Annotated in this window: 50 protein-coding genes (2 of these 50 running past the window's edge); 33 read left to right on the forward strand and 17 right to left on the reverse strand. The window is 72.4% G+C overall.

Features of this window, described 5'->3' with window-relative positions:
- The 3 genes in view from dnaX to recR are tightly spaced (at most 42 nt apart) and all read left to right on the forward strand, a layout consistent with a single transcriptional unit that may run on beyond the window.
- Positions 1-1297: the 3' portion of a DNA polymerase III subunit gamma/tau gene (gene dnaX, locus AC2EAQ_RS00770; RefSeq protein ID WP_484639760.1), read on the forward strand. Its footprint begins 521 nt before the window's first position; 1297 of the gene's 1818 nt are visible here — the last part of the coding sequence; its start codon lies beyond the left edge, outside the window; the stop codon is at positions 1295-1297.
- Positions 1298-1308: 11 nt separating this feature from the next.
- Positions 1309-1635 carry a YbaB/EbfC family nucleoid-associated protein gene (locus AC2EAQ_RS00775; RefSeq protein ID WP_484639761.1) on the forward strand — a complete coding sequence of 109 codons (327 nt, stop codon included), beginning with the start codon at positions 1309-1311 and terminating at the stop codon, positions 1633-1635.
- 42 nt (positions 1636-1677) lie between these two features.
- On the forward strand, positions 1678-2265 hold the full coding sequence (gene recR / locus AC2EAQ_RS00780; protein WP_484639762.1) for a recombination mediator RecR: 588 nt from the start codon (positions 1678-1680) through the stop codon (positions 2263-2265).
- A gap of 33 nt (positions 2266-2298) precedes the next feature.
- Here recR and AC2EAQ_RS00785 read toward each other — a convergent pair whose 3' ends face one another.
- Together AC2EAQ_RS00785 and gloB are read right to left on the reverse strand one after the other, a co-directional pair.
- Positions 2299-3867 carry a transglycosylase SLT domain-containing protein gene (locus AC2EAQ_RS00785; protein ID WP_484639763.1) on the reverse strand — a complete coding sequence of 523 codons (1569 nt, stop codon included), beginning with the start codon at positions 3865-3867 and terminating at the stop codon, positions 2299-2301.
- Positions 3864-4634, reverse strand: a complete 771-nt coding sequence (gloB, locus tag AC2EAQ_RS00790; protein ID WP_484639764.1) for a hydroxyacylglutathione hydrolase — start codon at positions 4632-4634, stop codon at positions 3864-3866. Before gloB ends, AC2EAQ_RS00785 begins: the two co-directional genes overlap by 4 nt.
- Before the next feature lie 70 nt (positions 4635-4704).
- On the opposite strand from gloB, the gene AC2EAQ_RS00795 reads away from it, so the two are divergent.
- The 5 genes from AC2EAQ_RS00795 to AC2EAQ_RS00815 are packed head-to-tail and all read left to right on the forward strand — an operon-like array spanning position 4705 to position 10876.
- Complete coding sequence (locus AC2EAQ_RS00795; protein WP_484639765.1) at positions 4705-5460, forward strand: class I SAM-dependent methyltransferase; 756 nt, start codon at positions 4705-4707, stop codon at positions 5458-5460.
- Positions 5457-5900 (forward strand): ribonuclease HI, encoded by a 444-nt coding sequence (gene rnhA / locus AC2EAQ_RS00800; RefSeq protein ID WP_484639766.1) that lies wholly within the window; start codon positions 5457-5459, stop codon positions 5898-5900. Before AC2EAQ_RS00795 ends, rnhA begins: the two co-directional genes overlap by 4 nt.
- 43 nt (positions 5901-5943) lie before the next feature.
- Complete coding sequence (locus AC2EAQ_RS00805; protein ID WP_484639767.1) at positions 5944-7239, forward strand: efflux RND transporter periplasmic adaptor subunit; 1296 nt, start codon at positions 5944-5946, stop codon at positions 7237-7239.
- A 33-nt stretch (positions 7240-7272) separates the two neighbouring features.
- The gene (locus tag AC2EAQ_RS00810) at positions 7273-10347 is read left to right on the forward strand and encodes an efflux RND transporter permease subunit (RefSeq protein WP_484639768.1); all 3075 of its coding nucleotides are present in this window, start codon (positions 7273-7275) and stop codon (positions 10345-10347) included.
- 34 nt (positions 10348-10381) lie between these two features.
- On the forward strand, positions 10382-10876 hold the full coding sequence (locus AC2EAQ_RS00815; RefSeq protein WP_484639769.1) for a Crp/Fnr family transcriptional regulator: 495 nt from the start codon (positions 10382-10384) through the stop codon (positions 10874-10876).
- A gap of 30 nt (positions 10877-10906) precedes the next feature.
- Here AC2EAQ_RS00815 and aqpZ read toward each other — a convergent pair whose 3' ends face one another.
- Genes aqpZ through AC2EAQ_RS00850 form a run of 7 tightly spaced genes read right to left on the reverse strand, consistent with a single transcriptional unit; the run spans position 10907 to position 16222 of the window.
- Positions 10907-11596, reverse strand: a complete 690-nt coding sequence (gene aqpZ, locus AC2EAQ_RS00820; protein ID WP_484639770.1) for an aquaporin Z — start codon at positions 11594-11596, stop codon at positions 10907-10909.
- Positions 11597-11653: 57 nt separating this feature from the next.
- Positions 11654-12964: a molybdopterin molybdotransferase MoeA gene (gene moeA, locus AC2EAQ_RS00825; RefSeq protein ID WP_484639772.1), complete on the reverse strand. Its 1311-nt coding sequence runs from the start codon at positions 12962-12964 to the stop codon at positions 11654-11656.
- The gene (locus tag AC2EAQ_RS00830) at positions 12961-13515 is read right to left on the reverse strand and encodes a GNAT family N-acetyltransferase (RefSeq protein WP_484639774.1); all 555 of its coding nucleotides are present in this window, start codon (positions 13513-13515) and stop codon (positions 12961-12963) included. The genes moeA and AC2EAQ_RS00830 overlap by 4 nt, the downstream gene beginning before the upstream one ends.
- Positions 13512-14105, reverse strand: a complete 594-nt coding sequence (gene mobA / locus AC2EAQ_RS00835) for a molybdenum cofactor guanylyltransferase MobA (protein ID WP_484639776.1) — start codon at positions 14103-14105, stop codon at positions 13512-13514. The genes AC2EAQ_RS00830 and mobA overlap by 4 nt, the downstream gene beginning before the upstream one ends.
- Positions 14102-14419, reverse strand: coding sequence for a hypothetical protein (locus tag AC2EAQ_RS00840; RefSeq protein WP_484639778.1), 318 nt, complete (start codon positions 14417-14419; stop codon positions 14102-14104). Before AC2EAQ_RS00840 ends, mobA begins: the two co-directional genes overlap by 4 nt.
- Entirely contained in the window at positions 14419-15564 is a 1146-nt protein-coding gene (gene moaA / locus AC2EAQ_RS00845) for a GTP 3',8-cyclase MoaA (RefSeq protein ID WP_484639779.1), read from the reverse strand. The genes AC2EAQ_RS00840 and moaA overlap by 1 nt, the downstream gene beginning before the upstream one ends.
- Before the next feature lie 28 nt (positions 15565-15592).
- Positions 15593-16222, reverse strand: coding sequence for a C40 family peptidase (locus AC2EAQ_RS00850; RefSeq protein WP_484639780.1), 630 nt, complete (start codon positions 16220-16222; stop codon positions 15593-15595).
- A 209-nt stretch (positions 16223-16431) separates the two neighbouring features.
- Here AC2EAQ_RS00850 and acuI point away from each other — a divergent pair, with 209 nt between their 5' ends.
- From acuI to AC2EAQ_RS00870, 4 genes are all read left to right on the forward strand, one after another.
- Positions 16432-17421: an acrylyl-CoA reductase (NADPH) gene (acuI, locus tag AC2EAQ_RS00855; protein WP_484639781.1), complete on the forward strand. Its 990-nt coding sequence runs from the start codon at positions 16432-16434 to the stop codon at positions 17419-17421.
- A 34-nt stretch (positions 17422-17455) separates the two neighbouring features.
- Positions 17456-19351, forward strand: coding sequence for a propionate--CoA ligase (locus AC2EAQ_RS00860; protein WP_484639782.1), 1896 nt, complete (start codon positions 17456-17458; stop codon positions 19349-19351).
- Positions 19352-19472: 121 nt separating this feature from the next.
- Positions 19473-21452: a M3 family metallopeptidase gene (locus AC2EAQ_RS00865; RefSeq protein WP_484639783.1), complete on the forward strand. Its 1980-nt coding sequence runs from the start codon at positions 19473-19475 to the stop codon at positions 21450-21452.
- Positions 21449-23332 carry a S8 family serine peptidase gene (locus AC2EAQ_RS00870; RefSeq protein ID WP_484639786.1) on the forward strand — a complete coding sequence of 628 codons (1884 nt, stop codon included), beginning with the start codon at positions 21449-21451 and terminating at the stop codon, positions 23330-23332. Before AC2EAQ_RS00865 ends, AC2EAQ_RS00870 begins: the two co-directional genes overlap by 4 nt.
- 59 nt (positions 23333-23391) lie before the next feature.
- Here the strand turns inward: AC2EAQ_RS00870 and AC2EAQ_RS00875 are convergent, their stop codons facing one another.
- The 3 genes from AC2EAQ_RS00875 to AC2EAQ_RS00885 all read right to left on the reverse strand — a co-directional run bounded on the left by AC2EAQ_RS00875 (position 23392) and on the right by AC2EAQ_RS00885 (position 26237).
- A complete protein-coding gene (locus AC2EAQ_RS00875) occupies positions 23392-25074 on the reverse strand; it encodes a PhoH family protein (protein WP_484639787.1) in 1683 nt (560 codons plus the stop codon).
- Between the two features lie 181 nt (positions 25075-25255).
- The gene (locus AC2EAQ_RS00880; protein ID WP_484639788.1) at positions 25256-25732 is read right to left on the reverse strand and encodes a peroxiredoxin; all 477 of its coding nucleotides are present in this window, start codon (positions 25730-25732) and stop codon (positions 25256-25258) included.
- Between the two features lie 112 nt (positions 25733-25844).
- Positions 25845-26237, reverse strand: coding sequence for an Mth938-like domain-containing protein (locus AC2EAQ_RS00885; protein ID WP_484639790.1), 393 nt, complete (start codon positions 26235-26237; stop codon positions 25845-25847).
- A 47-nt stretch (positions 26238-26284) separates the two neighbouring features.
- On the opposite strand from AC2EAQ_RS00885, the gene AC2EAQ_RS00890 reads away from it, so the two are divergent.
- The 15 genes from AC2EAQ_RS00890 (at position 26285) to clpB (ending at position 43356) form a co-directional block, all read left to right on the forward strand.
- Positions 26285-27517 (forward strand): pyridoxal phosphate-dependent aminotransferase, encoded by a 1233-nt coding sequence (locus tag AC2EAQ_RS00890; RefSeq protein ID WP_484639791.1) that lies wholly within the window; start codon positions 26285-26287, stop codon positions 27515-27517.
- Positions 27514-28845 carry a homoserine dehydrogenase gene (locus tag AC2EAQ_RS00895; RefSeq protein ID WP_484639792.1) on the forward strand — a complete coding sequence of 444 codons (1332 nt, stop codon included), beginning with the start codon at positions 27514-27516 and terminating at the stop codon, positions 28843-28845. The genes AC2EAQ_RS00890 and AC2EAQ_RS00895 overlap by 4 nt, the downstream gene beginning before the upstream one ends.
- 4 nt (positions 28846-28849) lie before the next feature.
- On the forward strand, positions 28850-30241 hold the full coding sequence (gene thrC / locus AC2EAQ_RS00900) for a threonine synthase (protein WP_484639793.1): 1392 nt from the start codon (positions 28850-28852) through the stop codon (positions 30239-30241).
- The gene (locus AC2EAQ_RS00905; RefSeq protein ID WP_484639794.1) at positions 30234-31487 is read left to right on the forward strand and encodes a molybdopterin molybdotransferase MoeA; all 1254 of its coding nucleotides are present in this window, start codon (positions 30234-30236) and stop codon (positions 31485-31487) included. Before thrC ends, AC2EAQ_RS00905 begins: the two co-directional genes overlap by 8 nt.
- Positions 31484-31735: a MoaD/ThiS family protein gene (locus AC2EAQ_RS00910; protein ID WP_484639796.1), complete on the forward strand. Its 252-nt coding sequence runs from the start codon at positions 31484-31486 to the stop codon at positions 31733-31735. Before AC2EAQ_RS00905 ends, AC2EAQ_RS00910 begins: the two co-directional genes overlap by 4 nt.
- 13 nt (positions 31736-31748) lie before the next feature.
- A complete protein-coding gene (locus tag AC2EAQ_RS00915; protein ID WP_484639797.1) occupies positions 31749-33197 on the forward strand; it encodes a serine/threonine protein kinase in 1449 nt (482 codons plus the stop codon).
- The gene (locus AC2EAQ_RS00920) at positions 33194-33697 is read left to right on the forward strand and encodes a molybdenum cofactor biosynthesis protein MoaE (RefSeq protein ID WP_484639798.1); all 504 of its coding nucleotides are present in this window, start codon (positions 33194-33196) and stop codon (positions 33695-33697) included. Before AC2EAQ_RS00915 ends, AC2EAQ_RS00920 begins: the two co-directional genes overlap by 4 nt.
- Positions 33694-34095 carry a fluoride efflux transporter CrcB gene (gene crcB, locus AC2EAQ_RS00925; protein WP_484639799.1) on the forward strand — a complete coding sequence of 134 codons (402 nt, stop codon included), beginning with the start codon at positions 33694-33696 and terminating at the stop codon, positions 34093-34095. The genes AC2EAQ_RS00920 and crcB overlap by 4 nt, the downstream gene beginning before the upstream one ends.
- 70 nt (positions 34096-34165) lie before the next feature.
- Positions 34166-34678 carry a flavin reductase family protein gene (locus tag AC2EAQ_RS00930; protein WP_484639800.1) on the forward strand — a complete coding sequence of 171 codons (513 nt, stop codon included), beginning with the start codon at positions 34166-34168 and terminating at the stop codon, positions 34676-34678.
- Positions 34675-35709, forward strand: a complete 1035-nt coding sequence (locus AC2EAQ_RS00935; protein ID WP_484639801.1) for a 2,5-dihydroxypyridine 5,6-dioxygenase NicX family protein — start codon at positions 34675-34677, stop codon at positions 35707-35709. The genes AC2EAQ_RS00930 and AC2EAQ_RS00935 overlap by 4 nt, the downstream gene beginning before the upstream one ends.
- Positions 35710-35711: 2 nt before the next feature.
- Positions 35712-36536 carry an alpha/beta fold hydrolase gene (locus AC2EAQ_RS00940; protein WP_484639802.1) on the forward strand — a complete coding sequence of 275 codons (825 nt, stop codon included), beginning with the start codon at positions 35712-35714 and terminating at the stop codon, positions 36534-36536.
- A gap of 10 nt (positions 36537-36546) precedes the next feature.
- The gene (locus AC2EAQ_RS00945) at positions 36547-37836 is read left to right on the forward strand and encodes an acyl-CoA dehydrogenase family protein (protein WP_484639803.1); all 1290 of its coding nucleotides are present in this window, start codon (positions 36547-36549) and stop codon (positions 37834-37836) included.
- 134 nt (positions 37837-37970) lie between these two features.
- Positions 37971-39386 (forward strand): class I adenylate-forming enzyme family protein, encoded by a 1416-nt coding sequence (locus AC2EAQ_RS00950; RefSeq protein WP_484639804.1) that lies wholly within the window; start codon positions 37971-37973, stop codon positions 39384-39386.
- On the forward strand, positions 39383-40702 hold the full coding sequence (locus tag AC2EAQ_RS00955) for an agmatine deiminase family protein (RefSeq protein WP_484639805.1): 1320 nt from the start codon (positions 39383-39385) through the stop codon (positions 40700-40702). The genes AC2EAQ_RS00950 and AC2EAQ_RS00955 overlap by 4 nt, the downstream gene beginning before the upstream one ends.
- Before the next feature lie 62 nt (positions 40703-40764).
- Positions 40765-43356 (forward strand): ATP-dependent chaperone ClpB, encoded by a 2592-nt coding sequence (clpB, locus tag AC2EAQ_RS00960; protein WP_484639806.1) that lies wholly within the window; start codon positions 40765-40767, stop codon positions 43354-43356.
- A 24-nt stretch (positions 43357-43380) separates the two neighbouring features.
- Here the strand turns inward: clpB and AC2EAQ_RS00965 are convergent, their stop codons facing one another.
- The gene (locus AC2EAQ_RS00965; RefSeq protein WP_484639807.1) at positions 43381-44748 is read right to left on the reverse strand and encodes a hypothetical protein; all 1368 of its coding nucleotides are present in this window, start codon (positions 44746-44748) and stop codon (positions 43381-43383) included.
- Between the two features lie 134 nt (positions 44749-44882).
- On the opposite strand from AC2EAQ_RS00965, the gene nadB reads away from it, so the two are divergent.
- A complete protein-coding gene (gene nadB / locus AC2EAQ_RS00970; RefSeq protein ID WP_484639808.1) occupies positions 44883-46475 on the forward strand; it encodes an L-aspartate oxidase in 1593 nt (530 codons plus the stop codon).
- Here the strand turns inward: nadB and AC2EAQ_RS00975 are convergent, their stop codons facing one another.
- The 3 genes from AC2EAQ_RS00975 to AC2EAQ_RS00985 form a co-directional block, all read right to left on the reverse strand.
- The gene (locus AC2EAQ_RS00975; protein WP_484639809.1) at positions 46476-46766 is read right to left on the reverse strand and encodes a late competence development ComFB family protein; all 291 of its coding nucleotides are present in this window, start codon (positions 46764-46766) and stop codon (positions 46476-46478) included.
- Positions 46767-46850: 84 nt separating this feature from the next.
- Positions 46851-47969 (reverse strand): quinolinate synthase NadA, encoded by a 1119-nt coding sequence (gene nadA / locus AC2EAQ_RS00980; protein WP_484639811.1) that lies wholly within the window; start codon positions 47967-47969, stop codon positions 46851-46853.
- Between the two features lie 36 nt (positions 47970-48005).
- Positions 48006-49136, reverse strand: coding sequence for a hypothetical protein (locus AC2EAQ_RS00985; protein WP_484639813.1), 1131 nt, complete (start codon positions 49134-49136; stop codon positions 48006-48008).
- A gap of 191 nt (positions 49137-49327) precedes the next feature.
- Here AC2EAQ_RS00985 and AC2EAQ_RS00990 point away from each other — a divergent pair, with 191 nt between their 5' ends.
- A complete protein-coding gene (locus AC2EAQ_RS00990) occupies positions 49328-50569 on the forward strand; it encodes an MFS transporter (RefSeq protein WP_484639815.1) in 1242 nt (413 codons plus the stop codon).
- Positions 50566-52290: a thiamine pyrophosphate-binding protein gene (locus AC2EAQ_RS00995; protein WP_484639816.1), complete on the forward strand. Its 1725-nt coding sequence runs from the start codon at positions 50566-50568 to the stop codon at positions 52288-52290. Before AC2EAQ_RS00990 ends, AC2EAQ_RS00995 begins: the two co-directional genes overlap by 4 nt.
- A 25-nt stretch (positions 52291-52315) precedes the next feature.
- Here AC2EAQ_RS00995 and AC2EAQ_RS01000 read toward each other — a convergent pair whose 3' ends face one another.
- Entirely contained in the window at positions 52316-52825 is a 510-nt protein-coding gene (locus AC2EAQ_RS01000; protein ID WP_484639817.1) for a DUF4124 domain-containing protein, read from the reverse strand.
- Positions 52826-52939: 114 nt separating this feature from the next.
- Here AC2EAQ_RS01000 and guaB point away from each other — a divergent pair, with 114 nt between their 5' ends.
- The 3 genes in view from guaB to guaA are tightly spaced (at most 53 nt apart) and all read left to right on the forward strand, a layout consistent with a single transcriptional unit that may run on beyond the window.
- On the forward strand, positions 52940-54409 hold the full coding sequence (guaB, locus tag AC2EAQ_RS01005) for an IMP dehydrogenase (RefSeq protein WP_484639818.1): 1470 nt from the start codon (positions 52940-52942) through the stop codon (positions 54407-54409).
- Between the two features lie 53 nt (positions 54410-54462).
- Entirely contained in the window at positions 54463-55671 is a 1209-nt protein-coding gene (locus tag AC2EAQ_RS01010) for an MFS transporter (RefSeq protein ID WP_484639819.1), read from the forward strand.
- Between the two features lie 4 nt (positions 55672-55675).
- Positions 55676-55915: the 5' end (the start) of a glutamine-hydrolyzing GMP synthase gene (guaA, locus tag AC2EAQ_RS01015; RefSeq protein ID WP_484639820.1), read on the forward strand. The gene runs 1347 nt beyond the window's last position; the window shows 240 of its 1587 coding nt (coding positions 1-240); it begins with the start codon at positions 55676-55678; the stop codon falls past the right edge of the window.

The raw sequence follows: 55915 nt of genomic DNA on the forward strand, positions 1-55915 counted from the left end.
CTGCCTGCAGTTCAACCTGCGCCCGATGGCGCCCGAGGTGGTGGCCGAGCACCTGCAGCATGTGCTCGACACCGAGCAGGTGGGCTACGACGCGGGCTCGATCCGGCTGCTGTCACGCGCGGCGCGCGGCTCGATGCGCGACGCGCTGTCCCTGACCGACCAGGCCATCGCCTACGCCGGCGGCACGCTCGGCGCCGAGGCGGTGCGCGCCATGCTCGGCAGCGTCGACCGCGGCCACGCCGAGCGGTTCGTGCGCGCGCTCGCCTCGCGCGACGGCCGTGCCGTGCTGTCTGGGGTGGCCGCACTGCGCGAGCACGGCCTGTCGGCCGCGGGCACGCTGGAGGAACTGGCCGGCCTGCTGCAGCAGATGGCCATCGAGCAGGCCGTGCCCGGCGCGCTGCCCGACACCGATCCCGACACGCCGGTCACGCGCGAGCTGGCGGCGCTGCTGCCCGCCGACGAGACCCAGCTGCTCTACAGCTTCGTGCTGCACGGCCGCCAGGAGCTGATGCTCGCCCCGGACGCCTATGCCGGCCTGTCGATGGTGTTGCTGCGCCTGCTGGCGTTCGCCCCTGCGGGCACGCCGGGGCCCGGGTCGGCCCGCCCGTCCGATCCGGCGGACCGGGTCGCCAGTCCCTCGGCGCCGACACCGGCCGCGGCCGACGCTGCCGTGCGGCCGGCGGCCGCGCTGGCCAAGTCGCCTCCGCGGGCGGTGGCGAGCACGCCGGCCGCGCCACGGCCGGTGCCGCCGCCGGTCGCCCGCCCGGCGCCGGACGACGTGCCGCCGTGGATGGACGAGCCGCCGCCCGACGAGGCCTTCGACGCCGCCCCGACGCGGCGCGAGCCGGTGCCGGCATCCGCGCCCGCGGCGACGGCATCGGTGGCGCTCGAACCCACGCCCTTGGGCGAGCGCTGGGCCGGCATCGTGGCCCTGCTCGTGCAGCGCCAGGCGGTCACGGCGCTCGCGCGCGAGCTGGCGATGCAGGCGCAGCTCGTCGACCAGCAGGACGGTGCCGAGCCGCAGTGGCGCCTGCGCGTGGAGCGCGAGTCGCTGCGGGCGGCCGGCCTGGTGGACAAGCTCCGCGCGGCGCTCGTCGACACGCTGGGCATCGGGCCGCTGCGGCTGGAGGTCGAGGCCGGCGCCGTCACCGACAGCCCGGCGCGCCGCGACGCCGCCGAGCGCGACCGGCGCCAGCGCGAGGCCGAGGAGCTGATCCGCAACGACCCGCTGGTGCAGGACATGCTCGCCCAGTTCCCGTCGGCACGCATCGTGCCCGGTTCGATCAAACCCCACTAGGAGTTCCCGTCATGATGAAGCAGCAGCTCGCCGGCCTGATGAAGCAGGCCCAGCAGATGCAGGACAACCTCAAGCGCGCCCAGGACGAGCTGGCGCAGATGGAAGTCGAGGGCGTGTCCGGCGCCGGCCTGGTCAAGGTGGTGATGACCTGCAAGCACGACGTGCGCCGCATCACCATCGACCCGAGCCTGCTGGCCGACGACAAGGACATGCTCGAGGACCTGGTGGCTGCGGCCTTCAATGACGGCGTGCGCCGTGCCGAGGAGGTGAGCGCCGAGAAGATGGGCAAGCTCACGGCCGGCATGCCGATGCCGCCGGGCATGAAGTTCCCGTTCTGAACGTGCCGGCGCACTGCCTGCCCGGCGTCGCGGGGCGTGCCCGTGGCTGAACCCGCGCTGTCAGGCCTGATCGAGGCGCTGCGTCGCCTGCCCGGCGTCGGGGTCAAGTCGGCCCAGCGCATGGCCTTTCACCTGCTGCAGCACGACCGCGAGGGCGCGCTGAAGCTGGCCACCGCGCTCACGGGCGCGGTGGCGCAGGTGCACCACTGCCAGCGCTGCCACACCTTCAGCGAGAGCCCGGTGTGCGACGTGTGCAGCGACCCGCAGCGCGACCCGAGCCGCCTCGCGGTGGTGGAAACGCCCGCCGATCAGGCGGCCCTGGAGCGCACCGGCAGCTATCGCGGCCTGTACTTCGTGCTGATGGGGCGCCTGTCGCCGCTGGACGGTGTGGGCGTGCGCGACATCGGCGTGGCCGAGCTGCTGGAGCGGGCCGCCGACCCGGCCGTGGAAGAGGTGATCCTGGCGCTGGGCTTTTCCGCCGAGGGTGAGGCCACCGCCCACGCGCTGGGCCAGGCCCTGCGCGCCCGGGGCAAGTCGGTCACCCGGCTGGCGCGCGGCGTGCCCGTGGGCAGCGAACTCGAGTACGTCGACCTGTCGACGATCGCCCACGCGCTGAGCGACCGGCGCTGAGCGTCACGGCCCGCGCGCCGGATCGGCTGGCGGCTATCGCTTGCGGGCGGCGTTGCGCGCCGGCCTCGAAGGCGCGCGCGCCGGCTTGTCGGCGCGTGCGCGCGCCTTCTGTGCCACATACACCACCACCGTGCTGCCGGCGGCGAACTGCGCCGTGGTGGACACCTGGTTCCACTGTGCCACGCTCTTGGCCGGCACGCCGAAGCGCCGCGCCACGCCGCTGACCGTGTCGCCGCGCTTGCCCACGCGCACCGAAACGCGCCGCAGAGCCGGGCCGTCGGCGGCCAGGGCCAGCGTCGCGCTCTCGGCCAGGCGCTCGGGCACGTCGTCGGTGTCGCGGTGCGGATGGCGCGGCACGAGCAGGGTGGAGCCGGCCTTGACCAGCATGCGCGGCGGGATGTCGTTCAGGTCGCGAAGGTCGGCCTCGCTCATGCCCACCTGGCGCGCGGCGTCGGCCGTCTTCATCGTGCGCGGGGCCACCCAGGCGGTCCAGCTCGCCAGCGGCCCCGGGTGCTGCGCCACCGCCTTCACGAAGTGGTTCGCGTTGTCGTAGGGCAGCAGCACCTGCGGCGTGCCGGCCGCCACGATCACCGGCTTGTTCATCTGCGGATTCAGCGAGCGGAACTCGGTCAGAGGCAGCTGGGCCAGCTTCGCGGCCAGCTCGACGTCGATGTCGCGCGCGATGGGCACGGCCAGGAAGTAGGGGTGATTCTCCAGCGGCGGCAGCGTCAGGCCGAAGCGGGCGGGGTCGGCCACGATGTTGACCACGGCCTGCAGCTTGGGCACGTAGTCGCGCGTTTCCATCGGCATGCGCAGGCTGGGGTAGTCGGTGCCGCGGCGGGCACGCTCGTTGGCCCGCACCGCGCGCTGCACATTGCCTTCGCCCCAGTTGTAGGCGGCCAGCGCGAGGTGCCAGTCGCCGAACATGCCGTGCAGCTTGGCCAGGTAGTCGAGCGCGGCGCGGGTGGAGTCCAGCACGCTGCGCCGGTCGTCGCGAAACACGTTCTGCGCCAGTTCGAAGTGGCGACCCGTGGCCGGCATGAACTGCCACATGCCCGAGGCCCGGGCGCGCGACATGGCCTCCGGATTGAAGGCGCTCTCGATGAAGGGCAGCAGCGCCAGTTCGGTGGGCAGGCCCCGGCGTTCCACCTCCTCCACGATGTGGAACAGGTAGCGGCCACCGCGCTCGGTCATGCGCTGCACGTAGTCGGGGCGGTCGGCGTAGTAGCGCTCCCACTTGCGCACGAGGTCGCCGTCGAGGTCGGGCATCGAGTAGCCGTTTCGCACGCGCTCCCACAGGCTGACCCGCGCGCCGCGGTCGTCGAGGTCGATGCGCGCCTCGGGGCGCAGCGGGTCCACCGGCGCCTCGGTGGCGGGGCCGGCGGCGTCGGCCGGGGCGGCCGCCACCGTGCCCTGCGGGGCCGAGGCCGGCACGGCCGCGGGCGACGGTGCCGCGGCGCTGGCGACGGGCGCGGCGGCGACCGGGCGGGGCGGCTCCGCAGGGGGGGCCGGGCCGTCGTCGCGCGGCGCCGTGGCGCATCCCCACAAACCCGCCAGGGCGGCCAGGGCGAGGGCGCTGCGCCAGCGTCGCAGGGCCGTCATCGGAAGGTGTTCTTCCATTCGCGCAGCGCGGCGAACACCGCGGCCGGCGTGCCGTCCGCGGCGCCGTGGTCCAGCGCCGAGGCCACGACCTCGGGTTGCGTGCAGCGCAGGAAAGGGTTCACCTGCTGCTCGCGCTCGATCGACGAAGGCAGCGTCGGCAGGTCCTGCGACCGGCGCTTCTCGCACCAGTCGGTGTAGCGGCGCACCTCGTCGTTGCCGGGCTCGACCGCGGCCGCGAAGCGCAGGTTGGACAAGGTGTACTCGTGCGTGCAGCACACCCGCGTGGCGCCCGGCAGCGACGCCAGCCGGCCCAGCGACGCATGCATCTGCGCCGGCGTGCCCTCGAACAGGCGGCCGCAGCCGGCCGAGAACAGCGTGTCGCCGCAGAACAGCAGCGGCGGCGCGCCGGCCGGGCGATGCAGGTAGGCGATGTGGCCTGCGGTGTGGCCCGGCACGTCGAAGACCTCGAACTCGGTGCCGACGGCCACGATGCGGGCACCGTCGGCGAGCGGCACGAAGGGGGCCGGGATCCGCTCGCGCGCGGGGCCGTACACCGGGCCGCGCAGCCGCGGACGCAGCGCGTCGATGCCGCCCACATGATCGGCATGGTGGTGCGTCACTAGAATCGCCGACAGCTCGAGGCCCTGCGCGTCGAGCGCGGCCTGCACCGGCGCCGCTTCACCCGGATCGACCACCAGCGCCTGCGCGCCATCGTGCAAGAGCCAGATGTAGTTGTCCGTGAAGGCGGGGAGGGCGAGCAGTTCCATCGGCGGCGGGATTATAGGAAGCGCGACCCAGCGGCTCTTCATGAAAGACCACCCTCCCAGCACAGCGGCCTTGGCAGAGTGGCTCGGCACCCCGCCGGGACAGTACCTGCTGGCGTGGGAGCAGGCGCAACTCGACCGCGTGGTGGCCGACGTGTTCGGCTTCCACGCGCTGCAGATCGGGCTGCCGGAACTCGACGCGCTGCGCGCCAACCGCATGCCCCACCGCTGGGTGACGATCGAGCAGCCGGGCAAGCCGCCGAAGACGGTGGCCCTGCTGGCCCATGGCGATGCACTGCCGTTTCCCGAGCGCACGCTCGACCTCGTGGTGCTGCCGCATACGCTCGAACTGGCGCTCGACCCGCACCAGACGCTGGCCGAAGTGGAGCGCGTGCTGATGCCCGAGGGTCGCGTGGTGATCCTCGGCTTCAATGCCGCCAGCCTGTGGGGGCTGCGCCAGCGCATGGGCCGACTTCGCCAGGCCCTGGGCGGCAAGGCGCCGCTGTATCTGCCGCGGCCGGGCGACTTCATCGGCTACTGGCGCCTGCGCGACTGGCTGCGCCTGCTCAGCTTCGAGGTCGAGGGCGGGCGCTTCGGCGCCTACCGGCCGGCGCTGGCATCGCAGCGCTGGCTCGACCGATTCACCTGGATGGACCGCGTCGGCGACCGCTGGTGGCCGGTATTCGGGTCCGTCTACATGGTGGTGGCCGTCAAGCGCATCCGCGGCATGCGGCTGGTGGGCCTGGCGCGGCGCGACCGCGTCAAGGCGCCGGCCGCGCCGGCGGTACTGACACAGCGCCGCCGCCCCGGACACGAACGGGAAACATGACCGACAGCATCATCACGATCTACACCGACGGCAGCTGCAAGGGCAACCCCGGCCCCGGCGGCTGGGGCGCCTGGCTGCGCTGGGGCGCACACGAGAAGGAACTGTGGGGCGGCGAGCCGCTGACCACCAACAACCGCATGGAACTCACCGCCGTGATCGAGGCCCTGTCGGTGCTCAAGCGCGCGAGCCGGGTGGAACTGCACACCGACAGCCAGTACGTCCGGCAGGGCATCACCACGTGGATCCACCAATGGAAGCCGCGCGGCTGGCTCACGGCCGATCGCAAGCCGGTGAAGAACGTCGACCTGTGGCAGCGCCTGGACACGCTGGCGCAGCAGCACCAGGTGCAATGGCGCTGGGTGAAGGGCCACGCCGGCGACCCCGGCAACGAGCGGGCCGACGCCCTCGCGAACCGGGGGGCGGACGCCCAGAGGCAGTAGCCGACCCGATCCGTCGACCGGCGACAACGAATACATTCGAACGATGGCCCTCAAGAAAATGCACACCTGGGTGGCAGTGGCCGGCATCGCCGTCATTGCCGCAGGAGCCTGGTGGTTCCAGAACAAGAAATCCGCGCCGACGACCCCTGCGACCCCGGTGGCGGGCGGCCCGGCCCGGCCGGCCGGGCCGGGTGGCGCCGGCGCAGGGGGCGGCGGCGGTGGCGGGCCTGCCGCGGTCGAGCTGGGCCGGGCCGAGGCAGTGCGGATCGAGGACGACGCCCAGGCCGTCGGCACGGTGCGGGCGGCCCAGTCCGTGATGCTGCGTCCGGAGGTCAGCGGCCGCGTGCAGCGCATCGGCTTCAAGGACGGGCAACGCGTCAAGCGGGGCCAGCTGCTGGTGCAGCTCGACGACCAGCTCCAGCGTGCCCAGCTGCAGCAGGCTGAGGCCCAGGCCTCGATCGCGCGCACCAACCTGCAGCGCAGCCGCGAGCTGCTGGCCCAGAACTTCGTCAGCCAGAGCGCGGTGGACCAGAACGCCGCCGCGCTCGACGTGGCCATGGCGCAGGTGGCGCTGGCCAAGGCCCAGCTGGCTCGGCTGTCGATCGTGGCGCCCTTCGACGGTGTGGCCGGCATCAGCAGCGTCGATGTCGGCGACTACCTGAAGGACGGTGCCGACATCGTCAGCCTGGAGGACCGCTCGCGGCTGTGGGTGGACTTCCGCCTGCCCGAGCGCTACGTCGGCCTCACCCGCCCCGGCCTGAGCGTCAAGGTCACCTTCGACGCGCTGCCCGGCGCCAGCTTCGACGGCAAGGTCGACGCGCTGGACTCGCTGATCGACGCCAACGGACGCTCGCTGCTGGTGCGCGCGCGCATCGACAAGCCGGCCGCGATGCTGACGTCGGGCATGTTCGCTCGGGCGCGCGTCGTGTTCGCGGTGCGCGAGCGCGCCGTGGTGGTGCCCGAGGAGGCGCTGGTGCCGCAGGGCGGCAAGCAATTCGTCTTCAAGGCCGTCGACGGCCCGGCGGTGACCGCGGCGGCCAGTGGCGCCGACCTCGCCCGTGCGCCGGGCAAGGTGTCGCAGCGCATCGAGGCCAAGCTCGGCGTGCGGCAGGCCGGCAAGGTCGAGATCCTGGAAGGCATCGCGCCGGGCGACCTCGTCGTCACCGCAGGCCACCAGCGGCTGTTGCGCGGCGACGCGTTGCCGCTGAGGGTGGTGGACCTGGCCCGCGCGGGCGAAGGCGGGCCGCGCAAGGGCCCGGGCGGTGCCGGGCCCGGCGCCGCGCCGGGCGCCGCTGCGCCTTCGGCCAGCGCGGCCCCCACGCCGCGCGCACCGGCCTGACCCCCGCACGCCCCCAGGCAGGACAGGCCCACCATGCGCATCTCCGAGACCTCCATCCGCCGGCCCGTGCTGGCCAGCGTGATGTCGCTGCTCATCATCCTGGTGGGCCTCGTGTCGTTCGACCGGCTCACGGTGCGCGAGTACCCGCGCATCGACGAGCCGGTGGTCACGGTGGACACGCGCCTGATCGGCGCCTCGTCCGAAGTGGTCGAGTCCCAGGTCACCAAGCCGCTCGAGGACTCCATCGCCGGCATCGACGGCGTGGACATCATCACGTCGATCTCGCGCGCCGAGCGCAGCCAGATCACGGTGCGCTTCAAGCTCGAGAAGAACCCGGACAACGCCGCGGCCGACACGCGCGACCGCGTGTCGCGCGTGCGCGGCCGACTGCCCGACGCGATCGACGAGCCGGTGATCGCCAAGGTGGAAGCCGATGCCACGCCCACCATCTGGCTGGCCTACACCAGCGAGACGCTGAGCCCGCTGGAGGTCACCGACCTGATCAACCGCATCGTCAAGCCACGCCTGCAGACCGTGCCCGGCGTGGCCGACGTGCAGATCGGCGGCGACCGCAAGTACGCGATGCGCATCTGGCTCGACCCGGACAAGCTCGCCGCGCACCGCGTGACGGTGCAGGACGTGGAGGACGCGCTGCGCCGGCAGAACCTGGAAGTGCCGTCCGGCCGCATCGAGAGCGCGCAGCGCGAGTTCAACGTCACCGCCCGCACCGATCTGAACACGGTGGCGCAGTTCTCCGACATCGCGCTGCGCAACATCAACGGCTACACGGTGCGCCTGCGCGACGTGGCCCGCGTGGAGGAGGCGGCGGCCAGCGATCGCTCGCGCGTGCGCCTGAACGGCGTGCCATCGATCTCCACCGGCGTGATCCGCAACGCCACGGCCAACCCGCTGGAAGTCGCGGCCGGCGTGCGCGCGGTGATGCCGCTGATCCAGCGCGACCTGCCGCCGTCGGTGACGGTGGTGCAGGCCAACGACAACTCGGTGTTCATCGACCGTTCCATCAAGTCCGTGTACACCACGGTGGCCGAGGCGGTGGTGCTGGTGGCCTTGGTGGTGTTCGTGTTCCTTCGCACGCTGCGCGCGTCGATCATCCCGCTGGTCACGATCCCCGTCAGCCTGATCGGGTCGTTCGCGCTGATTGCCTTGGCGGGCTTCACCATCAACACGCTGACGCTGCTGGCGCTGGTGCTGGCCATCGGCCTCGTCGTGGACGACGCCATCGTGGTGCTGGAGAACATCTTCCGCCACATCGAGGAGGGACTGTCGCCGTTCCAGGCCGCGCTCAAGGGCGCCAAGGAGATCAGCTTCGCGGTGGTGGCGATGACGATGACGCTGGCGGCCGTGTTCGCGCCGCTGGCCTTCACGCCGGGCCGCACCGGGCGCCTGTTCGGCGAGTTCGCCCTCACGCTGGCCGGCGCCGTGATCGTGTCGGGCTTCGTCGCGCTGACCCTCACGCCGATGATGTGCAGCAAGCTGCTGCGCCACAACCCCAAACCGAGCCGCTTCGACAACTTCATGGAGCGCATGCTGGTCGCCACCGGGCATGGCTACGAGCGGGCGCTGCGCGGGGTGCTGGCGCACCGCTGGATCGTCGCCGTGGTGATGGCCGTGTCGGCCGGCGCGAGCTGGTGGCTGTTCACCAACGCCAAGAGCGAGCTGGCCCCGCTGGAGGACCGCGGGGTCATCATCATGCCGGTGCGCGCGCCCGACGGCGCCACGCTCGACTTCACCGCGCGCTACCTCGACGCGATCGACAAGGTCGTGGCGACCTACCCGGAATTCGACCGGCGCTTCATGTTCATGGGCGGCGGCCAGGTGTCGCAGGCCACGGCGGTGATGCGCGCCACCGACTGGGACCAGCGCAGCCGCACCACGCAGGAGCTGGCGCGCGACCTGACGCCCAAGATGGCGGCGCTGCCCGGCGTGAGCGCCTTTCCGATCACGCCGCCAAGCCTGGGCCAGGGCTTCCGCGAGCGGCCGGTCAACTTCGTCATCCTCACCAGCGACAGCTACCAGAACCTCGCCCGCGTGGCGCAGCAGTTCACCGCCGAGATGGCGAAGAACCCAGGCTTCGTGCAGCCCGACATCGACCTGCAGCTCAACAAGCCCGAGATCTTCATGGAGGTCGACCGCGACCGCGCGGCCGACATGGGCGTCAGCGTCGACGCCGTCGCGCGCACCGTCGAGACCATGCTGGGCGGCCGCGTCGTCGGCCGCTACAAGCGCGAGGCGGACCAGTACGACGTGATCACGCAGACGTCGATGGGCGGCCGCACCACGCCCGAGGACATCGAGAAGCTGTTCGTGCGCGGCCGCAACGACACCATGGTGCCGCTGTCGTCGCTGGTCAAGGTGCGCGAATCGGTCAGCCCGCGCGAGCTGAACCACTTCAACCAGCGCCGCTCGGTGACCATCACCGCCAACCTGGCGCCGGACTACTCGCTCGGCCAGGCGCTGCAGTTCATGGACGCCACGGCCGCCAAGGTGCTGCCCACGGGCTACGTGACCGAGCTCAACGGGGTGAGCCGCGAGTTCCGCGCCTCCAGCGGCGCCCTCGGCCTGGTGTTCGTGCTGGCGCTGCTGTTCATCTTCCTCGTGCTGTCGGCGCAGTTCGAGAGCTTCATCGACCCGTTCGTGATCCTGCTGGCGGTGCCGCTGTCGATGGTGGGGGCGCTGGTCGCGCTGCGCCTGTCCGGAGGCACGCTCAACGTGTATTCGCAGATCGGCCTCGTGACCCTGGTGGGCCTGATCAGCAAGCACGGCATCCTGATCGTCGAGTTCAGCAACCAGCTGCGGCAGCAGGGGCGGTCGATCCAGGAAGCCGTCGTCGAAGCCGCGTCGCTGCGCCTGCGCCCGATCCTGATGACCACCGGCGCCATGGTGCTGGGCGCGCTGCCGCTGGCCCTGGCCACCGGCGCGGGCGCCGAGAGCCGCACCCAGATCGGTTGGGTGATCGTGGGCGGCATGTCGGTGGGCACGCTGCTGACCATCTTCGTCGTGCCCACGGTCTACACCTGGTTCGCGCGCCGGCGCGTGCCCGGCGGCATCACCGAGAAGGCCATCGACGAGGCCGTGCCGGCCAAGTGACGGCACCCCGCCCGCGCAGGCCCCAGGACCCCTGATGTCGCCCGTCTCCATCGAACGGCTGCAGCAGATGCCGATCTTCGGCGGCGTCGAGCCGCAGGCGCTGCAGGTGCTGGTGGGCGCCGGGCGGCGGGTGGAGGTGCCGGCCGGCGGCTACTTCTTCCGCGAGCAGGAGCCGGCCCAGGGCCTGTACGTGCTGGAGGCCGGCCGCGTCGTCGTGGTCAAGCAGTGGCGCAGCCAGTCGATGCAGCTTCGCGTGCTGGAGCCGGGCGACTGCTTCGGCGAGATGGCCCTGCTGGACCTGTTCCCGCGCAGCGCCTCCGTGCGCGCGCAGGACGCGAGCCGCGCGCTGGAGATCACCGCGGCCGACCTGCTGCGCCTGTACGAGCACGACGTCGGGCAGTTCGCACTGGTGCAGATGAACATCGCGCGCGAGATGTGCCGCCGCCTGCGCGAGACCGACGAGATGCTCTTCGAGGCCGTCATGGGCGGCCAGGCGCCCACGACGGACACCAACTTCCAGGCCCTGTGACGGGCCGTGGGCCGTGCCCGGCGCGGGGGCCTAGTCCTCGCTGCCGACGGCCCGCCAGGCGAGCGCGCCGAGGATCGCGCCGACGATCGGCGCCACCCAGAACAGCCACAGCTGGCCCATCGCCCCGGCGCCGGCGAACAGCGCCACGCCGGTGCTGCGGGCCGGGTTCACCGAGGTGTTGGTCACCGGGATGCTGATCAGGTGGATCAGCGTCAGCGCCAGGCCGATGGCCAGCGGGGCCATGCCGGCCGGCGCCCGCTTGTCAGTGGCGCCGAGGATCACGATCAGGAAGAACGCCGTCAGCACCACTTCGGCCACCAGTGCGGCCACCAGCGAGTAGCCCCCGGGCGACCGGGCACCGTAGCCGTTGGAGGCGAAGCCCTTGGCGGCGTCGAAGCCCGCCGCGCCGCTGGCGATCACGTACAGCACCGCGCCGGCGGCGATGGCGCCCAGCACCTGGGCCAGCACATAGAGCCACAGACGCTCGGCCGGGAAGCGGCCGGCCATCCACAGCCCCACCGACACGGCCGGGTTGAAGTGCCCGCCGGAGATCGGGCCCACCGCATAGGCCATGGTGAGCACCGTCAGGCCGAAGGCCAGCGACACGCCCAGCAGGCCGATGCCCACGCCCGGGAAGGCCGCGGAGATCACGGCGCTGCCGCAACCTCCGAGCACCAGCCAGAACGTGCCCAGGAATTCCGCACCGAGAGCCTTGTTCATGTGTCCTCCTCGCTTGGTGGTGAAAGGCGGGGCCCTGGCGGACCCGCCGCCCCGACGCTACACCAGTCCGTCGAACGGGACCACGTCGACCTCGTCGCCGGCGGCGACGTTGCCCTGATCGTGGTGCAGCACCACCATGCCGTTGGCCACGCTCATCGACGAGAGGATGCCCGAGCCCTGGCTGCCGGTGATGGCCACCTGCCAGCGGCCGTCCGCCCCGCGCGAGACGATGCCGCGCTGGTACTCGGTGCGGCCGGGTTTCTTGCGCAGCGGCGTGGTGCAGGCGGCGCGCAGCAGCGGCAGCGGCTCGGGCGTGGCGCCGCTCATGGCGCGCAGCGCGTCGCGCACGAAGGCGTAGAACGTGACCATCACCGCCACCGGGTTGCCCGGCAGTCCGAACAGGATGGCCGGCCGCGCCGCGCCGCCGCCGATGCGGCCGATGGCCATCGGCCGGCCCGGCCGCATCGCGATGCGCCAGAACAGCACGTCGCCCAGCTCGGCCATGATCTGCTTGGTGTGGTCGGCCTCGCCGACGCTGACGCCGCCCGAGGTGATCACCGCGTCGGCGCTGGCCGCCGCTTCGGTGAAGGCCGCGCGCAGCGCCGCCGGGTCGTCGCGCACCACGCCCAGGTCGAGCACCTCGCAGCCCAGCCGCTGCAGCATGCCCCACAGCGTGTAGCGGTTGCTGTCGTAGACGCAGCCTTCGTCGAGCGGCTCGCCGATCGAGCGCAGCTCGTCGCCGGTGGAGAAGAACGCCACGCGCAGGCGCCGGAACACGGCCACCTCGGCCTGACCCAGCGACGCCAGCAGGCCCAGGTCGGCCGGGCGGATCACCCGGCCGGCGCGCAGTGCCGCCGAACCGCGCGCGAGGTCCTCGCCCTTCAGGCGCCGGTTGTCGCCCGCGCGCACCACGCCGGCGGGGATGCGCACCCGGCCGTCGCCGTCGGCGCGCGTGAACTCCTGCGGCACCACGGTGTCGAGCCCGGGCGGCATCACCGCGCCGGTCATGATGCGCACGCAGGCGCCGGGCGGCACGCCACCGTCGAACGCCTGGCCGGCCAGCCCGGTGCCGGCCACCGGCATCAGCGTGTCGCCGTCGCGGGCGAGGTCGGCGCCGCGCAGCGCGTAGCCGTCCATCGCCGAGTTGTCGTGCGCCGGCACGTCGATCGCGGAGATCATGTCGGCGGCGAGCACCCGGCCGAGCGCCGCGCGCAGGGCCACCTTCTCCACGGCGGCCACGCGAGGCACCAGGCGGGCGATGAATTCCTGCGCCTGCGCCACGGGCAGGGCGTTCGGGTCGTAGCCCGACACGCACGAGGCGATCTGTTCCAGCGTCGGCGCCGGGGCGGGGTCGTGGGGGAGGGTCATCGCAGGGTCCGCACCATGTGGTGCTTGTCGAAGTAGCGGTCGCCGACGCGGATCGCGCGGGGCAGGGTGCCGAAGCGCACGAAGCCCATGCGCTCGTACAGCCGCTCGGCCGCCGCATTGCCGGCGGTGACGGTGAGCGTGAGCTGCTCCAGCTCCGCGTCGGCCTCGGCGCGCGCCAGCAGCGCCTCCATCAGCGCGCGGCCGACGCCGGCCCCCTGTTCGCCGGACAGCACCATGGTGCCGATCACATGGCCCACGTGCCGCACCTTGGTGCGGGGGTCGCGCTCGCAGCTGACGGCGCCGACCAGCCGGTCGCCGCGGAAGGCGCCGAGCGTGAAGCTCGCGCCGTCGTCCGAGCAGCCCAGGCGCGACGCGTAGCTCTGCGCCGTGCGCGTGGCCTCCGCCGCCGCGTCGGAGGTGAACGCCTCCTCGTGGTGGGCCAGGGCATGGTCGCGCAGGGCCTTGTAGGCGGCGAGGTCGGGCGCGGCCAGTTCGCGCACCGACAGCGCCGCCGATGCCGACGGCACCGACCGGAAGGCCGGGACGTTCATCGCTGCAGCTGCGCCAGTTCGGCGGAGGTGTTGGCGTTGAAGAACGCGCGCGGGTCGGGGAAGGGCACACGCACCGCCCGGTGCTGCGCGAACCAGGCGTCGATCTTGCGGCCGCCGACGTGCAGGAACGCCACGAGGCTTTCCACCAGTTCGCTGCGCAGCAGGCAGAACACCGGGTGCGGCTGCTCGCGGCCGTCCTCCAGCGTGGTGGCGTAGGCGATCTCGGCGCCGTCGCGTTCGGCCGCCTGCGCGAGGCGCGCGACCAGGTCGTCCGGGAAGTCCGGCGTGTCGCAGGGCACCGTCACCAGCCAGGGGGTCTCGCAGTGCTCCAGGCCGGCGAGGAAGCCCGCCAGCGGCCCCGCGAAGCCATCGATCGGGTCGGGCCACACCGGCGCGCCGAGCGCCTCGTAGGCGCCGATGTTGCGGTTGGCATTGAGCAGCAGCGAGCCGACCTGCGGTTGCAGCCGCAGCAGCGCATGCAGCGCGAGCGGCACGCCGCGGTGGTTCTGCAGGCCCTTGTCGGCGCCGCCCATGCGGCTGCCTCGGCCGCCGGCCAGCACCAGCCCGGTGATCTGCTCGGCGTCGATCATCGACGGGGCTCCTGTGCTTCGGCACGCTCGGCCGGGTACGTGTCGGCGCTGCGCTGCGGACCCTTCATCACGCCGACGATCCAGCAGCCGCAGGTCACGACGACCATCATCGCCAGGCCGAACACGGTGGCGCCCGCGACGATGAAGTCCACCCGCATCGCCTCGCGCGCGGCGTCGTCGGCCAGACCGGGCTGCAGTCCGGTCTTGACCCAGGCACCGGCCAGCCACGGGCCCACCAGCACGGCCAGCAGCCCCAGCGCCAGGCGCGCCCGCGTGCGCATACCGATGGTGCGGTAGGGGACGGGTTCGTTCATCAGCCGCCGATGTAGTGCATCTCGACCTTGCGCTCGCCCTGGCCGCTGGGCAGGCCGGCACTGCGCAGTTCGGAGTAGCGGTCGCGGCGCGCGGCCCAGATGTCGGCCAGGGCACCGCCGATCTGCGCGTCGGTGGCGCCGCCTTCGCGCAGCAGGTGGCGCAGGTCGTGGCCCTGGGTCGCGAACAGGCACAGGTACAGCCGCCCCTCGGTGGACAGGCGGGCCCGGTTGCAGTCGCGGCAGAACGCCTGCGTCACGCTCGAGATCACGCCCACTTCGCCGCCGCCGTCCAGGTAGCGCCAGCGCTCGGCCGTCTCGCCGGGCACGCCGGCCTGCGCCGGCTCGAGCGGCCACACGCTGGCGATGCGCTCGATCACCTCGCGCGACGGCAGCACGTGGTCCATGCGCCATCCGTTGGTTTCGCCGACGTCCATGTACTCGATGAAGCGCAGCACCACGGCGCCGCCGTAGTGGTCGCGGAACCAGCGCGCCATCGGCAGGATCTCGCCGTCGTTGGTGCCGCGCTTGACGACCATGTTCACCTTCACCGGCCCCAGGCCGGCTTCGATCGCGGCGTCGATCCCGTCCAGCACGTCGGCTACCGGGAAGCCGACGTCGTTCATGCGCTGGAAGGTGGCGTCGTCCAGCGCGTCCAGGCTGACGGTGATGCGCTTCAGGCCGGCGTCGGCCAGGGCGCGCGCCTTGCGGCGCAGCAGCGACCCGTTGGTGGTGAGGGTCAGGTCCAGCGGCTGGCCGTCAGCGCCCTGCAGGCCGGCCAGCATCTCCACCAGCGACTCCAGGTGCCGGCGCAGCAGCGGCTCGCCGCCGGTGAGCCGGATCTTGCGCACGCCGTGGGCCGCGAACACCCGGGCCAGGCGGGTGATCTCCTCGAAGCTGAGCAGCGAGCCCTGGGGCAGGAACGCGTAGTCGCGGTCGAACACCTCCTTGGGCATGCAGTAGCTGCAGCGGAAGTTGCAGCGGTCGGTGACCGAGATGCGCAGGTCGCGCAGCGGGCGCCCCAGGGCGTCGGTCAGGCCGCCGGTGGGCGGTCGCGGCGCGGCACTGACCCGCGGCACCGACACGCGGACGCGCTGGTCCGCGATCGGAATGACCGTCGGCTTGCTCGGGGGCAGCGCTTCTCCCATGGCGGGATTGTGCCCTCGCCCCGGCGGGTCAGTGCGTGGCGCCCGGGAGGTCCGCCAGCGCGTGGGGTCGGGCGGTCGATGCGCCGGGTGCCGAGGCGCGCAGGGCCGCGTCGTCCAGGGCCGCCACGCGGCGCGCCCCGTCGAATCGGCGCTGCCAGTAGCTGGAGGTCATGTCTTCCAGCCGCACCGCCGCCCCGGGCTTGGGCGAGTGGATGAAGCGGCCGTCGCCGACGTAGATGCCGACATGCGAGAACGCCCGGCGCAGGGTGTTGAAGAACACCAGGTCGCCCGGCTGCAGCTCGGTGCGCGGCACCTCGGCCAGGCCCTGGGCCGCGGCCTGCTCGTGCGAGCGCCGCGGCAGCGACAGCCCGAGGTTGAGCTGGAACAGGTGGCGCGTGAAGCCGCTGCAGTCGAAGCCGGTTTCCGCGTCGTTGCCGCCGCGCCGGTAGGGCACGCCGACGAAGTTCATCGCGGTCATCGCCATTTCGGTCAGCCGGCTGCGTGTCGGGCCGGTCGGTGCCGGTTCGGCGGCCTGCGCCGGCAGCTCGCCGCGCGACTGCAGCCATTGCGCCAACGGGTCGCCCGACTGTGCGTGCGCACCGGCCGCCGCCAGCGCCAGCGTGGCGGCCAGGGTGATGCGGCGGGCTCGGGACGACATGGCGCCGGAGACTATCACGCAAGCCCTCGGGGTGCAGCCCGAAAAACCATACAGGGCAAGCACTTGTTGCCGACCGTGCACGTGGTTTCGAGTTGCGGGGGCGGCGGTTCGGCGCCCCGGCTGCGTCAGGGGCTCGTCAGCGCCAGGCGTGCCAATAGCGGCCGCGGAGGGCCTCAGAATCAGACCCAGCCCCCGAGGAGACGATTCGCATGTTCCAGGCCCTCATCCTTCGCAAGGACGACGCCGGCTTTCGCGCCGGCATCGAGACCCTCGACGACGCAGCCCTGCCGCCGCTGGGCGACGGCGACGTGCTCGTCGGCGTCGAGTGCTCCACCCTCAACTACAAGGACGGCCTGGCCCTGACCCAGCGCGGCCCGGTGGTTCGCACCTGGCCGATGGTGCCGGGCATCGACGGCGCCGGCCGCGTGATCGACAGCCGGCACCCGCGCTGGAAGGCCGGCGACCGCGTGATCCACAACGGCTGGGGCGTCGGCGAGACGCGCTGGGGCTGCCTGGCCGAGCGCGCCGTGCTGCCCGGCGCCGGCCTGGTGGCCCTGCCCGCGGCCTTCAGCGCCCGGCAGGCCATGGCCATCGGCACCGCCGGCTACACCGCGATGCTGTGCGTGCTGGCGCTGGAACGTCACGGCGTCGCGCCGGGCAGCGGCGACGTGCTGGTCACCGGCGCCACCGGCGGCGTCGGCAGCGTCGCGGTCGCCCTGCTGGCGCGGCTGGGCTATCGCGTGGCGGCGTCCACCGGCAAGGCGAGCGAAGCCGCCTACCTGCAGGCCCTCGGCGCGGCCGAGGTGATCGACCGCGCCACGCTGTCCGCGCCCGGCAAGCCGCTGCAGAAGGAGCGCTGGGCCGCGGTGGTGGACACGCTGGGCTCGCACACCCTGGCCAATGCCTGCGCCCAGACCCGCTACGGCGGCGTCGTGGCCGCCTGCGGCCTGGCCCAGGGCATGGACTTCCCGTCCAGCGTGGCGCCCTTCATCCTGCGCGGCGTCACGCTGGCCGGCATTGACAGTGTGATGGCGCCCACGCCGCTGCGCGAGGTGGCCTGGCAGCGTCTCGCGCGCGACCTCGACCCGGCGCTGCTGGCGTCGATGACCGAGGAGATTCCGCTGTCGGCCGCCGTCGCACGCGCCGCCGACTTGATGGACGGCAAGGTGCGCGGTCGCATCGTCGTCCACATTGCCTGATCCCCCAGAACCGCGCATCCCACGAGGCAGCCCCATGAACTACGAAGCCTTCTACCGCCGATCCATCGACGACCGCGAGGCCTTCTGGGCCGAGCAGGCCAAGGCCATCGACTGGCACCGGCCGTTCACCCAGGTCTGCGACCACTCGAACCCGCCGTTCGCGCGCTGGTTCGTCGGCGGCCAGACCAACCTGTGCCACAACGCGGTGGACCGCCATGCCGCCACCCACCCCGACCGCAACGCGCTGATCTGGGTGTCCACCGAGGTGGACCAGGAGCGCATCTACACCTTCGCGCAGCTGCAGCGCGAGGTGGAGACGATGGCCGCCGTGCTGCTGTCGCTGGGCGTCAAGCAGGGCGACCGGGTGCTGGTCTACATGCCGATGGTCCCGGAAGCGGCGTTCGCGATGCTCGCCTGCGCGCGCATCGGTGCCATCCACTCGGTGGTGTTCGGCGGCTTCGCCAGCGTCAGCCTGGCCAGCCGCATCGAGGACGCCGAGCCGACGGTGATCGTCAGCGCCGACGCCGGCAGCCGCGGCGGCAAGGTGGTGCCCTACAAGGGCCTGCTGGACGAGGCGATCCGCCTGTCCGCCCACAAGCCCGCGAAGGTGCTGCTGGTGGACCGCGGCCTGGCGCCGATGGGCCGCGAGCCCGGCCGCGACGCCGACTATGCGGCCCTGCGCGAGCAGCATCGCAACGCCAAGGTGCCCTGTGCCTGGCTCGACTCGACCCACCCGAGCTACACGCTCTACACCAGCGGCACCACGGGCAAGCCCAAGGGCGTGCAGCGCGACACCGGCGGCTACGCGGTGGCGCTGACCACGAGCATGAAGAACATCTTCCTCGGCAACCCGGGCGAGACGTACTTCTCCACCAGCGACATCGGCTGGGTGGTGGGTCACAGCTACATCGTCTATGGGCCGCTGCTGGCCGGCATGGCCACCATCATGTACGAGGGCCTGCCGATCCGCCCGGACGCCGGCATCTGGTGGAGCCTGGTCGAGCGCTTCAAGGTCACGTCGATGTTCTCCGCGCCCACCGCCGTGCGCGTGCTGAAGAAGCAGGACCCGGCCTTCCTCAAGAAGTACGACCTGTCCAGCCTGCGCGCGCTGTTCCTGGCCGGCGAGCCGCTGGACGAGCCCACCGCGCGCTGGATCGCCGACAGCCTGGGCCGGCCGATCATCGACAACTACTGGCAGACCGAGACCGGCTGGCCGATCCTGTCGCTGTGCAACGGCATCGAGACGGCGCCGTCGAAGTTCGGCTCTCCCGGCAAGGCGGTCTACGGCTACGACGTCAAGCTGCTCGACGAGGCCACCGGCGAGGAGCTCAAGGGCGCCAACCAGAAGGGCGTGGTGGCCATCGAGGGCCCGCTGCCACCGGGCTGCATGCAGACCGTATGGCGCGACGATGCCCGCTTCGTCAAGACCTACTGGTCCAGCATTCCGGGGCGGCAGGTGTATTCCACCTTCGACTGGGGCATCCGCGACGAGGACGGCTACATCTTCATCCTGGGCCGCACCGACGACGTGATCAACGTGGCCGGCCACCGCCTGGGCACGCGCGAGATCGAGGAGAGCATCTCCAGCCACGCCAACGTGGCCGAGGTGGCCGTGGTGGGCGTGGCCGACCAGCTCAAGGGGCAGGTGGCGATGGCCTTCGCGGTGCTGAAGGACCCGTCGCGTGCCGCCACGCCCGAGGCGGCGCTCAAGCTCGAAGGCGAGATCATGAAGGTGGTGGACGAGCAGCTCGGCGCGGTGGCGCGCCCGGCGCGCGTGCGCTTCGTGACCGTGCTGCCCAAGACGCGCTCGGGCAAGCTGCTGCGCCGCGCGATCCAGGCCGTGTGCGAGGGGCGCGACCCCGGCGACCTGACCACGATCGAGGACCCGACCGCGCTGCAGCAGGTCAAGGACCTGGTCGCAGCGCGCTGACGGGGTGGGGCCGGCGCCCGGGCGCCGACCACCCCCCCAACAACGCAGTTCGTCGCAACGGCCTCGCCGGGGCCGCGGCGGCGCGGGCACAATCCGCGCCTTCGCGACACCGAGAGGCTCCATGCGACCCCGCATCGTCCTTCTGTCGCTTGCGCTGGCTGCCACGAGCAGCCTGGCCGCAAGCGCGCCGTCCGCCCTGCCGGGCCCGGCATTCCCCGTCCCCCCGTCGCCGGCTGCCCTGCAGTCGGACTGCGACCGGCACCTCGCCACCGCCCGCAAGGCCGTCGCCCGCATCGAGCGGCGCCCCGTGGACGCCGGCTGGCTGGCGGCCTACGACGACGTCACCGGGCTGGTCGAGGACCTCGCCAGCCCCGTGTTCCTGCTGTCCAACGTGCACCCGGACAAGGCGCTGCGCGAGGCCGCGGAAGCCTGCGAGCTGAAGTGGCAGAACTTCTTCTCGGCCCTGAACCAGAACGAGAAGCTGTACCGCGCGGCGCGCCAGGTGCGGCCGCGCGACGCGATCGACGCGGAACTGCTCAAGCGCACGCTGGAGACCCTGGAGGACTCCGGCGTCGGCCTGCCGCCCGACAAGCGGGCGCGGGCCAAGGCGATCTCCGACCGCGTCACCGAGCTCGGCCAGGCCTTCGACCGCAACATCCGCGACGCCAACCTCCGGCTGGCCTTCACGGAGGCGGAGCTGCAGGGCGTGCCCGAAGGGGTGTGGAAGGCGGCGCCGCGCGACGCCCAGGGCCGGGTGCTGCTCGGGGTGGACTACCCGGTGTACGTGCCGCTGATGCAGACGGCGGTGCTGCCGGCCACGCGCGAGCGCATGTGGCGGGCCAAGACCGACGAGGGCGGCCCGCCCAACATCGCGCTGCTGGCCGAGATCGCCCAGCTGCGCCGCGAGTACGCGCAGCTGTTCGGGTTCCCGAGCTATGCGGACTTCGTCCTGCGGCGGCGCATGGCGCGCGACCCGGACGAGGCGCGGCGCTTCCTCGACGGCGTGCGCGCTGCGGTGACGGCGCGCGAGCAGCGCGAGCTCGACGAGCTGCGCGAGGCCAAGGCGCGCGACCTGGGCCGGCCGGTGGCCGAGGTCCGTCTCGACCGCTGGGACACCGCGTATTACACCGAGCGCGTCAAGCGCGAGCGCTACAGCGTCGACCAGGAGGCCTTCCGGCCGTATTTCCCGCCGCAGCAGAGCATCGAGTTCGTGATGCGGGTGATCGAGAAGTCGATGGGCGTGCGCTACACGCGCGTGCCCGGCGTGAAGCTCTGGCATCCGGACGCGCAGGCGTACGTGGCGTCGGACGTGCGCACCGGCCGGGCCCTGGCCACGCTGTACATCGACCCGTATCCGCGCGAGGGCAAGTACAACCATGCGGCCGTCTGGCCGATCCGCGGCGGCGCCACCCGCACCGGGCGCGCACCGCAGGCCGCTCTGGTGGTCAACCTCGACCGCAAGGGCCTCAACCTCGAGGAGATCGAGACGCTGCTGCACGAGTTCGGCCACGCGGTGCACAACAACCTGTCGACCACGCGGCACGTGGGCGGCAACGGCGTGCTCGACGACTTCGTCGAGGCGCCGTCGCAGATGCTCGAGGAGTGGGTGTACGACCCGCGCGTGCTGGCCACCCTGCGCGAGGTGTGCCCGACCTGCGCCCCGGTGCCCGACGAACTGCTGGCCAAGGCCAAGGTGGCCGAGCGCTACGGCAAGGGCACCCAGTACGCCCGGCAGCAGCTGTTCGCCAGCTACGACCTGGCCCTGTACGGCCGCGACGTGCACGAGCCGCTGGCGCTGTGGGCGCGCATGGAAGGCGCCACCTTGCTGGGGCATGTGCCGGGCACGATGTTCCCCGCCGGCTTCAGCCACATCACGGCCAGCAACTACGCGGCGGGCTACTACGGCTACCTGTGGAGCGAGGTGGTGGCCGCCGACCTGCGTACCGCCTTCGAGCGCGACAAGTTCGACGCCGCCGTCGGCCGTCGTTACCGCGACACCGTGCTGGCACCCGGCGGCGAGCGTCCGCCGTCCGAACTGGTGCGGCAGTTCCTGGGCCGCCCCACCAACGGCACCGCCTTCTTCGAGGACCTCAAGCGATGAACCCCACGACCCTCACTCCGGCCGCGACGCCGATTCGCGCCGCCGTGGCGCTGGCCTTCCTGCTCGTCTCGGCCCTGCCGCAGGCGCCTGCGCAGGCCCAGACGCCGGCTCCGGCGCCGGCCCAGGCCAAGCCCCGCATCGAGAAGGCGGCCGACGCCCCGCGCTTCACCTACCGGCTCGACGCCAAGGTCGAGGACGTGGTGCGCTCGCGCGAGCGCTTCGCGGTGCTGTCGGCCCAGATCCGGCGCGACGTCGACTCGGTGCTCAACGGCTACGACATCGCCGACAAGGCGATGCAGCGCGACCTGCTCAACGTGCTGGCGGCGCTGGACTTCCTCGACGGCCAGTACGACAGCGTGCTGGAGCGCACCGACCGCGTCCGTGCCCTGCAGGAAAAGCCGGCCGACAAGCTGCTGTCCGGCCTGCGCATCCGTGCCATGGCGCGCGCGGCCAAGCTCCACCCGGTAGGCAGCGACGCCTACGTCAAGGCGGTCGGCGAGGCGATCGCCCGGGAGATCGCGCCGATGCCGCGCGACCTGGTCGAGAACGGTCTGAAGGAGGCCAAGGCCGGCGCCGAGACGCTGGGCGAGGGCCGCCTGGTCGGGTTCCTGCGCGAGGTGGTCCAGCCCGTGGTCGACGCCAACGGCGTGCTCTCGTCGGAGTACGCGCCGGCCCTGGCCAGCGTCCGGCTGACGCTGACCTCGGTGCTGCCGCTCAAGCAGACCCTGGTCGACACCTACGGCAGCTGGCTGGCCGCCAACAAGGTGGTCAAGCCCGACATCTGGGCGGCGCGCGACGTGACGCTGCCGCCGGGCCGGGGCAAGCCCGTCGTCGTGGCGGTCTGGGACAGCGGCAGCGACCTCGGCCTGTTCGGCAAGGTCGCGGTGCGCGGCCGGGACGGCAAGCCGGCGGTGATCGCCTTCGACAAGTACAGCCGTCCCGCCAAGGGCGACCTGATCCCCATCGCGCCCGAGCTGCGGGCCCGCCTGCCGCAGATGAAGGCGCGCAGCAAGGGCTTCTCGGACCTGCAGTCCAACATCGACAGCCCGGAGGCGTCGGAGGTCAAGCGCTACATCTCGACGCTCACGCCCGAGCAGTACAAGGCGGCGATCGAGGAGCTGATGCTCACCGGCAACTACGAGCACGGCACGCACGTGGCCGGAATCGCCCTGGCGGGCAACCCGCAGGCGCGCCTGGTGGTCGGCCGTCTCGAGTTCGGCCATACCCTCAAGCCCGACCCGTGCCCGAGCCGCGAGCAGACCGAGCGCGACGCCAGGAGCTACGGGCAGTACGTGGCGTTCTTCCGCCAGCACGGCACGCGGGTGGTCAACATGAGCTGGGGCGGCAACGTCGGCAGCGTCGAGAACGACCTCGAGCAGTGCGGCATCGGCAAGTCGCCGGAGGAGCGCAAGGCACTCGCGCGCGAGTACTTCGAGATCAGCCGGAAGGCGCTGACGCAGGCCATGGCCTCCGCGCCGGAGATCCTGTTCGTCACGGCGGCGGGCAACAGCAACAACGACGCCAGCTTCGTCGAGGACATTCCGGCCGGCATCGTGCTGCCGAACCTGCTGACGGTGGGGGCTGTGGACCGGGCCGGCGACGAGGTCGGCTTCACGAGCTACGGGCCCACCGTCAAGGCGCACGCCAACGGCTACCAGGTCGAGAGCTACCTGCCGGGTGGCGATCGCGTGGCGCTGTCGGGCACGTCGATGGCGTCGCCGCAGGTGGCCAACCTGGCCGCCAAGCTGCTGGTGGTGAACCCGAAGCTCAAGCCGGCGGACCTGATCCGCATCATCGTGGAGACCGGCGAGCGCACGGCCGACGGGCGCCGCAACCTGATCCACCCGAAGAACGCCATCGCCGCGGCAACGCGCAAGTAGCAGGTCGCCCGCCGACGCCTGCCGCGCGAGGCCGGCAGGCGCGTGGCCGGCGCGGCGGGCTAGAGCACTTCGCTGGCGAAGTCGGCCAGGCGAGAGCGCTCGCCGCGCGCCAGCGTCAGGTGGCCGCTGTGCGGCCAGCCCTTGAAGCGGTCGACGGCGTAGGTCAGGCCCGAACTGCCCTCGGTGAGGTAAGGCGTGTCGATCTGCGCCAGGTTGCCCAGGCAGACGATCTTGGTGCCCGGGCCGGCGCGGGTGATCAGCGTCTTCATCTGCTTGGGCGTCAGGTTCTGCGCCTCGTCGATCAGCACGAACTTGTTCAGGAACGTGCGGCCGCGCATGAAGTTCAGGCTCTTGATCTTGATCTTGCTGCGCACCAGGTCGTTGGTGGCCGCGCGGCCCCATTCGCCGGCGCTGGTGTCGCTGCGTGCCAGCACCTCGAGGTTGTCGTCGAGCGCACCCATCCAGGGGCCCATCTTCTCTTCCTCGGTGCCGGGCAGGAAACCGATGTCCTCGCCCACCGGCACCGTGACGCGGGTGACGAGGATCTCGGCGTAGCGCCGGTCGTCGAGCACCTGCGACAGGCCCGCGGCCAGCGTCAGCAGCGTCTTGCCCGTGCCCGCGGTGCCGGTCAGGGTGACGAAGTCGCACTCCGGGTCCATCAGCAGGTTGAGCGCGAAGTTCTGCTCGCGGTTGCGCGCCGTCACGCCCCACACCGCGTTCTTCTGGTGCGTGTAGTCCTTCAGCGTCTTGAGCAGCGCGGTCTTGCCGGTGATCTCGGTGACGCGCGCGTACAGCGGCGCCGCGCCCGGTGTCTCCAGGAACACGAACTGGTTGACCATCAGGGCCGGCACCAGCGGGCCGGCGATGCGGTAGAAGGTGTGGCCCCCCTGCTGCCAGCTTTCCATGGTCTTGCCATGGCGTTCCCAGAAGTCGGCCGGCAGCGGCAGCACGCCGGTGTAGAGCAGGTCGCCGTCCTCGAGGGTCTTGTCGTTGAAGTAGTCCTCGGCGGCCAGGCCCAGCGCACGCGCCTTGACGCGCATGTTGATGTCCTTGGACACCAGCACCACCTCGCGGGCGGGCTGCTGCTCGCGCAGGTTCATCACCACGCCGAGGATCTGGTTGTCGGCCTTGCCCTGGGGCAGGCCCAGGCCGTCGAGCACCTTGGTGTCGATGAAGGAGGTCTGGAAGTACAGCTTGCCGCCGGCCTCGCGGTGGCCGGTCTTGGCCAGCGGGATGCCCTCGCGCGGATCGGCCAGGCCCTGCGCCGCCAGGCTGTCGAGCGCGCGGCTGACCTGGCGCACGTTGCGCGACACCTCGCTCATGCCCTTCTTGTGCCCGTCGAGTTCCTCGAGGGTGATCATGGGCAGGTAGATGTCGTGTTCCTCGAACCGGAACAGGCAGGTCGGGTCGTGCATCAGCACGTTGGTGTCGAGCACGAACAGCTTGGCCGGCCCGCTGCCGCGCGGCTTGCGCGGCTTCGGCTCGGCGGCGGCCCGGCGCGACGGCGCTGCGGCAGTCGCCGCGGCCTCGGGGGCGGCTGCCGGCGCGCGGGCCGCGGCCTTGGCCGGCGCGGCAGCGGCGGCATGGCTGTCGAACAGGTCGAGCACGCCCGGGCCGGCCTCGGGCTCGGCCGACCGGGCCGGGCGCGCCTCGCGGCGGGGGGTCTTGGGGGCAGCCTGGGATTCGAAGTCGGCGGGAGCGAGCAGGGCGGCCTTGCGGGCGGGGGGCTTCGGCAGGGGCATCGTCGGGTGGTGCGTGGACGGTTCAGAAGCAAGAAAGCCGCACGGCGGGCCGTGCGGCTTTCGTCAGGGCTGGGTCGGGCATCGACGCTCAGTCATGCGCGGATTATGGGGTGGCCCGGGCCGGTGCCGGGCCGCAGCTGTCGGCGGGGAGCCACAGGCGGCGCAAGGCGGGGGTTTGTCGTCAGGCTGCCTTCTTGAGCAGCTTCACGGCCTTGAGCACCTCGTCGACGTGCCCGGCGACCTTGATGCCGCGCCATTCGGCCCGCAGCACGCCGGTCGCGTCGATCAGGAAGGTGCTGCGCTCGATGCCCTTGACCTTCTTGCCGTACATGATCTTGTTCTTGACCACGCCGAACATGTGACAGAGCTTTTCCTCCGTGTCGGCGATCAGCTCGAACGGCAGCTCGAGGTTCTGCTTGAACTTCTCGTGCGAGGCCATGTTGTCGCGCGACACGCCGAGGATCAGCGCCCCGGCCTTGACGAAGTCCTTGTAGCGGTCGCGGAACTGCATCGCTTCGGTCGTGCAGCCCGGGGTGTGGTCCTTCGGATAGAAGTACAGCACCACGGCCTGACCGTGGAAGGTCTGCGGGCTGACCTTCAGGCCGCCGGTGGCAGCAGCCTCGAACTCGGGGAGGGGCTTGTTGATGGCGGGCGTCATGAGGTGCGGCTTGTGACTCTGGTGCCTGCGGCGGCAAGCGCAGCCTCGAATTATAAAGGCCCGCCTGCGACGACCTAGGGGGACGGCACAGGTGGGGGCCCGGCGCGCAACCTCAAGGGTGCGTCGCCACGGCGCCCGGCACCAGCAGAGCCGCCACGACGGAGCGCCCTTCGGAGGCCAGCACGTTGTAGGTGCGGCAGGCGGCACCGGTGTCCATCGTCTCGATGCCCACGCGCGCCTCGATCAGCGCGCGGTAGAGCGCCGCGGACACGAACTTCAACCGCGGGCCGCTGCCGAAGATCACCAGTTCGGGCTTCAGCGCCAGCACGGCGGCGAAATGCTCCGGCGTCAGCGCGTCCAGCCCGGACGGGCTCCAGGGGCGGACCTCGCCGCGCCAGGGCACGAGCAGGCTGCCCAGGTGGGCCGTGCCATTGACCCAGACCGCGTCGCTGTCGATGCGGGTGATGCTGTTGGTGCCGTCGAGGCTGTCGGGCTGGAACTTCATGGCGCGTGTGGTCAAATTCTAGTTTCCGCACCGCAGCAAGGCACGCCGTGAAGCCCGTCCTCAAGTCCAGCAAGCTCGCCAACGTCGGCTACGACATCCGCGGGCCCGTGCTCGACAAGGCCCGCCAGATGGAGGACGAGGGGCAGAAGATCATCAAGCTCAACATCGGCAACATCGCCGCGTTCGGGCTCGAGCCGCCGGACGAGATCGTGCAGGACATGATCCGCAACCTCGGCTCGCAGGTGGCGGCGGGCTACACCGACAGCAAGGGCCTGTTCGCTCCGCGCAAGGCGGTGGTGCACTACATGCAGGAAAAGCGCGTGCCCGGCGTGACGGTGGACGACGTCTACCTCGGCAACGGCGCCTCCGAGCTGATCGCGATGAGCATGAACGCGCTGCTCGATGCCGGCGACGAGGTGCTGATCCCGTCGCCCGACTATCCGCTCTACACCGCCGTGGTGTCGCTGTCCGGCGGCACGCCGGTGCACTACCGCTGCGACGAGGGCGCCGGCTGGCTGCCCGACCTGGACGACATCCGCGCCAAGGTGACGCCGCGCACCAAGGCCATCGTCGTCATCAACCCGAACAACCCCACCGGCGCGCTGTATCCCACCGCGCTGCTGCAGGAGATCGTCGAGATCGCGCGGACGAACCAGCTGATCGTGTTCGCCGACGAGATCTACGACAAGACGCTGTACGACGGCGCCACCCACACCAGCATCGCGTCGCTGGCCGACGACGTGCTCACCGTCACCTTCAACGGGCTGTCCAAGAACTACCGCTCCTGCGGCTACCGCGCCGGCTGGATGGTGGTGTCGGGCGACAAGCGCCATGCGCGCGACTACATCGAGGGGCTGAACATGCTCGCGTCGATGCGGCTGTGCGCCAACACCCCGGGCCAGCTCGCGATCCAGACCGCGCTCGGCGGCTACCAGAGCATCAAGGACCTGGTGGCGCCGGGCGGGCGGCTGTGCCGGCAGCGCGACCTGGCCTACGAGCTGCTCACGCAGATCCCCGGCGTCACCGTGGTCAAGCCTCAGGCGGCGCTGTACATGTTCCCGCGCCTGGACCCGCGCCTGTACCCGGTAGAGGACGACCAGCAGTTCGCCTACGAGCTGCTGGCCGAGGAGAAGGTGCTGATCGTGCAGGGCTCGGGCTTCAACGTGCCCGACAACCAGCACTTCCGCGTGGTGTTCCTGCCGCACACCGACGACCTCACCGAAGCCTTCGGGCGCATCGCCCGGTTCCTGGACCACTACCGCAAGAGACACAACCGATGAAACCCATCCAGGTCGGCCTGCTCGGCATCGGCACCGTCGGCTCGGGCACGTTCGCCGTGCTCGCCCGCAACCAGCAGGAGATCCTGCGCCGCGCCGGCCGCGGCATCGAGATCGCCATGGTGGCCGACCTCGACACCGCCCGGGCCGAGAAGATCGTCGGCGGGCGCGCGCGCGTGGTGTCCGACGCCCGTGCCGTGATCGCCGACCCGTCGATCGACATCGTGGTCGAGCTGATCGGCGGCTACGGCATCGCGCGCGAGCTGGTGCTCGCGGCCATCGCCGCCGGCAAGCACGTGGTCACGGCCAACAAGGCGCTGCTGGCGGTGCACGGCAACGAGATCTTCGCCGCCGCCCGCGAGCGCGGCGTGATGGTGGCGTTCGAGGCCGCGGTGGCCGGCGGCATCCCGATCATCAAGGCGCTGCGCGAGGGCCTCACCGCCAACCGCATCGAGTGGGTGGCCGGGATCATCAACGGCACCACCAACTTCATCCTGTCGGAGATGCGCTCCAAGGGGCTGGACTTCGCCACCGTGCTGAAGGAGGCGCAGCGCCTGGGCTATGCCGAGGCCGACCCCACCTTCGACATCGAGGGCGTGGACGCGGCCCACAAGGCCACCATCCTGTCGGCGATCGCCTTCGGCGTGCCGGTGCAGTTCGCCAAGGCCCATGTCGAGGGCATCACCAAGCTGCAGGCGGCCGACATCCGCTATGCCGAGCAGCTGGGCTACCGCATCAAGCTGCTGGGCATCACGCGGCGGCGCGACGGCGGCACGGGCGGCGGCGCGGCCGGCATCGAGCTGCGCGTGCATCCGACCCTGGTGCCGGCCAAGCGCCTGATCGCCAACGTCGAGGGCGCGATGAACGCGGTGGTGGTGCAGGGCGACGCGGTGGGCACCACGCTGTACTACGGCAAGGGCGCCGGCGCCGAGCCGACCGCCAGCGCCGTGGTGGCCGACCTGGTGGACATCACCCGCCTGGCCACCGCCGACCCGGACCACCGCGTGCCGCACCTCGCTTTCCAGCCCGACGCCATGGCCGACACGCCGATCCTGCCGATCGAGCAGGTCGTCACCGCCTTCTACCTGCGCCTCGTGGTGGCCGACGAGGCCGGCGTGCTGTCGCGCATCACCACCATCCTGGCCGAGCACGACATCTCCATCGACGCGGTGCTGCAGCGCGAGTCGGCCGAGGGCGAGCGCCAGACCGACCTGATCATCCTGACCCACGACACGGTGGAAGGCCGCATGCGCTCGGCGCTGGCCCGCATGCAGGCGCTGCCCACGGTGCTGGCGCCGATCGTGTCGCTGCGCAAGGAAGAGCTGGCCTGACGCGATGCGCTACCTGAGCACCCGCGGCGACGCCACGCCGCGTGCCTTCTGCGAGATCCTGCTGGAGGGCCTGGCGCCGGATGGCGGCCTGTACATGCCGGTGCGCTATCCGCAGCTGGACGCGGGCACGCTGTCCCGCTGGCGCGGCCTGGCCTACGCCGACCTCGCGTTCGAGGTGCTGTCGCTCTACATCGACGACATCCCGGCGGCGGACCTGCGCGCGCTGTGCCGCCGCGTCTACTCGAAGGCGGTGTTCGGCACCGACGCCATCACGCCGCTCAAGCCGCTGGGCGACGGGCTGGCACTGGTGGCCCTGTCCAACGGGCCGACGCTGGCCTTCAAGGACATGGCGATGCAACTGCTGGGCGCGCTGTTCGAGTACGAACTGGCACGCCGCGGCGAGACGCTCAACATCCTGGGCGCCACCTCGGGCGACACCGGCAGCGCGGCCGAGCACGCGATGCGCGGCAAGCGCGGCATCCGCGTCTTCATGCTGAGCCCGCACGGGCGCATGAGCCCCTTCCAGCAGGCGCAGATGTTCAGCCTGCAGGACGAGAACATCCACAACCTCGCGGTCGAGGGCGTGTTCGACGACTGCCAGGACATCGTCAAGGCGGTCGGCAACGACCTGGCCTTCAAGCGCCGGCACCGCATCGGCACGGTCAACTCGATCAACTGGGCGCGCCTGGTGGCCCAGGTCGTCTACTACGTGGCGGCCTGGCTGCAGGCGACGAAGTCCGACGACGAGGTGGTCGACTTCTGCGTGCCCTCGGGCAACTTCGGCAACATCTGCGCCGGCCACGTGGCGCGCTGCATGGGGCTGCCGATCGGCCGCCTGGTCTGCGCAACGAACGAGAACGACGTGCTCGACGAGTTCTTCCGCACCGGCGCCTACCGCCCGCGCGGCGCCGCCGAGACGCACGAGACGTCCAGCCCGTCGATGGACATCTCCAAGGCCAGCAACTTCGAGCGCTTCGTGTTCGACCTGCTCGGCCGCGACGGCGCCCGCGTCCGGTCGCTGTTCGAGCGCGGTGCGTTCGCGCTGGCACCGGACGAGTTCGCGCGCATCGCGCAGTACGGCTTCGCCTCGGGCCGCAGCACCCACGCCGACCGCCTGGCCACGATCCGGCACGCGTGGCAGGTGCATGGGGTCACGATCGACACCCACACCGCCGACGGCCTGAAGGTGGCGCTGGAGCGACGCCGCCCGGGTGTGCCGATGCTGGTGCTGGAGACCGCGTTGCCGGTCAAGTTCGCGGCCACGATCCGCGAGGCGCTCGGTCGTGACCCGGAGCGGCCGCCGGCGTTCGACGGCATCGAGTCGCTGCCCAAGCGCTTCACCGTCGTGCCGGCGGACGCGGACGCCGTCAAGCGTTACATCGAGTCCCATGTCTGACGCCAAGCCGGCGCTGCTGAGCCTGGACGACGTGCTGGCGCGGCTGGTGGCTGGCGCCCGCGCGGCGGCCATCGCCGAGCACGAGACGGTGGCCACCTTCGACGCCCTCGGCCGCGTGCTGGCGCAGGACGTGCTGTCCGAGATCGACGTGCCGCCGCAGGACAACAGCTCGATGGACGGCTATGCCGTGCGGGCGGCCGACGTGGCCGCCGCGGGCGCGCTGCTGCCGCTGTCGCAGCGCATCGCCGCCGGCCATGTCGGCACGCCGCTGGCGCCGGGCAGCGCCGCGCGCATCTTCACCGGCGCCCAGGTGCCGCCCGGTGCCGACGCGGTCGTGATGCAGGAACAGTGCGCGCCGCAGGACGGCGGCCGCGTGCGCATCGATGCCGTGCCGCAGCCGGGGCAGTGGATCCGCCGCCGCGGCGAGGACGTGCGCGCCGGCGCCGTGGTGCTGCGTCGCGGCACCCGGCTCACGCCGCAGGCGATGGGCCTGGCTGCCACCGTCGGCGCCGCGGCGCTCCCGGTGTGCCGGCGTCCGCGCGTGGCCCTGTTCTCCACCGGCGACGAACTCGTGATGCCGGGCACCGTGGCGCCCGAGGCGCTGCCGCCGGGCGCCATCTACAACTCCAACCGGTTCACGCTGCGCGGGCTGCTGCAGGCCGTCGGCTGCGAGGTGCAGGACCTGGGCATCGTGCCGGACCGCCTGGACGCCACCCGCGACGCGCTGCGCCGCGCCGCGCAGCACAACGACCTCATCCTCACGTCGGGCGGCGTGTCGGTCGGCGAGGAGGACCACATCCGCCCGGCGGTGGCGGCCGAGGGCCGGGTCGACCTGTGGCAGGTGGCGATGAAGCCAGGCAAGCCGCTGGCGTTCGGCGCGCTGCCCCGTCCCGACGGGCGCGAGGCGCTGTTCATGGGCCTGCCGGGCAACCCGGTGTCGAGCTTCGTCACCTTCCTGCTGGCTGTCGCGCCGGTGCTGCGCGCGCTGCAGGGCGCCGACGCGTCGCTGCCGGCGCCGCTGTCGATGCGGGCCGACTTCGACCTGCCGCGGCCGGACCGGCGGCGCGAGTTCCTGCGCGTGCGCCGCAACGACGCCGGCGGCCTGGACCTGTTCGCCAACCAGAGCTCCGGCGTGCTGACTTCGGCCGTCTGGGCCGATGGCCTGGTGGACAACCCTGCCGGGCAGGGGATTTCGCGTGGCGATACGGTACGCTTCCTGCCCATGGAGCTTCTGGTCGGCCGATGACGATCCGTCTGCGCTACTTCGCGTCGCTGCGCGAGGCTTTCGGGCCCGGCGAAGCGCTGGAGGTGTCGGCGCCGGTCACCGCCGGCGAGGTGCGCGACCACCTGATCGCGCGCGGCGGCGCCCATGCCGAGCTGCTGGCCCGGCATCGCGCCGTGCGCTGCGCGGTGGACCAGGTCATGGCCGACGATCACACGCCCGTGCCACCGGGCGCCGAACTCGCGTTCTTTCCGCCGGTCACCGGCGGCTGACCGGCGGGTCCGCATGGCCACCACGCCGCTGCCGTTCCCGCACAAGCCCTCGGGCCCGGTGGGCCCCGGGGCGCCGCTGCCCGTGGGCGCCATGGTGGCGCACCTGACCATCGAGCGGGTGCTGCACGAAGGCGATCACCACATGGTGTACCTGGCGCGGGACCCGTCCGGCGAGGCGCTCGCGCTGATGGAGTACTTCCCGCGCAGCATCGCGCTGCGCCAGCCCGACGGCACGATCCGGGCGCGCCAGCCCGGCGACGCGATCGCCATGTCGGTCGGGCGCGAGGCCTTCGTGGCCGACGCCAACACGCTGGAGCGGGTGCGGCATCCGGGGCTGGTGCGCGTGCTGGGCTCGCTGCAGGCGCATCGCACCGTCTATCGCGCCATGCCCTACATCGACGGGCCGACGCTGCAGCAGCAGATCGCCGGCCAGGGCCCGGCGCCGTCGGTGCAGGCCGTGGTGCGCCTGCTCGACCAGCTGCTCGACGCGCTGGAGGCCCTGCACAACGCGGGCGTGGTGCACGGCTGCGTCCGGCCGGACCAGATCCTGGTGGCCACCGGCGGCACCGTGGTGCTGCTGGGCATGGGCAGCGCCGGGGCCGAGATCGCGGGCCACGAGCCCGGGCCCTGGTCCGCACCCGAGCAGTCCGCGATGTCACGCCACGACCGCATCAACACTGCGACGGACCTGTACATGGCGGCCCTGACGGCTTGGAGCTTCGCTGCGGGCAAGCCGCCGCCGGCCCTGCGCGACCGCCTCGCGGCGCCGCAGGACTGGCGCCCGCTGGAGGCCCTGGACACCCTGCCGGACGGGCCGGGCGCCGCGCCCGGCCTGCGCCAGCGGCTGGCCGAGGCCCTGTCGGCCTGCCTGGCCACGCGCCCCGCCGACCGGCCGCAGCGCGTGAGCGACCTGCGCGCGCTGCTGCACCCGGGGATGGTGGACGCGGGCTTCGAGCCGTCGGGTGCGGTGCCGCTATGGGTCGGCGTGATGCCCGACCGGGACAGCCAATGGCAGGTGCTCGAGCAGGAGCTGGCCCGCGGCCCGCGGCTGTCGCCGGGCAGTGCCTCCGGCCTGTCCGCGTCCGCCCACGCCACGGACGCGCGGATCAGCGCGGTGATCCGCGCCCGGGACAGCGCCGAGCCCGAGCCCGCGATGCCGCCGTCGCGGTGGGCGTGGATCGTCGGCGCGACGCTGCTGCTGGTCACGGGCGCGCTGCTGATCACGCTGCTCGTGCGCCAGAGCGCCACCAAGCGCGACCTGTCCCGGTTCGACGTGACCGACGCCTTGCCGGCGCCGCCGCCGGCGTCGGGCGCCGCATCGGCAGCGGCCCCGCCGGGCACGGCCTGTGCCGGCCTGGCGCAGGCCGAGCTGCGGCAATGCCTGCAGCGGCAGTGCGACCAGCCCGCCTGGCGCGAACACGCCCAGTGCGTCAACCTGCGACGCCAGGGAGACATCCAGTGACGGCGCCGCAGCCCCGCGTGCGCATCGAAGCGGCCGACTTCGATGTCGGCCTGGAGATCGCCGCCCTGCGCGGCGCGGATCCGCGCGTGGGTGCCGTGGCCAGCTTCGTGGGCACCGTGCGCGACCGCAGCGGCCAGGGACCGGCCGACACCACCCGGATGGAGCTCGAGCACTATCCGGGCATGACCGAGCGCGCGATCGAGTCGATGATCGATGAGGCCTGCGGGCGCTTCCGCATCCTCGGTGCGCGGGTCGTGCACCGCGTCGGCAGCCTGGCACCGGGCGACCAGATCGTGCTGGTGGTGGTGACTTCGGCGCACCGGCACGACGCCTTCGCGGCCTGCGAGTTCCTGATGGATTACCTCAAGACCCAGGCACCGTTCTGGAAGAAGGAGCACCGCCCCGACGGCACGGCGCAATGGGTCGACGCGCGGGTCAGCGACGACGATGCCCTGGCGCGCTGGGGCCTGGCCAGCCGCAACGCGGCCCACGGGGCGTGAGCGCCGCCGCGCTGCCGCTCGGTCCCGCGCTGGCGGCGGTCTTCGTCGGTGCCGGGGCCGGGGCCTGCCTGCGCCTGCTGCTCAACGAGACCCTCAACGCCCGGTGGCCGTCGATGCCGCTGGGCACGCTGGCGGCCAACCTGATCGGCGGCTACCTGGTCGGCGTCGCGATCGCGTTCTTCGCGTGGCGCACCGAGCTGTCGCCGCTGTGGCGCACGCTCGCGGTCACCGGCTTCCTCGGCGGCCTGACCACCTTCTCGGCCTTCTCGGCCGAGGTCGTCGGCGCGCTGATGCGGGGCCAGCCCGGGTGGGCGCTGGCCACGGCCGCCGCCCATCTGCTGGGCTCGCTGGCGCTGACCGGGCTGGGCATCGTCACCATGCGCTGGCTCGTCGCGTGACCTTTTTGCCCCCCTGCCTGGGGCAGGCCGCGATACCGACGACGACACGGGGCTCGCCTATAGTGCGCGCGTGAGCAACGCCGATACCCCAGCCGCAGGCGCCGGCCTCGACGCGCGGACCCTGCGCACCGCCCTCGGCGGATTCACCACCGGGGTCACCCTGGTCACCTGCCGCGCCGCCGACGGCGCCGCGGTGGGCCTGACGGTCAACTCGTTCAATGCCCTGTCGCTGGACCCTCCGCTGGTGCTGTGGTCGCTGCGGCTGGCCAGTCCCAGCCTGGCCGCGTTCGACGCCGCCGGCCACTTCGCGATCAACGTGCTGGCCGAAGGCCAGGTCGAGCTGTCGCGCCGCTTCGCATCGCCCGTGCCGGGCAAGTTCGACGACGGCGAGTGGCTCGACGGCGTCGGCCGGCTGCCCGTGCTGGTGGGCAGCACGGCCACCTTCGAGTGCGAGCGCGTCTCGCACCAGGACGCCGGCGACCATCGTCTCTACATCGGCCGGGTGCTGCGCGTGCAGTCGCAGTCCGTGCCGCCGCTGGTCTATCACCGGGGGCACTACCACCTGCTCGGGGAGGTGCTGTGACCGGCGCGGGCATCGAGGCCCGCTGGCTCGCGGCCTTCGTCGACGTGCTCGGCCGCTGCGGCGTGAAGGCCGGCGACGCCTGCGCGGTGCTGGCCGAAAGCCAGTCGCGCCCGGTGCTGGTGCAGCTGGCCACGCTGGCGCTGCAGCAGCTCGGCGCCCGCTGCTTCACGCTGACGGTGCCCACGCCGCCGGTCACGACGCCGGTGCCGGTGCGCTCCACCGGGGCGTCGGCGGCGCTGGGCGGGCAGGGCCCGGCGGTGGCGGCCCTGGCGGGCTGCACGCTGGTCGTGGACTGCACCGTCGAGGGTCTTCAGCACGCGGCGGAGCTGCCCGCCATCCTGGCTGGTGGGGCGCGCGTGCTGGTGGTCAGCAACGAGCATCCGGAGATCCTCGAGCGCTGCGTGCCGCGCGCCGAGGACGAAGCCGCCGCGCGCGACGCGATGCGCCGGCTGCGCGCCGCGCGCCGCATGACGGTCACCTCGTCCGCCGGCACCGCGCTGCAGGTGGACCTGGCCGGCGCCCGCGTCGGCGGCGTGTGGGGCTTCACCGCGAAGCCGGGCACGCTGAGCCACTGGCCCGGCGGCCTGGTGCTGGCGTTCCCCGCCACGGGCACGGTGCGCGGGACCCTGGTGCTCGACCGCGGCGATGTCAATCTGACCTTCAAGCGCTATCTCGAATCGCCGGTGCGGCTGACGATCGAGGACGACCACGTGACGCAGATCGCGGGCGACGGCGTCGACGCCGAGCTGATGCGGTCGCAGTTCGCCGCCTGGGGCGACCGCTCGGCCTATGCCGTGTCGCATGTCGGCTGGGGCCTGAACCCCCGCGCGCGCTGGGATGCCATGGCCTTCTACGACAAGGCGGACTTCAACGGCACGGAACTGCGCGCATTTGCCGGTAACTTCCTCTACTCGACCGGCGCCAACGAAGTCGCCGGCCGTCACACGCCGGGCCACTTCGACCTGCCGCTGTGCGGCTGCACGGTCGAGCTCGATGGCCAGGCCGTGGTGCGCGACGGCGTGCTGATGTAGTCATGGTCCGGCTGGTCCGTGACGCGCCGCTGGCCCACCTGTGGTGGGAGCCGGCGCCTTCGGCCGGGCGCGCCCGCAACGTCGTGCTGCTGCACGGCGTCGGCGGCGGTCGCGAGTCCTGGGGCGACGCCCTGTCGGGCACCGGCGCGGCGCTGGCGCAGGCCGGCTTCGGGGTCGCCGCGGTGGACCTGCCCGGCTACGGCGACTCGCCGCGGATCGAGCCCTACGACCTGCCGCACATGGCCCGGGCCGTCGCCGCGCTGATCGACCACCTGGGGGCCGCGCCGGTGGCCCTGGTCGGGCACAGCATGGGCGGCATGGTGGCGCAGGAGCTGATGGCGCGCGCCCCCGGCCGCGTGGCGGCGCTGGTGCTGATGGCCACGTCGCCGGCCTTCGGGCGGCCGGGCGGCGCCTGGCAGCGCGAGTTCCTGGCGCAGCGCCTGGCGCCGCTGGACGCGGGGCAGGGCATGGCCCGCCTGGCGCCGGGGCTGGTGGCGGGCATGGCGGCGCCGGGGGCGCCGCACGACGCGGTGGCGCGGGCCGCCCTGCTGATGGCCAGCGTGCCCGAAGCCACCTACCGGGTGGCCCTGGCCGCCATCGCCGGCTTCGACCGCCGCGACACCCTGGGCACCCTGGCCCTGCCGGTGCTGTGCCTGGCCGGGGAGCACGACCGCAATGCCCCGCCGGCCGTGATGGCGCAAATGGCCGCGCGCATCCCCGGCGCGGAGTACCGTTGCATCCCCGGCCTGGGGCACCTGGCCCACATGGAAGCGCCCCAGGCGGTGAACCCCGTGCTGGTGGACTTCCTGCAACGACGATTCGAGTGAGACGACGCCCATGACCACTGCCTCGAGCCCCGTGGCGCACATCGCCGGCAACCCGGCCACGCTGACCGCGCAGCAGCGCGATTTGATCGAGCGCGCCGCCTCGCTCGGCCGCGACAAGTTCGCGCCCCGCGCCGAGCGCTGGGACCGCGAGGCGAGCTTTCCGCACGAGAACTACGCCGACCTGCGCGAGGCCGGGCTGCTGGGCATCTGCGTGCCGCGCGAGCACGGCGGGCTGGGGGCGGACTTCGCCACCTACGTGATGGTGGCCGCCGAACTCGGCCGGCACTGCGGATCCACCGCGCTGTCGTTCAACATGCACGTGTGCTCCACGATGTGGGCCGGCTTCATCGCCGACGCGCTGGACATGTCGCGAGAGCAGCGCCAGGACCACGAGCGCATCCGCGCGATCCACTTCGAGCGCGTCGTGCGCGACGGCCGCGTCTATTCGCAGCCGTTCTCCGAGGGTGGCGCGGCGGCGGCGGGCAAGGCGCCCTGGGGCACGCGCGCGCTCAAGGTCGACGGCGGCTACCGCGTCACCGGGCGCAAGATCTTCGCGTCGCTGTCCGGCGCGGCCGACTACTATGGCGTGCTGTGCACGCGCGAGCGCCGCTCGGTCGACCGCAACGACGGCAGCGCCGGCGGCACGGTGCGCGACTCGCTGTATCTCGCGGTGCCGGCCGACGCGCCCGGCGTCACCGTCAGCGGCGACTGGGACCCGCTGGGCATGCGCGGCACGGTGAGCCGCACGCTCACCTTCGAGGACGTGTTCGTGCCGGACGAGGCGCGCCTCATGCCCGAGGGGCTCTACTTCCAGGCGGCGTCGCGCTACCCGCACATGTTCGCCACGCTGTCGCCCACCTACATGGGCATCGCGCAGGCGGCCTACGACTTCACCGTGAGCTACCTGCGCGGCGAGGTGCCGGGCATGCCGCCGGTCAAGCGCCGCATGTACCCGACCAAGCAGATCGCCGTGGCGCAGATGCGCATCACGCTGGAGCAGACGCGCGCGCTGTTCCTGCAGTCGGCGCGCGAGGCGCGGGTGGACCCGGACAAGGACACGCGCATGCGCCTGTACGCCGCGCACTATTCGATCATGGAGAACGCCAACGCCCTGTGCGCGCTGGCGATCCGCACCTGCGGCGGCCAGTCGATGCTGAAGTCGCTGCCGCTGGAGCGGCTGTACCGCGACTCGCGCTGCGGCTCGCTGATGCTGCCCTGGACCGCCGAGCTGTGCGTGGACCGGCTCGGCCGCGAGTGCCTGTACGAGTCGGGCGAGCGGGACGAGGCGCTGGAACAGTGACCCCCCCCCGAAGCGCCTCCGGCGCCTCCCCCCCGGGGGGGCAGCGCCAGCGGGCCGGCGGAGCCGGACCCGCGGCGCTTGCTGGGTCAGCGCCGCGTGCGGTTCGCGTGGCTCGGGTCTGACAGGGGCCGGGCATGCGGCTGGACCTGCGTCTGCCACGGGGATCCGGGGTTGCGCTCGACGACGGGCGGCGCGGCTGGACCTACGACGAGCTGCATGCGGGTGCGCACGCGGCGGCGCAGCGGCTGGCGGGGCAGGGCGTCGGGCCGGGCGACGCCTACGGCTGGCTCGGGCTGAACAGCGCCGCGATGCTGATGGCGCTGCTGGCCTGCTCTCGCCTGGGGGCCCGTTTCGTGCCGCTGAACTGGCGCCTGGCCGCGCCCGAGCTGCGCCAGCTCGCCACTCACGCCGGCCTGGTGGCCTGGCATGCCGACGCCGGGTTCGACGCGCTGGACGGGCTGACGCCTGCGCCGGCCGGCCCGGGCCGTGCCGACGCCGACGCCGACGCCGACGCCGACGCGGCGGACGACCTGCTGCTGGCCTACACCTCGGGCACGACGGGGCAGCCGCGCGGCGCGCTGCACACCCACGCGGCGATGCGGGCGAACATCGACGCCGCCATCGACGCCCAGGGCTTCGATCGCGCCACGCGCACGCTGGCCGTGCTGCCGCTGTTCCACGTCGGCGGGCTGTGCATCCAGGTGCTGCCCACGCTGGCCGCCGGTGGCACGGTGCGGCTGCAGCCGCGCTTCGACGCGGCAGCCTGGTTCGACGATGTGGCCACCTGGCGCCCGACGACCAGCCTGCTGGTGCCGGCCACGATGCAGGCCCTGGTGGAGCATCCGCGCTGGGCCGGTGCCGACCTGTCGTCGCTGGCCTTCGTCAACAGCGGCTCGCAGATCGTGCCGCGGGCGCTGATCGACGCCTTCCATGCGCGCGGCGTGCCGGTTTGTCAGGTGTACGGCGCCACCGAGACCGGCCCGGTCACGCTGGTGCTGCGCCCGTCCGAGGCGTTGGCGCACGCCGGCAGCGTGGGCCGGCCGGCACTCGGCGTGCAGGTGCGGCTGGGCGAGCAGGGCGACGCCACCGAGGGCGAGATCCAGGTGCGCGCGCCCAACCTGGCGCGCGGCTACCACCGGCTGCCCGGCGATGCGGCGTTTGCCGGCGGCTGGTTCCGCACCGGCGATCTGGCCCGGGTGGACGGGCAGGGGTGGTACACGGTGGTCGGCCGCTCCAAGGAACTGATCATTTCCGGGGGCGAGAACATCCATCCGGCCGAGATCGAGCAGGTGGCGATGGGCGACCCGGCAGTGGCCGAGGCGGCCGTGGTGGGCCTGCCCGACGAGCGCTGGGGCGAGGTGCCGGTGCTGGCCGTGGTGCCGCGGCCCGGTGCCACCGTCGACGCCGACGCCCTGCGCCAGCGGTTCCAGGCCGCGCTGGCGCGGTTCAAGCATCCGCGACGGATCGTCGTGCTCGACGCGCTGCCCAGGACCGCGCTGGGCAAGGTGCAGCGCTCGCTGCTGGCGCGCCGCTTGGGCGGGGCGGAATGAGGGACGGCGCCACGCGGGCCGCGGCCCCGCCCGAGGCGCTGCACCCGCCCGGCGCCGTGTCGCGCCGCGCGCTGGTGCAGGGGCTGGCCGCGCTGGCGGGGCTGGGCTGGGGCACGGCACGCGGCGGGCCGGTCGGCGCCGAGGCCTTGCCGCCCGGCCTGATGGCCGACTTCGATCCGGTGCGAGCGGTGTGGGTCGGTGCCGGCGGCGGGCACGACGTGCTGACGGCCGGGTTGGTCCGCGCGCTGAAGGGCCACGCGAGGATCGTCGTCATGGTGCCCGACCCGGTGCGTGCGATCGATCCCTCGGCCAGCGTGGTCGTCGAGCCCGGCGCCACCTTCTTCCTGCGCGACGTGGCGGTGTTCACGCGCGAGCCCGACGGCGGGCCCGGCATCGTCGACTTCGGTGCCAGTCAGTACGGCGCCGCGTCCTGGTGCCTGAAGCGGCATGCCGCGGGCGCCGAGCGCGACCACTGCGTGGCCCACGCCGCGCGGGCCTCCGCCGAACGCGACGGGCTGGACCGCGCCATCGCGCGCCACCTCGGCGCCCCGGTGCATCGCACGGCGCTGGCGATGGAAGGCGGTGGGGTCGAGGCCAACGGCCGCGGCCTGCTGCTGGCGAATGCGGCGCTGTGGCGGTCGCGCCATCCGGGCTGGTCGATCGACCGCATCGGGAACGAACTGCGGCGCCTGCCGGGCATCTCGCGCGTGGTGTGGCTGCCGTCCGGCCTGGCCGAGGACGTGCTGCTGCGCGGCACCATCGCCGGCGCCCATGTCGCCTGGGGCTCCGGCGGCCACACCGACCAGTTCGTGCGCTTCGCCGACGAGCGCACCGTGCTGCTGGCCTGGCCCGACGACGCGGACGTGGCGGCGCATCCGGTGGCGCGCCTGACGCGGCAGGCGATGCAGCGCAACTACGCGGTGCTGGCCGCGGCCACCGACACGCGCGGTCGGCGCTTGCGCATCGTCAAGGTGCCCACGCCGAAGATCGTGCAACGTCGGGTCGTGCTGGACGACGACGCCGACCGCGAGCGCTCAGAAGCTTGGCGCTCCGACTACTTTGCGCCCGGCGAAGGCCGCCGTCACGGCCAGGCGCTGTGGCAGGTGGCCACCGCGAGCTACCTGAACTTCGTCGTGGCCAACGGCGTGGTGGTGCTGCCCGACTACCGCCCGCACGGCACGCCGCCACAGCACCAGGAGCGCGTGCGCCGCGTGGTGGCTGGCGCCTTCCCGGGGCGGCGCGTCGAGTTCGTCGACGCCATCAGCGCCAACTGGGTCGGCGGCGGCCTGCATTGCGCTACCTTGTCACAGCCCTGAACGTGGCGACTTGAAAGCCGGGGGGCCGGCCCACAGATGCGCGGCAATCGGAGACACCCACCATGCGCATCGACAAACTGACGAGCACGTTCCAGCAAGCCCTTGCCGAAGGCCAGAGCCTGGCCATCGCGCGTGACAACCCCTACCTCGAGCCGGCCCACGTGCTGGCGGCGATGCTGGTCCAGCCGGACGGGCCGCGCGCGCTGATCGACCGCGCCGGCGCCAACGCCGCCGCGCTGAAGACCGCGATGGACACCGCGATGGGCGGCCTGCCGCAGGTGCAGGCTGGCGGCCAGGTGGTGCAGCCGGGGCGAGAGCTGGTGTCGCTGCTGCAGGCCGCCGAGAAGGAGGCCGGCAAGCGCGGCGACCAGTTCATCGCCAGCGAGATGTTCCTGCTGGCGCTGGCCGACGCCAAGTCCGATCTCGGCGGCATCGTGCGCGGCCACGGCCTGACGCGCAAGGCGCTGGAAGCCGCGATCGACGCAGTGCGCGGCGGCGCCAAGGTGGACTCCGCCGAGGCCGAGGGCCAGCGCGAGGCGCTGAAGAAGTACACGCTCGACCTGACCGAGCGCGCGCGCCAGGGCAAGCTCGACCCGGTGATCGGCCGCGACGACGAGATCCGCCGCGCGATCCAGGTGCTGCAGCGCCGCAGCAAGAACAACCCGGTGCTGATCGGCGAGCCGGGCGTGGGCAAGACCGCCATCGTCGAGGGCCTGGCCCAGCGCATCGTCTCGGGCGAGGTGCCCGAGACCCTGAAGGACAAGCGCGTGCTGTCGCTGGATATGGCGGGCCTGCTGGCCGGCGCCAAGTACCGCGGCGAGTTCGAGGAGCGCCTGAAGGCCGTGCTCAAGGAGGTGTCGGCCGACGAGGGCCGCATCATCCTGTTCATCGACGAGCTGCACACCATGGTGGGCGCCGGCAAGGCCGAAGGCGCCATCGACGCCGGCAACATGCTCAAGCCCGCGCTGGCGCGCGGCGAGCTGCACTGCATCGGCGCGACCACGCTGGACGAGTACCGCAAGTACGTCGAGAAGGACGCCGCGCTCGAGCGGCGCTTTCAGAAGGTGCTGGTGGACGAACCCAGCGTCGAGGCCACCATCGCCATCCTGCGCGGCCTGCAGGAGAAGTACGAGGTGCACCACGGCGTGGAGATCACGGACCCGGCCATCGTGGCTGCGGCCGAGCTGAGCCATCGCTACATCACCGACCGCTTCCTGCCCGACAAGGCGATCGACCTGATCGACGAGGCCGCGGCCAAGATCAAGATCGAGATCGACTCCAAGCCCGAGTCGATGGACAAGCTCGACCGCCGCCTGATCCAGCTGAAGATCGAGCGCGAGGCGGTGCGCAAGGAGAAGGACGAGGCGTCGATCAAGCGCCTGGGCCTGATCGAGGAGGAGATCGGCAAGCTCGAGCGTGAGTACGCCGATCTCGAGGAGATCTGGAAGAGCGAGAAGGCTACCGCCCAGGGCAGCGCCCAGGTCAAGGAGGAGATCGACCGCATCCGCCACCAGATGGACGAGTTCAAGCGCAAGGGCAACTTCGACAAGGTGGCCGAGCTGCAGTACGGCAAGCTGCCCGAGCTGGAGAAGCGCCTGAAGGAGGCCCAGGCCAAGGAGACCGGCAAGAAGGGCACCGGCCGGCCGCAGCTGCTGCGCACCATGGTCGGCGCCGAGGAGATCGCGGAAGTGGTGTCGCGCTCCACCGGCATCCCGGTGTCCAAGCTGATGCAGGGCGAGCGCGACAAGCTGCTGCAGATGGAAAGGCGCCTGCACGAGCGCGTGGTGGGCCAGGACGAGGCGATCGTCGCCGTGTCCAACGCCATCCGCCGCTCGCGCGCCGGCCTGTCCGACCCGAACCGGCCCTACGGCTCGTTCCTCTTCCTCGGCCCCACCGGCGTGGGCAAGACCGAGCTGTGCAAGGCGCTGGCGAACTTCCTGTTCGACAGCGAGGAGCACATGGTGCGCATCGACATGAGCGAGTTCATGGAGAAGCACTCCGTGAGCCGTCTGATCGGCGCGCCGCCGGGCTACGTGGGCTATGACGAGGGCGGCTACCTGACCGAGGCGGTGCGGCGCAAGCCTTACAGCGTGCTGCTGCTCGACGAGGTGGAGAAGGCCCACCCGGACGTGTTCAACGTGCTGCTGCAGGTGCTCGACGACGGCCGCCTAACCGACGGCCAGGGCCGCACCGTGGACTTCAAGAACACCGTGATCGTGATGACCAGCAACCTGGGCTCGCAGCTGATCATGCAGATGGCGGGTCAGGACCCGGAGGAGATCCGCGACGCGGTGTGGGGCGAGGTCAAGAACCACTTCCGGCCCGAATTCCTGAACCGCATCGACGAGACGGTGGTGTTCCATGCACTGGACGCCAAGCACATCGAGTCGATCGCGAAGATCCAGCTCGGCCAGCTCGAGGCGCGGCTGGCGCGCATGGACATGGGCCTGGACGTGTCGCCGGCGGCGCTGGCGGCGCTGGCCAAGGCGGGCTTCGACCCGGTGTTCGGCGCGCGTCCGCTCAAGCGGGCGATCCAGCAGCGCATCGAGAACCCGGTGGCGCGGCTGATCCTGGAAGGCCGCTTCGGCCCGAAGGACGTGGTGCCGGTGGACGTGGAAGGCGAGAACTTCGTCTTCGAGCGCACCGTGCACTGACCCGGCGCGGGGCGGGGCGCGACGCTAGTCGGTCGCGCCCTCCTCGAGCAGCAGGTCCAGCCGCTGCAGCTGCAGGCGCACCAGCGTCAGGTTGGCCTGCACCTTGTCGAGCACCGCATGCATGGCCAGGCCGCGCCGGCCCGGCACGGCCCGCAGCAGCAGGTGGTGGTTGCCCAGCGTGATGGCCGCGTCGGGCGCCGCGCCGCCCAGGTTCAGGGCCTGCGAGGCCTCGGCCATCGACGCCATCAGCGACGAGCCGTGCGTGGCCAGCACCGCCGGCCCGGGGCGGCCGCCGGCATGGCCAAAGGTGCGCTGCGTGGCGAGCTCGAACACGCAGCAGCTCACCATGCCCTTGAGTTCGCCGCACTTGCGGATGTAGGAGGCCAGCGCCGGGTCGGCCGCGGCCGGGGGCTCGGCAGCCTTGACGGTGGGCATCGGCTGCATCGGCAGCGGCGTGCGGGCAAAGGGCGTCGCTGCCGGGGCGGCAGGCGCCGCGGCGGACGGCGCGCTGGGCGACGTGGCGGCGGCGGCGGCGGCCGGGGCCGCCGCCGGGGTGCCTGCGGCCGCCGGCCCCGCCGGGGCGCGCGCCTCCGGCCTCACCGGGTCGAGCAGTTCGGGCAGGTGCACGGCGTCGTCCGCCAGCGCCTCGCGCATCTTGTGCCATGAAGCCCGCAGGTAGGCCCAGGCCTCGGCCGGGCGGGTGACCTGGGGCGTGGTGAGTACCTTCACCGACGTGTGCTGCGCGATGTGGGAGGCCTGGCTGGCCAGCGCAGAGGCGCCTGCCAGTGGCAGCAGCAGCAGCTCGCGATTGAGCCAAGGGCCTTCGGTGATCGCATCGCGCAGCGGCAGCAGCGCCGAGGCCAGCGCATGCGGCGGCAGGTCGCCCACCATGACCACGCCGAGCCGGCTGTAGGCCAGCAGCATGCGGGCGAGGCGGCGCCGCTGGGCCGTGTCGGCGTCGACCTCGGTGGTGTACAGGCGCAGCGGCGGGTGATCGGGCTTGCACACCAGTTCGATGAACTCGATGCGCGCCAGCGGCATGCCCACGCCCTGGCGCCGCACGTGCAGCTGGTGCACGCGGCGGCCGGCGGCCGCGGCCAGGCCGGCGAGCATGCGGCGCGACGACTGGGTGCCGATGTCATGCAGCACGAGGTACTCCGGGCGCAGCGCCTCGAACTGCTGCTGCATCGCCTCGGCCGGTTCGCAGGCCACGAACAGCTCCCACTGCGAGTCGCTGACCTGGCGCCCGACGTGCCGGTAGCTTTCGGACAGGTACTCGTCCTTGTCGCGCATCAGCTGCGTGGCCATGCCGGTCTGCTGGCGCGTGGCCTCCCAGGCTTCCTCCTCCTCGAACGCACGCGACGGATGCGCCGAGGCATCCCAGGTGGACATTTCGTGGATCGGCTTTGGCATGGTGGGCGCGGGTCGGTGGGCCGTCGAGGGCGCAACCGAGTGTACGGCGCCGGACCCCGGCCGGCCTCGGTGCCCGCCCGGGGCAAGCGTGACCATGTCCCTAGAATCGGCCCATGCTGAAAGCTCAACCCCAGCCGGTGGTCGTGATCGGGGCCGGCCTGGCGGGTCTGACGGTCGCGTTGCGACTGGCCGCGGACCGTCCCGTGATCGTGCTGGCCAAGCGCAATCTCGACGAGGCCGCGACGGCCTGGGCCCAGGGCGGCATTGTCGGCGTGCTGGGGCGCGACGACAGCGTCGATTCGCACGTGCGCGACACGCAGGACGCCGGCGCGGGCCTCGTGGACGAGCACACCGCCCGCTTCATCGCCGAACGCAGCGCGCAGGCGGTGCAGTGGCTGGTGGACGAGGGCGTGCCGTTCTCGCCCGACCCGGACGGGCCGCTCGGCCTGCACCTCACCCGCGAGGGCGGTCATGCGGTGCGCCGCATCGCCCATGCCGCCGACGCCACCGGGCGCGCCATCCACGAGGCGCTGCTGGCCAAGGCGCGTGCGCACCCCAACATCAGCCTGCGCGAGCGCTGGATGGCGGTGGACCTCGTCACTTCGCGCCACCTGCGCCGCGACGAGGCGCCGTGCTGCCACGGCGTCTATGCGCTGGACATTGACCGCGGCCGCGTCGAGACGCTGGCGACGTCGGCCGTGGTGCTGGCCACCGGCGGCGTCGGCAAGGTGTACCGCTACACCAGCAACCCCGACACCGCCACCGGCGATGGCATCGCGATGGCCTGGCGCGCGGGCTGCCGGGTCGGCAACATGGAGTTCATCCAGTTCCACCCGACCTGCCTGTACCACCCGCAGGAGCGCAGCTTCCTGATCACCGAGGCCCTGCGCGGGGAGGGCGCGCACCTGAAGCTGCCCGATGGCACGCGCTTCATGCATGCCCACGACGAACGCGCCGAGCTGGCGCCGCGCGACATCGTGGCGCGGGCGATCGACTTCGAGATGAAGAAGCACGGCCTGGACCACGTGTGGCTCGACGCCACGCACCTGGGCGAGGACTTCCTGAAGGAGCACTTCCCCACCATCCATGCGCGCTGCGCCAGGCTCGGCATCGACATCGCGCGCCAGCCGATCCCGGTGGTGCCGGCGGCGCACTACACCTGCGGCGGCGTCGTCACCGACCTGGAAGGCCGCACCGACCTGCCGGGGCTGTATGCCGTGGGCGAGACCACCTACACCGGACTGCACGGCGCCAACCGGCTGGCCAGCAACTCGCTGCTCGAGTGCGTGGTGCTCGGCCACAGCTGCGCCCACGCGATCCTGGCCGCGCCGGCCGACGATCAGCCCGCGCTGCCGGACTGGGACGAGAGCCAGGTCGAGAACGCCGACGAGCAGGTCGTCATCTCGCACAACTGGGACGAGCTGCGCCTGCTGATGTGGAACTACGTCGGCATCGTGCGCACCACCAAGCGCCTGGAGCGGGCGCTGCACCGGATCGACCTGCTCAAGCTCGAGATCGACGAGTACTACGCCAACTTCCGCGTCAACCGCGACCTGCTGGAGCTGCGCAACCTGGTGGAGTGTGCCGAGCTGATCGTGCGATCGGCGCTGTCGCGGCACGAGAGCCGCGGCCTGCACTACAGCCGGGACTACCCGCGCACGCTGCCGGTGAGCTTCCCGACGGTGCTGATCCGCGGCGCGCGCTAGCTAGCGCCGCGCGCGCATCGCCACGCGCGCCTGCACGAACTCGAAGGCGTGCTTGACCGCGTCGCGCACCGCCTTTTCCAGGTCGGCGCGCTCGCGTTCGGTCAGGTAGAACAGGTAGTCCACCGGATGCCGGATGTAGCGCGCCGGCAGCCGGTTCAGCGCGACGCAGGCCACGTCGGCCACCAGCTCGTCGGTGTCCACCGCGGGGTAGACATGGCGCTGGGCGAGCACGGCGTCGAACACGGCCTGCTCGTGGTGGTTGCGGATCGAGGCGAAGTCGACGTGGCTCATGCGGCGCATTCTCGACCTCGCCCGCCCGCCCGGTCGCGCCATCAGCGCGCCGAACGCCGCCCTTTTCGTGGTCTTCGACCCGGCTCAGGCGCTGCCGATGTCGCGCACGTGGGCCCCTCCGGGCTGCGGCTGCGCCACGGCGGAAGGGTTGCGGGCCACGAAGTCGAGCATGCGCTCGATGCAGCCCAGGGCCTGCGACCGCGTCGGCTCGGGCACGTGGATCTCGCCGCGGCCCGTTTCCAGGCAGTCGATCAGGCCCTGGGTGGCGTTCATCGCCATCCAGGGGCAATGGGCGCAGCTCTTGCAGGTGGCGCTGCGGCCGGCCGTGGGGGCCTCGATCAGCGTCTTGCCCGGCGCCAGCTGCTTCATGCGGTGGAACATGCCGTTGTCGGTGGCCACGATGTACTCGCGGGCGCTGCCCTCGACGACGGCCTTGAGCAGCTGCGAGGTGGAGCCCACCACGTCGGCCTGCGCCACCACCGCCTGGGGCGACTCGGGGTGCACCAGCACCTTGGCCTGCGGATGCTCGCGCCGCAGCAGCTCGAGCTCCACGCCCTTGAACTCGTCGTGGACGATGCAGGCGCCGTTCCACATCAGCATGTCGGCGCCGGTCTGCTCCTGGATGTAGCGGCCGAGGTGCTTGTCCGGCGCCCACAGCACCTTGTGCCCCTGCTCGTGCAGGTGGCCCACGATGGCCAGCGCGCAGGAACTGGTGACCATCCAGTCGGCGCGCGCCTTCACGGCGGCGCTGGTGTTGGCGTAGACCACGACCTTGCGGTCCGGATGGGCGTCGCAGAAGGCCGCGAAGTCCTCCGGCGGGCAGCCCAGGTCGAGCGAGCAGGTCGCCTCCAGGTCGGGCATCAGCACCCGCTTGCCGGGCGACAGGATCTTGGCCGACTCGCCCATGAACCTCACGCCGGCCACCACCAGCGTCTGCGCCGCATGGTCGCGGCCGAAGCGCGCCATCTCCAGCGAGTCGGCGACGCAGCCGCCGGTTTCCAGCGCCAGGTCCTGCAGGTCGCCGTCGACGTAGTAGTGGGCCACCAGCACGGCGCCGTGGCGCGCCAGCAGCGCCTTGGCGCGCGCCTTCAGCGCGGCGCGCTCGTCCGGGGTCGGTGCGGCCGGCACACGGGCCCAGGCGTGGGCGACGGTGCTCTCGCCCTGGGAGTTCTGGCGGGTGTAGTCGAAAAGGACCTGGCTCATCTCGGCACTCTCATCGGGGTGCCGCGATCGTAGCCTTCAACCGAGGTTGCGTTCCGCCTCGGCCAGCTTGAACTTCAGCAGCGCCAGGTTGGCGTGGTTGCGCTCCAGCCGCGCGAAGAGGAACTGGTTCGGCCGGCGCAGCACCGGGCGCACCAGGTGGTAGCAGGTGGCCGAGGCCACCGAGAACTCCTCCAGGCTGCCGGGCAGCCCCATGTCCTCGTGCGCCTTGCGGTGCGCGCGCAGCAGCGGTGCCAGGGCCGCCGCCGCCCGTGCCAGGTCGATCCCGCCCGAGCGCGACTCGCCGGCCAGCAGGTCGCCGTCGGTGGCGTCGGCCAGCGCCGCCCCGAGCACGCCGTCGGTCATCGACAGCATGCGCAGCTGGCGCGCGATGTTGCGCGCGTCGACCGCCGACGGGTCGGTGCCCTGGTCGCCGCTCGACTGCTGCCGGTCCCAGGCGGCCAGCAGCGCGTTCCACACCGACGACGTGCCCGTCAGCGGCTCGTCGATCACCTCCACGTGCAGCGTCGACGGCCAGTCGAAGGCGGCGATGCGGCTGGCGATCCACACCTGGTTGGGCGGCAGCAGGAACAGCAGCGACTCGCAGCGCCAGGTCGGCTCCTGCACCGCCGTGCGCAGGGCGGCCAGCATCGCCTCGACCTCGTCGGCGCCCATCGGGCCGACGATCACCGCGGACATCTGGCTGCGCTCCATCAGCACGAACGGGATCGCGAGGTTCTCGCCCTCCGCCACGCGCAGGTCGGCGTGATAGATCTTTAGCGTGGCGTCGCCGCGGCGCGGCACCACCGTGCGTTCGAGCGTGGCCAGGATGCGCAGCGAGGCCTGCTCGCGCAGGTGCAGCCGTTCCACCGGCTGGCCGGTGGCGTCCGACAGCGCCTTGACGACCCCCGGAGCCCACAGGCGCGACGGGTCCAGCAGCGTGATCGTGCGCACGTCGGTGGTGTTCTGCGTCGCGGCGAGGTGGGCGCGCATCGCCGCCGCCGGCGAACCGGTGACGAACAGGTCCTGCTGGTGGCGGTCGAGCATGCGACCGTCGTCGGTGACGCGCGTGTCGGTGCTTTCGAGCACCGCGGTGGCCGCGAACTCCGGCATCACGCCCCCGGGCTTTACGGGCGTCGTGACCAGTTCCCCGAACAGCGACTTGAGCATGGCGGTCGACCTCCTGCACGCCGGATGGCGCCAACGCCCACGGTAGCCGGTTTGCCTTGGCCCGAGGTACGCCGTGGCAACCGGAAGGCCGCCGGCGAGCGCTCCGGTCACAGTCCTCACCAACGGTCACAACTGGCGTCGCGGCGGGCGGCAGGCGAGGGGCCGCCGACAGCCTTCGTTACCATCGGCCCATGCAGCAAGAGCCCGACGCAGCCGCCGGCGGCACGGACGCCCGCACGATCACCCTGGTGGGGGTGGCGCACGGCACGTCGCACTTCTTCCACATGCTGCTGCCGCCGCTGTTCCCGCTGTTCGTCTCCGACTTCGGCACCAGCTACGCCGAGCTCGGCCTGCTGGTCACGCTGTTCTTCGTCATCTCGGGCATCGGGCAGGCGCTGGCCGGTTTCCTGGTGGACCGCATCGGCGCGCGGCCGGTGCTGCTGGTGGCCATGGGGTTCTTCGTGGCCGCCGGCGTGGCGGCGGCCACGGCACAGGGGATGCCCGGACTGGTGCTGGCCACGGCGCTGGCGGGGCTGGGCAACTCGCCGTTCCACCCGGTGGACTTCACCATCCTCAACCGTCGCGTGTCGCAGCCGCGGCTCGGGCACGCGTTCTCCATCCACGGCATCAGCGGCAACCTGGGCTGGGCCGCCGCGCCGCTGTTCCACCAGGGCGCGATCGCGCTCACCGGGTCCTGGCGTTGGGCCGCGGCCGGCTTCGCGCTGTGGGCGCTGGCCGTGCTGGCGGTGCTGGTGTGGCAGCGCCACGCCATCGACGACCGCGCCGCGCAGCGCGTGGCGCCCGGAGCGGCAGTCGCGGCCACCGGTCCGGACACAGGCACCTTCGCCTTCCTGCGCCTGCCGTCGGTGTGGATGTGCTTCTCGTTCTTCGTGTTCTCGACCGCCGTGCTGACCGCGGTGCAGAGCTTCGCCGGCCCGGCGCTGACCCGCCTGTACGGCGTGTCGGCCGCCAGCACCGGCTACATGGTCACCGGCTACATGCTGGCCGGTGCGGCCGGCATGCTGCTGGGCGGCTTCGTGGCCGCGCGCGTGGCCCGGCTCGAACTCACCATCGGCGTGTGCCTCACCGGCTCGGCGCTGTTGCTGCTGCTGGTGGCCAGCGGCTGGCTGCCCGCCGGGGCCGCCCTGGTGTTCACGGCGCTGGCCGGCCTGGGCACGGGGCTGGCCGGGCCGTCGCGCGACATGCTGATCAAGCGGGCCGCGCCGCCCGGCGCCACCGGCCGCGTCTACGGCACCGTGTACTCGGGCCTGGACATCGGCTTCGCGGTGTCGGCGCCGGTGTTCGGCGCCATCCTCGACCGCGGCGCGCCTGCGGGCGTGTTCGTCGGGGCGGCGGTGGCGCTGGCGCTCGGCGTGGCCAGCGCCTCGCTGGTGAGCCTGCGCCTGGCCAGCCTGCGGCGGGTGGCGGCATGACGGCCCCGCAGGCATTGCGGCCCGCCGGCCATGCACTGGTCGAGGCGCTGATCGCGCAGGGCATCGACACCGTCTTCGGTGTGCCGGGAGAAAGCTACCTGGCGGTGCTGGACGGCCTGCACGAGCACCGCGACCGCATCCGCTTCGTCGGCTGCCGCCACGAGGGCGGCGCGTCCTTCATGGCCGATGCCCAGGGCAAGCTCGCGAACTGGCCGGGCGTGTGCTTCGTGACGCGCGGCCCGGGCGCCAGCAACGCGGCGATCGGTCTGCACACGGCCTTCCAGGACTCCACGCCGATGGTGCTGTTCGTCGGCCAGGTGGCGAGCGACCAGCGCGACCGCGAGGCCTTCCAGGAGGTCGACTACCGCCAGATGTTCGGCCCCGGCACGCTGGGCATGGCCAAGTGGGTCGGCGAGGTGCAGCACGCCGACCGCCTGCCGGAGTACGTGGCGCGCGCCTTCCACACCGCGATGCAGGGCCGCCCCGGGCCGGTGGTGCTGGCGCTGCCGGAGGACATGCTGACCACGCCCACGGCGGCGCCCGTGCTGCCGCGCGTGCGGCCGGCGCAGGCCTGGCCGGCGCCGGGCGCGCTGCGCGACCTGCGCAGCCTGTTGCTGGGCGCGCAGCGGCCCTTCGTCGTGGCCGGGGGCTCGGGCTGGACCGCCGAGAGCTGTCGCGGCCTGCAGCGCTTCGCCGAGGCCTGGCAGTTGCCGGTGGGCTGCGGCTTCCGCTTCCAGGACACCTTCGACAACCGGCATCCGCTGTACGCCGGCGACGTAGGCATCGGCATCAATCCGAAGCTCGCGGCCCGCGTGCGCGACGCCGACCTCGTGCTGGCGCTGGGCGTGCGGCTGGGCGAGATCACCACCAGCGCCTACTCGCTGCTGTCCGTGCCGCGCCCGGCCCAGCGCCTGGTGCACTGGCATGCCGGGCCTGAGGAGCTCGGGCGCGTCTACACGGCCGACCTGATGTTCAACGCGTCGCTGGCCTGCGCCGGCACGGCGCTGGCCGCGCTGGAGCCACCGGCCGCGGGCGTGCCCTGGGGCGCCTGGGCCGCCGACGCGCGGGCGGACTACGAGGCCAACGCGGAGTCGCCGCCCGTGGCGCCGCTGGACATGGCCGAGGTGGTGCGCACGATCCAGCGCCTGGCGCCGGACGACACGGTCTACACCAACGGCGCGGGCAACTTCAGCGTCTGGCTGCACCGCTTCACCCGCTACCACGGCCTGCAGCACCATGGCCGCACGCAGCTCGCGCCGACCTCCGGTGCCATGGGCTACGGCGTGCCGGCGGCGGTGGCGGCGTCGCTGCTGCAGCCCGACCGCACGGTGGTCAACATCGCCGGCGACGGCGACTTCCTGATGACCGGCCAGGAGCTGGCCACGGCGCGGGCGCACGGCGCCGGGCGCGGCCGCGGCAGGCTCGTCAGCGTGGTGGTGGACAACGGCAGCTACGGCACGATCCGCATGCACCAGGAGCGGGAGTACCCCGGCCGCGTCAGCGGCAGCGACCTCGCCAATCCCGACTTCGCGGCGCTGGCACGCGCCTATGGCTGGAACGCCTGGTCGGTGCAGGAGACGGCGGCCTTCGAGCCGGCGTTCGCCCAGGCGCTGGCCGCGGATGGCCCCTCGCTGATCCACCTGCGGCTGGACATCGAGGTGATCACGCCGCGCACGACGATCCAGGCGCTGCGCGCCGCCGCCAGGGCGCGATCGGGCTGAAGCGGCCGGCGGGCGCCGGCGGCGCCTACTTGCAGTCGGTGGACATCACCGAGCGCATGCGCTGCATCTCCTCGGCGCGGGCCTTGTCGTCGAGCACCTCGCGCTCGCCCTTTTCGTTGGTGCGCACGATGCGCAGGCCGTCGCTCAGGGCGGTGAGCTGGCTGCGCGCGCGGGCGCAGTTCTCGCTGCGCTCCTGGGCCACCTTCTGCTCCTGGGCCTTCTGCTGGGCGGTCTTTTCCTCGTCGGCCTTGCGCCGGCGGGCATCGAGCTCGGGGTCGCCGGAGCCGGCGGGCTTGGCGGCAGGGGCGGGGCCGCTGGCCGGCGGCGTCGACGGCTGGGGCACGTTGCGGCCCGGCCGCTTGACGTCGGTGGGCCGTTCCAGGATCGCGCTGCCGGGCACGTTGGCCGGCGGCGGCATGTCGCTGATGTGCAGCTGGCCGTTGGCGTCACGCCACTTCCACTGCGTCGGGGACTGCTGGGCGCTGGCCAGGGTGGCCAGCGCGGCAAGGCACAGGGCGAGAGCAGGACGGCGCATGGGTATCACTCGGCGACGGTACTGCAGGCCAGTGTACGGCGCGCACCCCCGCCTGAAACGGGACGGAAGTCACGCTCCGTATAATCCGCTTTTGCGTCCGGAGCCGTTTCGACCATGCGCCTTCTAGGCAAAGCGCTCACATTCGACGACGTGTTGCTGGTGCCGGCGTACTCCCAGGTACTGCCGCGCGACACCAGCCTCGCCACCCGCCTTTCGCGCCGCATCACGCTGAACCTGCCGCTGGTGTCGGCCGCGATGGACACCGTCACCGAGGCCCGGCTGGCGATCGCCATCGCCCAGGAAGGCGGCATCGGCATCATCCACAAGAACCTCACCGCGCAGCAGCAGGCGCGCGAGGTGGCACGGGTCAAGCGCTACGAGTCCGGCGTGCTGCGCGACCCGATCACCATCGGCCCCGAAACCCCGGTGCGCGAGGTGATGGCGCTGGCGCAGCAGCACGGCATCTCGGGCTTCCCGGTGCTGGAGGGCAAGGTGGTGGCGGGCATCGTCACCAACCGCGACCTGCGCTTCGAGACCCGCATGGACGTGCCGGTGCGCGAGATCATGACGCCGCGCGAACGGCTGATCACCGTGCGCGAGGGTGCCACGCTCGACGAGGGCAAGGCGCTGATGCACCGCCACAAGCTCGAGCGCGTGCTGGTGGTCAACGACGCGTTCGAACTGCGCGGCCTGATGACGGTGAAGGACATCACCAAGCAGACGAGCTTTCCCAACGCGGCGCGCGACCAGCACGGCAAGCTGCGCGCCGGCGCCGCGGTCGGCGTGGGCGAGGGCACCGAGGAGCGCGTCGAGGCGCTGGCTGCCGCGGGCGTGGACGCCATCGTGGTGGACACCGCCCACGGCCACAGCGCCGGCGTGATCGAGCGCGTGCGCTGGGTCAAGCGCAACTATCCCCAGATCGAGGTCATCGGCGGCAACATCGCCACCGGCGAGGCCGCGCTGGCGCTGGTGGAAGCCGGCGCCGACGCGGTCAAGGTGGGCATCGGCCCCGGCTCGATCTGCACCACGCGCATCGTCACCGGCGTGGGCGTGCCGCAGATCATGGCCATCGACAACGTGGCCAAGGTGCTGCGCGGCTCGGGCGTGCCGCTGATCGCCGACGGCGGCATCCGCTACTCGGGCGACGTGGCCAAGGCCATCGTGGCCGGCGCCGACTGCGTGATGATGGGCAGCGCCTTCGCCGGCACCGACGAGGCGCCGGGCGAGACCATCCTGTACCAGGGCCGCAGCTACAAGAGCTACCGCGGCATGGGCTCGATCGGCGCCATGCAGAAGGGCAGCGCCGACCGCTACTTCCAGGACAACGGCGGCAACAACCCCAACACCACCAAGCTGGTGCCCGAGGGCATCGAGGGCCAGGTGCCCTACAAGGGCTCGGTGGTGGGCATCATCTTCCAGATGGCCGGCGGCCTGCGCGCGTCGATGCACTACTGCGGCTGCGCCACCATCGCCGAGATGCAGAGCAAGGCCGAGTTCGTCGAGATCACCTCGGCCGGCGTGCGCGAGAGCCACGTCCACGACGTGCAGATCACCAAGGAAGCGCCGAACTACCGGACCGAATGACCGACCGCAGCGACGCCACGGTGCATGGCCGCCCGACCGAGAGGAGGGCGGCCATGTTGTTTGTCGCCATCACGGTGCTGCTGGACATGATCGCCATCGGGCTGATCTTCCCGGTGCTGCCGCACCTGGTGGGCACGATGACCGACTCGGCGCGCGACCAGGCGATCTGGTTCGGCCTGCTGGGGCTGGCCTTCGGCCTGGCCAACTTCGTCGGCGCGCCGGTGCTCGGGGCGCTGTCGGACCGGCACGGCCGGCGCCCGGTGCTGCTGCTGGGCATCGCCGGGCTGGCACTGTCGTTCTTCGTCACCGCTGCGGCCACCGCGCTGTGGGTGCTGGTGGTGGTGCGGCTGTTCTCGGGCGCGGTGCAGGCCAATGCGGCGGTGGCCAACGCCTACGTGGCCGACATCTCCAGCGCCGAGGACCGCGCGCGCCGCTTCGGCCTGATCGGCGCCATGTTCGGCATCGGCTTCACGCTCGGGCCGGTGATCGGCGGCGTGCTCGGGGCGATCGACATCCACCTGCCGTTCTACGTCGCGGGCACGCTGGCGCTGCTGAACTGGGCCTACGGCTACTTCGTGCTGCCCGAGTCGCTGCCCGCCGACCGGCGCAAGCCCTTCGAGTGGCGCCGCGCGCACCCGTTCGCGGCCTGGGCCGGGCTGGCGCGCCTGAAGGGCGTGGGCCCGCTGGTGCTGGCCATCGCGTTGTCGTCGCTGGCGCAGCTGCTGCTGCACACGAGCTGGGTGCTCTACACCAAGTTCAAGTTCGGCTGGGGGCCGGCCGAGGTGGGCTGGTCGCTCTTCACGGTGGGCCTGATGGCCGCGCTGGTGCAGGGCGTGATGCTGCGCCACGTGCTGGCCCGCGTCAGCCCGCGCGCGCTGGTGTCCTTCGGCCTGGTCAGCGGCGCGCTGATGTACCTGTGCTTCGGCCTGGCCACGGCGGGCTGGATGATCTACGCCACGATCGTGATGGGCAACCTGCTGTCCGGCGGCACGCAGGCGGCGATGAACAGCCTGGTGTCCAACGCGGCCGACGCGCGCGAGCAGGGCACCACGATGGGCGCGCTGGCCTCGATCTCCAGCGTGATGGCCGTCACCGCGCCCGTGGTCTCGGCCCTGCTGCTGGGCCTGGTGGCCGAGCGCCCGCAGGGCGACGTGATGATCGGCCTGCCGATGTTCTTCAGCGCCGCGCTGCAGGCCACCGCCGCGGCCGTGGCCATCGCCTACTTCCGACGTCCCACCCCCGTGGCGCCCGCCGCGGCCTGACACCATGACCCACGACAAGATCCTGATCCTCGACTTCGGCTCCCAGGTCACGCAGCTCATCGCGCGGCGCATCCGCGAGGCGCACGTCTACTGCGAGATCCACCCGAACGACGTGTCGGACGAGTTCATCCGCGACTTCGCGCCCAAGGGCATCGTGCTGTCGGGCAGCCACGCCAGCACCTACGAGGAGCACGACCTGCGCGCGCCGCAGGCGGTGTGGGACTCGGGCGTGCCGGTGCTGGGC

It is taken from the genome of Aquabacterium sp. T101 (assembly GCF_057219775.1).

What these genes read in the sequence shown, in the direction of transcription:
- AC2EAQ_RS00830 (WP_484639774.1), bottom strand. Translation starts at nt 13,515, where the DNA reads ATGAACGTCCCGGCCTTCCGGTCGGTGCCGTCGGCATCGGCGGCGCTG.
- rnhA (WP_484639766.1), top strand. Translation starts at nt 5,457, where the DNA reads ATGACCGACAGCATCATCACGATCTACACCGACGGCAGCTGCAAGGGC.
- AC2EAQ_RS00870 (WP_484639786.1), top strand. Translation starts at nt 21,449, where the DNA reads ATGAACCCCACGACCCTCACTCCGGCCGCGACGCCGATTCGCGCCGCC.
- moaA (WP_484639779.1), bottom strand. Translation starts at nt 15,564, where the DNA reads ATGGGAGAAGCGCTGCCCCCGAGCAAGCCGACGGTCATTCCGATCGCG.
- AC2EAQ_RS00940 (WP_484639802.1), top strand. Translation starts at nt 35,712, where the DNA reads ATGGTCCGGCTGGTCCGTGACGCGCCGCTGGCCCACCTGTGGTGGGAG.
- AC2EAQ_RS00915 (WP_484639797.1), top strand. Translation starts at nt 31,749, where the DNA reads ATGGCCACCACGCCGCTGCCGTTCCCGCACAAGCCCTCGGGCCCGGTG.
- AC2EAQ_RS00985 (WP_484639813.1), bottom strand. Translation starts at nt 49,136, where the DNA reads ATGCTCAAGTCGCTGTTCGGGGAACTGGTCACGACGCCCGTAAAGCCC.
- AC2EAQ_RS00945 (WP_484639803.1), top strand. Translation starts at nt 36,547, where the DNA reads ATGACCACTGCCTCGAGCCCCGTGGCGCACATCGCCGGCAACCCGGCC.
- AC2EAQ_RS00815 (WP_484639769.1), top strand. Translation starts at nt 10,382, where the DNA reads ATGTCGCCCGTCTCCATCGAACGGCTGCAGCAGATGCCGATCTTCGGC.
- AC2EAQ_RS00785 (WP_484639763.1), bottom strand. Translation starts at nt 3,867, where the DNA reads ATGACGGCCCTGCGACGCTGGCGCAGCGCCCTCGCCCTGGCCGCCCTG.
- AC2EAQ_RS00860 (WP_484639782.1), top strand. Translation starts at nt 17,456, where the DNA reads ATGAACTACGAAGCCTTCTACCGCCGATCCATCGACGACCGCGAGGCC.
- mobA (WP_484639776.1), bottom strand. Translation starts at nt 14,105, where the DNA reads ATGATCGACGCCGAGCAGATCACCGGGCTGGTGCTGGCCGGCGGCCGA.
- AC2EAQ_RS00895 (WP_484639792.1), top strand. Translation starts at nt 27,514, where the DNA reads ATGAAACCCATCCAGGTCGGCCTGCTCGGCATCGGCACCGTCGGCTCG.
- AC2EAQ_RS00775 (WP_484639761.1), top strand. Translation starts at nt 1,309, where the DNA reads ATGATGAAGCAGCAGCTCGCCGGCCTGATGAAGCAGGCCCAGCAGATG.
- AC2EAQ_RS00805 (WP_484639767.1), top strand. Translation starts at nt 5,944, where the DNA reads ATGGCCCTCAAGAAAATGCACACCTGGGTGGCAGTGGCCGGCATCGCC.
- clpB (WP_484639806.1), top strand. Translation starts at nt 40,765, where the DNA reads ATGCGCATCGACAAACTGACGAGCACGTTCCAGCAAGCCCTTGCCGAA.
- guaB (WP_484639818.1), top strand. Translation starts at nt 52,940, where the DNA reads ATGCGCCTTCTAGGCAAAGCGCTCACATTCGACGACGTGTTGCTGGTG.
- AC2EAQ_RS00955 (WP_484639805.1), top strand. Translation starts at nt 39,383, where the DNA reads ATGAGGGACGGCGCCACGCGGGCCGCGGCCCCGCCCGAGGCGCTGCAC.
- AC2EAQ_RS00910 (WP_484639796.1), top strand. Translation starts at nt 31,484, where the DNA reads ATGACGATCCGTCTGCGCTACTTCGCGTCGCTGCGCGAGGCTTTCGGG.
- AC2EAQ_RS00840 (WP_484639778.1), bottom strand. Translation starts at nt 14,419, where the DNA reads ATGAACGAACCCGTCCCCTACCGCACCATCGGTATGCGCACGCGGGCG.
- AC2EAQ_RS01000 (WP_484639817.1), bottom strand. Translation starts at nt 52,825, where the DNA reads ATGCGCCGTCCTGCTCTCGCCCTGTGCCTTGCCGCGCTGGCCACCCTG.
- AC2EAQ_RS00810 (WP_484639768.1), top strand. Translation starts at nt 7,273, where the DNA reads ATGCGCATCTCCGAGACCTCCATCCGCCGGCCCGTGCTGGCCAGCGTG.
- AC2EAQ_RS00950 (WP_484639804.1), top strand. Translation starts at nt 37,971, where the DNA reads ATGCGGCTGGACCTGCGTCTGCCACGGGGATCCGGGGTTGCGCTCGAC.
- AC2EAQ_RS00885 (WP_484639790.1), bottom strand. Translation starts at nt 26,237, where the DNA reads ATGAAGTTCCAGCCCGACAGCCTCGACGGCACCAACAGCATCACCCGC.
- AC2EAQ_RS00990 (WP_484639815.1), top strand. Translation starts at nt 49,328, where the DNA reads ATGCAGCAAGAGCCCGACGCAGCCGCCGGCGGCACGGACGCCCGCACG.
- AC2EAQ_RS00905 (WP_484639794.1), top strand. Translation starts at nt 30,234, where the DNA reads ATGTCTGACGCCAAGCCGGCGCTGCTGAGCCTGGACGACGTGCTGGCG.
- AC2EAQ_RS00975 (WP_484639809.1), bottom strand. Translation starts at nt 46,766, where the DNA reads ATGAGCCACGTCGACTTCGCCTCGATCCGCAACCACCACGAGCAGGCC.
- AC2EAQ_RS00880 (WP_484639788.1), bottom strand. Translation starts at nt 25,732, where the DNA reads ATGACGCCCGCCATCAACAAGCCCCTCCCCGAGTTCGAGGCTGCTGCC.
- AC2EAQ_RS00865 (WP_484639783.1), top strand. Translation starts at nt 19,473, where the DNA reads ATGCGACCCCGCATCGTCCTTCTGTCGCTTGCGCTGGCTGCCACGAGC.
- thrC (WP_484639793.1), top strand. Translation starts at nt 28,850, where the DNA reads ATGCGCTACCTGAGCACCCGCGGCGACGCCACGCCGCGTGCCTTCTGC.
- nadA (WP_484639811.1), bottom strand. Translation starts at nt 47,969, where the DNA reads ATGAGCCAGGTCCTTTTCGACTACACCCGCCAGAACTCCCAGGGCGAG.
- AC2EAQ_RS01010 (WP_484639819.1), top strand. Translation starts at nt 54,463, where the DNA reads ATGTTGTTTGTCGCCATCACGGTGCTGCTGGACATGATCGCCATCGGG.
- AC2EAQ_RS00850 (WP_484639780.1), bottom strand. Translation starts at nt 16,222, where the DNA reads ATGTCGTCCCGAGCCCGCCGCATCACCCTGGCCGCCACGCTGGCGCTG.
- AC2EAQ_RS00995 (WP_484639816.1), top strand. Translation starts at nt 50,566, where the DNA reads ATGACGGCCCCGCAGGCATTGCGGCCCGCCGGCCATGCACTGGTCGAG.
- gloB (WP_484639764.1), bottom strand. Translation starts at nt 4,634, where the DNA reads ATGGAACTGCTCGCCCTCCCCGCCTTCACGGACAACTACATCTGGCTC.
- aqpZ (WP_484639770.1), bottom strand. Translation starts at nt 11,596, where the DNA reads ATGAACAAGGCTCTCGGTGCGGAATTCCTGGGCACGTTCTGGCTGGTG.
- nadB (WP_484639808.1), top strand. Translation starts at nt 44,883, where the DNA reads ATGCTGAAAGCTCAACCCCAGCCGGTGGTCGTGATCGGGGCCGGCCTG.
- AC2EAQ_RS00965 (WP_484639807.1), bottom strand. Translation starts at nt 44,748, where the DNA reads ATGTCCACCTGGGATGCCTCGGCGCATCCGTCGCGTGCGTTCGAGGAG.
- acuI (WP_484639781.1), top strand. Translation starts at nt 16,432, where the DNA reads ATGTTCCAGGCCCTCATCCTTCGCAAGGACGACGCCGGCTTTCGCGCC.
- moeA (WP_484639772.1), bottom strand. Translation starts at nt 12,964, where the DNA reads ATGACCCTCCCCCACGACCCCGCCCCGGCGCCGACGCTGGAACAGATC.
- AC2EAQ_RS00875 (WP_484639787.1), bottom strand. Translation starts at nt 25,074, where the DNA reads ATGCCCCTGCCGAAGCCCCCCGCCCGCAAGGCCGCCCTGCTCGCTCCC.